The organism is Treponema sp. R80B11-R83G3 (assembly GCF_054786115.1).
In genome coordinates this window covers 115,343-166,562 of the sequence record NZ_BDHF01000609.1, presented here as the reverse complement: position 1 = coordinate 166,562, position 51,220 = coordinate 115,343, and the positions used below count along the sequence as shown (strand labels likewise).

Annotated in this window: 44 protein-coding genes and 1 tRNA gene; 26 read left to right on the top strand and 19 right to left on the bottom strand. The window is 43.1% G+C overall.

Annotation, left to right across the window (positions count from 1 at the left end; genetic code table 11):
- Positions 1 to 241: 241 nt before the first annotated feature.
- The 8 genes from ACYVRH_RS16790 to ispH all read left to right on the top strand — a co-directional run bounded on the left by ACYVRH_RS16790 (position 242) and on the right by ispH (position 10,535).
- Positions 242 to 760, top strand: coding sequence for a hypothetical protein (locus tag ACYVRH_RS16790; protein WP_461257991.1), 519 nt, complete (start codon positions 242 to 244; stop codon positions 758 to 760).
- Positions 761 to 773: 13 nt separating this feature from the next.
- The gene (locus ACYVRH_RS16785; protein ID WP_461257990.1) at positions 774 to 2,690 is read left to right on the top strand and encodes an adenylate/guanylate cyclase domain-containing protein; all 1,917 of its coding nucleotides are present in this window, start codon (positions 774 to 776) and stop codon (positions 2,688 to 2,690) included.
- A gap of 11 nt (positions 2,691 to 2,701) precedes the next feature.
- Entirely contained in the window at positions 2,702 to 4,945 is a 2,244-nt protein-coding gene (locus ACYVRH_RS16780; protein WP_461257989.1) for a FecR family protein, read from the top strand.
- The gene (locus ACYVRH_RS16775; protein ID WP_461257988.1) at positions 4,935 to 6,158 is read left to right on the top strand and encodes a hypothetical protein; all 1,224 of its coding nucleotides are present in this window, start codon (positions 4,935 to 4,937) and stop codon (positions 6,156 to 6,158) included. The genes ACYVRH_RS16780 and ACYVRH_RS16775 overlap by 11 nt, the downstream gene beginning before the upstream one ends.
- Positions 6,159 to 6,252: 94 nt before the next feature.
- A complete protein-coding gene (yajC, locus tag ACYVRH_RS16770) occupies positions 6,253 to 6,648 on the top strand; it encodes a preprotein translocase subunit YajC (RefSeq protein WP_461257987.1) in 396 nt (131 codons plus the stop codon).
- A 2-nt stretch (positions 6,649 to 6,650) separates the two neighbouring features.
- The gene (gene secD / locus ACYVRH_RS16765) at positions 6,651 to 8,396 is read left to right on the top strand and encodes a protein translocase subunit SecD (RefSeq protein ID WP_461257986.1); all 1,746 of its coding nucleotides are present in this window, start codon (positions 6,651 to 6,653) and stop codon (positions 8,394 to 8,396) included.
- Positions 8,393 to 9,598, top strand: coding sequence for a protein translocase subunit SecF (gene secF / locus ACYVRH_RS16760; protein WP_461257985.1), 1,206 nt, complete (start codon positions 8,393 to 8,395; stop codon positions 9,596 to 9,598). The genes secD and secF overlap by 4 nt, the downstream gene beginning before the upstream one ends.
- Before the next feature lie 7 nt (positions 9,599 to 9,605).
- Positions 9,606 to 10,535, top strand: coding sequence for a 4-hydroxy-3-methylbut-2-enyl diphosphate reductase (ispH, locus tag ACYVRH_RS16755; protein WP_461257984.1), 930 nt, complete (start codon positions 9,606 to 9,608; stop codon positions 10,533 to 10,535).
- Between the two features lie 117 nt (positions 10,536 to 10,652).
- On the opposite strand, the gene ACYVRH_RS16750 is transcribed toward ispH, so the two are convergent.
- Positions 10,653 to 12,233, bottom strand: a complete 1,581-nt coding sequence (locus tag ACYVRH_RS16750; RefSeq protein WP_461257983.1) for a UDP-N-acetylmuramoyl-L-alanyl-D-glutamate--2,6-diaminopimelate ligase — start codon at positions 12,231 to 12,233, stop codon at positions 10,653 to 10,655.
- Entirely contained in the window at positions 12,233 to 12,802 is a 570-nt protein-coding gene (gene amrA / locus ACYVRH_RS16745; protein ID WP_461257982.1) for an AmmeMemoRadiSam system protein A, read from the bottom strand. The genes ACYVRH_RS16750 and amrA overlap by 1 nt, the downstream gene beginning before the upstream one ends.
- A gap of 47 nt (positions 12,803 to 12,849) precedes the next feature.
- On the opposite strand from amrA, the gene ispG reads away from it, so the two are divergent.
- Positions 12,850 to 13,941, top strand: coding sequence for a (E)-4-hydroxy-3-methylbut-2-enyl-diphosphate synthase (ispG, locus tag ACYVRH_RS16740; protein ID WP_461257981.1), 1,092 nt, complete (start codon positions 12,850 to 12,852; stop codon positions 13,939 to 13,941).
- Positions 13,938 to 15,182: a hypothetical protein gene (locus ACYVRH_RS16735; protein ID WP_461257980.1), complete on the top strand. Its 1,245-nt coding sequence runs from the start codon at positions 13,938 to 13,940 to the stop codon at positions 15,180 to 15,182. Before ispG ends, ACYVRH_RS16735 begins: the two co-directional genes overlap by 4 nt.
- 169 nt (positions 15,183 to 15,351) lie before the next feature.
- Here ACYVRH_RS16735 and ACYVRH_RS16730 read toward each other — a convergent pair.
- The 4 genes from ACYVRH_RS16730 to gpmI form a co-directional block, all read right to left on the bottom strand.
- Positions 15,352 to 15,426: transfer RNA gene (locus tag ACYVRH_RS16730), tRNA-Pro, on the bottom strand.
- Positions 15,427 to 15,608: 182 nt separating this feature from the next.
- Positions 15,609 to 15,815 (bottom strand): hypothetical protein, encoded by a 207-nt coding sequence (locus ACYVRH_RS16725; RefSeq protein WP_461257979.1) that lies wholly within the window; start codon positions 15,813 to 15,815, stop codon positions 15,609 to 15,611.
- Positions 15,812 to 16,681, bottom strand: coding sequence for an SDH family Clp fold serine proteinase (locus tag ACYVRH_RS16720; protein WP_461257978.1), 870 nt, complete (start codon positions 16,679 to 16,681; stop codon positions 15,812 to 15,814). The genes ACYVRH_RS16725 and ACYVRH_RS16720 overlap by 4 nt, the downstream gene beginning before the upstream one ends.
- A 172-nt stretch (positions 16,682 to 16,853) precedes the next feature.
- Positions 16,854 to 18,551 carry a 2,3-bisphosphoglycerate-independent phosphoglycerate mutase gene (gpmI, locus tag ACYVRH_RS16715; protein WP_461257977.1) on the bottom strand — a complete coding sequence of 566 codons (1,698 nt, stop codon included), beginning with the start codon at positions 18,549 to 18,551 and terminating at the stop codon, positions 16,854 to 16,856.
- Positions 18,552 to 18,826: 275 nt separating this feature from the next.
- Between gpmI and ACYVRH_RS16710 the strand changes: the two genes are divergently transcribed.
- A complete protein-coding gene (locus ACYVRH_RS16710) occupies positions 18,827 to 19,846 on the top strand; it encodes an HD-GYP domain-containing protein (RefSeq protein ID WP_461257976.1) in 1,020 nt (339 codons plus the stop codon).
- A complete protein-coding gene (locus ACYVRH_RS16705) occupies positions 19,846 to 22,602 on the top strand; it encodes a GAF domain-containing hybrid sensor histidine kinase/response regulator (protein ID WP_461257975.1) in 2,757 nt (918 codons plus the stop codon). The genes ACYVRH_RS16710 and ACYVRH_RS16705 overlap by 1 nt, the downstream gene beginning before the upstream one ends.
- Before the next feature lie 98 nt (positions 22,603 to 22,700).
- On the opposite strand, the gene holA is transcribed toward ACYVRH_RS16705, so the two are convergent.
- The 6 genes from holA to hprK form a co-directional block, all read right to left on the bottom strand.
- Positions 22,701 to 23,672, bottom strand: coding sequence for a DNA polymerase III subunit delta (gene holA / locus ACYVRH_RS16700; RefSeq protein ID WP_461257974.1), 972 nt, complete (start codon positions 23,670 to 23,672; stop codon positions 22,701 to 22,703).
- Position 23,673: 1 nt separating this feature from the next.
- On the bottom strand, positions 23,674 to 24,276 hold the full coding sequence (gene lexA, locus ACYVRH_RS16695; RefSeq protein ID WP_461257973.1) for a transcriptional repressor LexA: 603 nt from the start codon (positions 24,274 to 24,276) through the stop codon (positions 23,674 to 23,676).
- Positions 24,277 to 24,281: 5 nt separating this feature from the next.
- Positions 24,282 to 25,670, bottom strand: a complete 1,389-nt coding sequence (locus ACYVRH_RS16690; protein WP_461257972.1) for a sigma-54-dependent transcriptional regulator — start codon at positions 25,668 to 25,670, stop codon at positions 24,282 to 24,284.
- A 21-nt stretch (positions 25,671 to 25,691) separates the two neighbouring features.
- The gene (locus tag ACYVRH_RS16685) at positions 25,692 to 27,278 is read right to left on the bottom strand and encodes a sensor histidine kinase (protein ID WP_461257971.1); all 1,587 of its coding nucleotides are present in this window, start codon (positions 27,276 to 27,278) and stop codon (positions 25,692 to 25,694) included.
- A gap of 140 nt (positions 27,279 to 27,418) precedes the next feature.
- The gene (locus tag ACYVRH_RS16680; protein ID WP_461250974.1) at positions 27,419 to 27,685 is read right to left on the bottom strand and encodes an HPr family phosphocarrier protein; all 267 of its coding nucleotides are present in this window, start codon (positions 27,683 to 27,685) and stop codon (positions 27,419 to 27,421) included.
- A 10-nt stretch (positions 27,686 to 27,695) separates the two neighbouring features.
- Positions 27,696 to 28,685, bottom strand: a complete 990-nt coding sequence (gene hprK, locus ACYVRH_RS16675) for an HPr(Ser) kinase/phosphatase (protein ID WP_461257970.1) — start codon at positions 28,683 to 28,685, stop codon at positions 27,696 to 27,698.
- A gap of 148 nt (positions 28,686 to 28,833) precedes the next feature.
- Between hprK and serC the strand changes: the two genes are divergently transcribed.
- The 3 genes from serC to ACYVRH_RS16660 are packed head-to-tail and all read left to right on the top strand — an operon-like array spanning position 28,834 to position 31,840.
- The gene (gene serC, locus ACYVRH_RS16670) at positions 28,834 to 29,934 is read left to right on the top strand and encodes a 3-phosphoserine/phosphohydroxythreonine transaminase (RefSeq protein WP_461257969.1); all 1,101 of its coding nucleotides are present in this window, start codon (positions 28,834 to 28,836) and stop codon (positions 29,932 to 29,934) included.
- A gap of 11 nt (positions 29,935 to 29,945) precedes the next feature.
- The gene (locus tag ACYVRH_RS16665) at positions 29,946 to 31,106 is read left to right on the top strand and encodes a phosphoglycerate dehydrogenase (protein ID WP_461257968.1); all 1,161 of its coding nucleotides are present in this window, start codon (positions 29,946 to 29,948) and stop codon (positions 31,104 to 31,106) included.
- Positions 31,107 to 31,117: 11 nt separating this feature from the next.
- Positions 31,118 to 31,840 (top strand): transglycosylase SLT domain-containing protein, encoded by a 723-nt coding sequence (locus ACYVRH_RS16660; protein ID WP_461257967.1) that lies wholly within the window; start codon positions 31,118 to 31,120, stop codon positions 31,838 to 31,840.
- A gap of 58 nt (positions 31,841 to 31,898) precedes the next feature.
- Here ACYVRH_RS16660 and ACYVRH_RS16655 read toward each other — a convergent pair whose 3' ends face one another.
- Genes ACYVRH_RS16655 through ACYVRH_RS16640 form a run of 4 tightly spaced genes read right to left on the bottom strand, consistent with a single transcriptional unit; the run spans position 31,899 to position 34,908 of the window.
- Positions 31,899 to 32,243: a type II toxin-antitoxin system HicB family antitoxin gene (locus tag ACYVRH_RS16655; protein WP_461257966.1), complete on the bottom strand. Its 345-nt coding sequence runs from the start codon at positions 32,241 to 32,243 to the stop codon at positions 31,899 to 31,901.
- Complete coding sequence (locus tag ACYVRH_RS16650; RefSeq protein ID WP_461257965.1) at positions 32,230 to 32,493, bottom strand: type II toxin-antitoxin system HicA family toxin; 264 nt, start codon at positions 32,491 to 32,493, stop codon at positions 32,230 to 32,232. The genes ACYVRH_RS16655 and ACYVRH_RS16650 overlap by 14 nt, the downstream gene beginning before the upstream one ends.
- Before the next feature lie 46 nt (positions 32,494 to 32,539).
- Entirely contained in the window at positions 32,540 to 34,441 is a 1,902-nt protein-coding gene (locus ACYVRH_RS16645; RefSeq protein ID WP_461257964.1) for a cellulase family glycosylhydrolase, read from the bottom strand.
- A gap of 20 nt (positions 34,442 to 34,461) precedes the next feature.
- Positions 34,462 to 34,908 (bottom strand): PTS sugar transporter subunit IIA, encoded by a 447-nt coding sequence (locus ACYVRH_RS16640; RefSeq protein ID WP_461257963.1) that lies wholly within the window; start codon positions 34,906 to 34,908, stop codon positions 34,462 to 34,464.
- Between the two features lie 205 nt (positions 34,909 to 35,113).
- On the opposite strand from ACYVRH_RS16640, the gene amrB reads away from it, so the two are divergent.
- Both amrB and ACYVRH_RS16630 read left to right on the top strand, forming a co-directional pair.
- Entirely contained in the window at positions 35,114 to 35,950 is an 837-nt protein-coding gene (gene amrB, locus ACYVRH_RS16635; RefSeq protein ID WP_461257962.1) for an AmmeMemoRadiSam system protein B, read from the top strand.
- A gap of 106 nt (positions 35,951 to 36,056) precedes the next feature.
- Positions 36,057 to 36,506 carry an LEA/WHy family protein gene (locus ACYVRH_RS16630; protein WP_461257961.1) on the top strand — a complete coding sequence of 150 codons (450 nt, stop codon included), beginning with the start codon at positions 36,057 to 36,059 and terminating at the stop codon, positions 36,504 to 36,506.
- Between the two features lie 144 nt (positions 36,507 to 36,650).
- On the opposite strand, the gene ACYVRH_RS16625 is transcribed toward ACYVRH_RS16630, so the two are convergent.
- Positions 36,651 to 37,601 (bottom strand): amino acid--tRNA ligase-related protein, encoded by a 951-nt coding sequence (locus ACYVRH_RS16625; RefSeq protein WP_461257960.1) that lies wholly within the window; start codon positions 37,599 to 37,601, stop codon positions 36,651 to 36,653.
- Positions 37,602 to 37,616: 15 nt separating this feature from the next.
- Complete coding sequence (gene murD / locus ACYVRH_RS16620) at positions 37,617 to 39,077, bottom strand: UDP-N-acetylmuramoyl-L-alanine--D-glutamate ligase (RefSeq protein WP_461257959.1); 1,461 nt, start codon at positions 39,075 to 39,077, stop codon at positions 37,617 to 37,619.
- Between the two features lie 45 nt (positions 39,078 to 39,122).
- On the opposite strand from murD, the gene ACYVRH_RS16615 reads away from it, so the two are divergent.
- From ACYVRH_RS16615 to ACYVRH_RS16575, 9 genes are all read left to right on the top strand, one after another.
- Positions 39,123 to 40,151: a DUF2804 domain-containing protein gene (locus ACYVRH_RS16615; protein ID WP_461257958.1), complete on the top strand. Its 1,029-nt coding sequence runs from the start codon at positions 39,123 to 39,125 to the stop codon at positions 40,149 to 40,151.
- A gap of 91 nt (positions 40,152 to 40,242) precedes the next feature.
- The gene (locus ACYVRH_RS16610; protein WP_461257957.1) at positions 40,243 to 41,418 is read left to right on the top strand and encodes a GGDEF domain-containing protein; all 1,176 of its coding nucleotides are present in this window, start codon (positions 40,243 to 40,245) and stop codon (positions 41,416 to 41,418) included.
- A 6-nt stretch (positions 41,419 to 41,424) separates the two neighbouring features.
- Positions 41,425 to 42,360: a ribonuclease Z gene (locus ACYVRH_RS16605; protein WP_461257956.1), complete on the top strand. Its 936-nt coding sequence runs from the start codon at positions 41,425 to 41,427 to the stop codon at positions 42,358 to 42,360.
- 430 nt (positions 42,361 to 42,790) lie between these two features.
- Positions 42,791 to 42,985 carry a hypothetical protein gene (locus tag ACYVRH_RS16600; RefSeq protein ID WP_461257955.1) on the top strand — a complete coding sequence of 65 codons (195 nt, stop codon included), beginning with the start codon at positions 42,791 to 42,793 and terminating at the stop codon, positions 42,983 to 42,985.
- Between the two features lie 135 nt (positions 42,986 to 43,120).
- Positions 43,121 to 44,914 (top strand): leucine-rich repeat domain-containing protein, encoded by a 1,794-nt coding sequence (locus ACYVRH_RS16595; protein ID WP_461257954.1) that lies wholly within the window; start codon positions 43,121 to 43,123, stop codon positions 44,912 to 44,914.
- Positions 44,915 to 45,790: 876 nt separating this feature from the next.
- Positions 45,791 to 46,798, top strand: a complete 1,008-nt coding sequence (locus ACYVRH_RS16590) for an ABC transporter ATP-binding protein (protein ID WP_461257953.1) — start codon at positions 45,791 to 45,793, stop codon at positions 46,796 to 46,798.
- Positions 46,799 to 47,536, top strand: coding sequence for an ABC transporter permease (locus tag ACYVRH_RS16585; protein WP_461257952.1), 738 nt, complete (start codon positions 46,799 to 46,801; stop codon positions 47,534 to 47,536).
- 6 nt (positions 47,537 to 47,542) lie between these two features.
- Positions 47,543 to 49,171 (top strand): GldG family protein, encoded by a 1,629-nt coding sequence (locus ACYVRH_RS16580; RefSeq protein WP_461257951.1) that lies wholly within the window; start codon positions 47,543 to 47,545, stop codon positions 49,169 to 49,171.
- A complete protein-coding gene (locus ACYVRH_RS16575; protein WP_461257950.1) occupies positions 49,161 to 50,099 on the top strand; it encodes a DUF4340 domain-containing protein in 939 nt (312 codons plus the stop codon). Before ACYVRH_RS16580 ends, ACYVRH_RS16575 begins: the two co-directional genes overlap by 11 nt.
- Here the strand turns inward: ACYVRH_RS16575 and ACYVRH_RS16570 are convergent.
- The gene (locus ACYVRH_RS16570; RefSeq protein ID WP_461257949.1) at positions 50,080 to 51,219 is read right to left on the bottom strand and encodes a nucleotidyl cyclase domain-containing protein; all 1,140 of its coding nucleotides are present in this window, start codon (positions 51,217 to 51,219) and stop codon (positions 50,080 to 50,082) included. The two genes, ACYVRH_RS16575 and ACYVRH_RS16570, sit on opposite strands and share 20 nt — an antisense overlap.
- Between the last annotated feature and the right edge of the window lies 1 nt (position 51,220).

The window sequence follows — 51,220 nt, the reverse complement described above, 5'->3', positions numbered from 1 at the left end:
CTATTAAGGCATATTTAAAACCTTCCACAAAAGTAGGCGATCCGCTCCCCTGTATAGCCAGCCTAATATTATTGGGACTTACCGCGTAAAGAAATGTTATCGAAAAAAGGAGGAAAAAGTTAATAAATATAGTTTTCTTCAATATTTGCCGCATTTTCTTAATTTTACTATATTATTATCGGCATTTCAATGTTATAGCCCTTAGCATAAAAAAAGCGATGGTTTGGTTGGAGGAATTGGCATGACCAATCCTGTGGGTGACATAGCTCCGCTGGATAATAAATTTGCCAACATGCCAGGAATAAGTTTGGGATTGGAATTTCAATTCCTTAATTTTATGAGTATTGAACCTCGCGCCCAAATATCAATGGAAGAACTGGTAAAAGACCATTTAATGTATACCGCGCTATTTTCCGTGAATCTTAAATTCCCGTTAAAATTTCTTAAATTTGTCGTCATTGAACCATACGGACTCGCGGCGTATCCAATGCGTTTTCCCGGAAAATTGGAAATTTTTACCAGCTACCCGCAGTATATATTAGGCGCCGGAATTCAAGTAGCTATGAAGGTCGGGAAAAGCGGAGCGTTATTTTTTGACGTTAACTATATGTTTATAAATTTTGGTGAGACAAAAATGGTGAATCAATTTGCATTACCGCCGAATGATCTTTATCCAACTCCTATAGAGATACATTATGATCATTCTATTCTTGGCTTTAAGATTGGTTATAAATTCGGATTTTTTAACAGGAAACGTTAGCGGCTAAATAATTATGGATGTGCGCAAAAAAGTCAGGTTAAGCGATAAATTTATCCGGTTTTCAATCGGAGCCAAGCTTGTTACAATAATCACTATTCTTGTCCTTGTTTCACTGGGAACTATAACATTTTTGGTCTCCTACATGGTCAGTAAAGATTTGGAAATAGCCGCAGAAGAGAACAATTTTGAGATTAACAGGCGTTCATCCGCTGAAACGGAACATACTTTGGCAAATGTGCGGTCTAACGCGCAAATTTTAATTCAAGTTATTAATTCTGCGGGAGTGAACAGCCGGCTTTCAGAACAGGCTGAAGAGTTTTTCTTTGAAGAAAACAAGCAAATAGCGGCTCTTGTTTTCCAAACGTCCGATAACAATGTAGAATTTCTTATAAACGAAAGTTTTTTTTATTTAAAAGATATTGACGCTTCGCTGGTTAATTCTTATTACGCGAAAAATAGCGATTATTATCAAAGAGCGGTATTTGGAGAATCGTCTTTTTTAAACGCATATAGTCATTTTTCCATGCATTTACTGGCTTTATTTTTTCCACTGCCGGGAAGGCAAGCATCCCCCGGACGTGAGTCCGCAGGACATGAGTCCGCAAACGCCGTCTTTATACTTTTCTCCCCTGAATACCTTAATGACAACCTGAGTTCCGGCATGAATCAATCCTATCTGATAAATAATAACGGCGATATTTTGATACACCCGGATTTTGAAATGGTCAGGACATCCGCTAATATTTCCGGCAGGGAAGATGTCCGCATGATTCGCGAAAGCGCCATACGCAGCAGGCAGGATTTGCATGAGATCAACGGAGTTAAATATTATATCGCTTTTACAAAATTAAACATTGGCGCGTCGATTGTGATTACCAGTATTGAGTACAAAAAAATATTCGAAATGATTAACACAACCACCCGCCGTAATTTGCTCTTAACCGCCGCCGTCGTTTTTATATCAATACTTTTTATTTGGTTTTTTTCTAAAACTATTTCTTCCGCGTTAAAAATTCTTTCTAATGCCGCGCGAAAAATTGAGGGCGGCGATTTTGAACTCGACTTAAAACCGAGAAGCAGAGATGAAATAGGCTTTCTTACGACAAGTTTCCAGCGGATGAGCCAGGCGTTAAGTATTTTCGGGCGGTTTACCAACCGCGAAATAGCCGTTAAGGCTATGCGCGGCGAAATAAAACCGGGGGGGTTGCCTAAACACGCTACGATTTTTTTCTCAGACATCCGGGGCTTTACTGAAAAATCTGAAATTTTTACAAAAAATTTTGGCAAAGGCGCTTCTGACAAAATCATTTTCTGGCTTAACGAGTATTTTACGCAAATGGTCAACTGCGTGGAAAAAACAAACGGCGTTGTGGATAAATTTATAGGCGATGCGGTTATGGCGCATTGGGGCACGGCGTACACCGCAGGAAGCCCCGCAAAGGACGCTTTTAACGGCGTTAAAGCCGCTCTTATGATGCGGAAAGCGCTTGTTATGTTAAATAAAAAACGCATGCCGGATGATCCCGGGGACCCGCCAATTAAAATCGGTTGCGGCATTAATTCGGGTATTGTTACCGCAGGACAGCTTGGCTCTGAACTTCGTATGGAGTATACGGTAATAGGCGATCCTGTAAATCTCGCGTCAAGAATTGAAGCGCTAAATAAACCTCTGGGGACGGACATATTAATTTCCGAAAGCACGTGGAACCTTATAAAATATTTCTTTATTACCGAAGAAATGCCGTCTGTGACCGTAAAGGGAAAGGAAAAACCGGTGCGGATATTCGCCGTTGTAAATCATGTTTCAGTCACCTCAGGCCCAAGAACATTGGCGGAAGTAAGGGAATTGCTCGGCATAAAGCCTCCTGATATTTCAAAGGTTGATACTAATGCCGAAGAAAAGAAATATAAAATTGGCGCTAACGCGTAATGGGATTAAAAATGAGCGATACGGAAGGTAAAGAACGAAGAAAAACGTCAAATAAAGCATTGGATATTTTTGTCGTTTTATTTTGTCTTTCCGGCGCTGCGGCAAGTTTATATTACTTTTATTTGGATATTTACGCGACTTTTCGCTCGTTAAATATTGTTCCCGCCGGGACTGTAACCGTAAAATACAACACCGTTCAGCGCCGGTTGGCGGACAGGGCGGTCTGGGACAGGCTTTTTGAACAATCGGCCGTTTACAGCGGCGATTTAGTCCGTATCGCGCGTCTTTCCGGCGCGACGTTGAATATTGATGAAAACAGCATTGAATTAGGCGAGAATACCCTTATTAGGATTCAAAAAGACGAAGGCCCTTTGCAAATAGAATTTTCCTACGGTAATATCAGCGTAGCTTCGGGAAGGGACAGTGGGGCGATTCTCCTGTCAATAGGGGATCAAGTTGTGCAAGTGCAGCCGGGGGCGGAGATAAACGCCCTTTCAGGGGACGGAGGTCTTGTATTGCGCGTAACGGAAGGAGCGGCGCAGGTTATCAGAGAGGGGCAGGTTACGGATGTGCCTGCGGGAGGAATAGTCGTCCGTGATACGGCGGGCAACGAAGTGCGCCAGCCCATGGCCGCCGTTATTCATCCCAAGCCTAATGCGGTGCTTTTAAAAACGGAAGCCGGTCCATTAACTGTGGAGTTTAAATGGGCAAGAATGAATATGCAGCCGCAGGATCTTTTAAGGCTGGAAATTGCCGAAGATAAAAATTTTAAGAGAATTATACAAACGGTTGATAATCTTGACTCAAGCGCGGTAACTTCCTTAAATGCCGGTTTTTGGCATTGGCGGCTTTTACATGGAAATAATACGCTTGCTTTAGGGCGTATGAGCGTGGTTGAAGCCGCAGCGCCGACCCTGCTTGCCCCGATGGTGGGCGGCTCAGCGCAGGTTCCGGTAAGATATGAGGGTCAGGAAGTCCAATTCAGATGGGCGGAAGTCCCTGATGCCGCGTATTATTTGTTAAATGTTTCCAAATCACCTGAGTTTGTCGCTCCTGAAATTAATTTACAGGTGCAGACGACAAGTTATATTAATTCAGATATAGATGCCGGAACATGGTATTGGCGCGTTCAGCCTGTTTTTTCAAGTGCTTATGAGGGTGAGGCGCGTTTTTCGCAGGTCTCTTCTTTTAAAGTGCAACCAGCTTCTGTCGCATTGGCTCCCGCTCCTGTTCCGGTATTAAATGATAATAATTTAGGCGTAAATACTCCCAGTGAGGCTATTCAGGAACTGGCGGCTGTCGAAGAAGAAAAAAAGCTTGAAGATGTCTTCACGGCTCTGCTTGAAGAAACAAGGCAGATTTGGCAGGAACAGCAGGAACAGCAAGAACAGCTTGTGCGTCAAGAACGTGCGCAGCAGGAGCAGCGGGCGCAGCAGGAACAGCGGGCGCAGCAGGAGCAATTGGCGAGACAGGAGCAATTGGCGCAACAACAGGCGCAGGCGACTCAAGTCTCTGCCGCTTCGCAAACACGGCAGGAAAGCCAAACGCAGAAACAAACACCGCAACAACCACTGCGCCTTAGATTGATCTCTCCTGAGAATAACGTGGTTATTGCCGGGCTTACGGCTATTAGACAGCCGACTGTTTTCCGCTGGGCTACTGATGAAGATGTGGAGTTTTCAAGATTTGTTCTTTCACGCCGTTCTAATCCTTTATCCGGCAGGCCCGAGATAGACATACAAAACCCCGGACGCGCCGTTTCAGTTCCCAATCTGGCTGAAGGCGTATGGTATTGGACAGTCGAAGCCCGCTCTAAAGACGGACACCCAATTACCGCCGTTTCACCCCGGCAGATTCGCGTTCAGCCGATTCCGCTTCTACCCGCGCCGGGAAACAGACTTCCTGAATCGGGATTTGTATTAGGCCCTGAGGAATTACGTAAAAGGGAAGGCATTGTTTTTTCATGGTCAAGAGTTGACGGGGCCAATTCCTATATTCTGTCAATTTTAAAAGACGGATTTCCAAGAAGACAGCAGATTTTACAGACTGAGCCGATTAGGGAATTAACATATACATTTGACAATTACAGCGTATTTGATGACAGCGGAACATTCTACTGGCAGGTGGAAGCGGTTTCCTACAGAGATGGAATAATGGAACAGCGCGGAACGCCGGGAGAGAATAAGTTTATGCTTGATGTTCCGCGTCCCGGGCGCGTAAAAACAAAAAAAACGGGGGTTTTGTATGGAAAGTAAAAAAATTATTTTTCTGTTTTTATATACTGCCGTTTTTTTATTTTCCGGTTTGTTATACGCGCAGGAGTCTTCGCCTGAGTCACCGGGGTATTTTGTTGATACAAGCGCGGGGGAACCGGTTTTTAAACAGCGCCTTGTCTGGGATAAAGAGGATTATGTTTTATACTATGAAGTGTCAATTCAAGTTTTTTCGGGACAGTACAGGGAATATCATGTTGAAATTACAAAGAATAATTTCCTTGAAATTTCCTTGAATCCGGGAAGGTATCGGTACAGTGTAACTCCCTTTGATTTACTGGAACGCAGGTGTGAAAGTTCAGATTGGGAAGAATTTACCATTACTGCCGCTTTTCAGCCGGAAATTATAAAAATCGTCCCTGAGTATTTTTACATGGATCAAAATAAGAACAGGGTATTGTTAATATCGGGGAATAACATTTTCGATGATTCTGTCATTTATCTGAGAAATGAAGAAAATGAATTATTTCCTATTGAGAAGGTTGTAACCAACAATTCAAGCGTAAAGCTTATATTTAATGATGATACGTTAATTCCCGGAACTTATGAAATTTTCATAAAAAATCCCGGCGGATTGGAGGTTGTTTTAGGCGGTTTTTTTATAGGTTATCATAGGTATATAGAAGCTTTTTTTAAATTGGGTTTTAACCCGATACTTCCGTTAAATGGAGAATTAGAAGATTTATTTGGACCATATATGTATTTCCCGGGAGTGACTTTCAGGCTGGAATCGCTTTCTTCACAACGCGCTTCTTTTAAGGCGGGATTGGAATTTGCCCTGTCATTCTATTATTTGAATGATTATTTTTCAACCGAATCGCTCAAGGTAATGGACGATAATTACCGCAGCAGCAATGTCTCATTATTTGATTTTTCCCTTAATATTTCGCTGCAAAAGAGATATAATCATCTGCGAAACGCCGTCACATTATCTTTTGGCTTTGGTTTCACCGCTTTTAACGGTTCAGGCTATATTTATAATGATGACGGTTATTACGATAATGACAATTATTATTACTATGACAGAATTGAATACGTTAAAAATGAAGTAAACGCCTATGCGGATATAGGTTTATCAGGTTTATTCCTTATTACGGAGAGTTATTATATTGAAACCGGCGTGGAATTAGTCTATTATTTTAAAGGCTCTTCCTTTTTATTAAGGCCAAGAATCTCCATGATTATAAAAGTTTAAAAAAATAGGGCTTTTTTGCCGTTCAGGGTACTTGAATAACCCCTCTTTTTTATGTTAATGTAGAAAGCAATACTATTTTTTAAGGATGTTACCCATGAATAAGTTTATTTTTTCATTACTTATGGCAGCCCCGCAGGCAAGCGGCGCTGACGGCGCGGCAACGGGCGGAGACCTGCTTAGGACTTTTCTTCCCTTTGTCTTGATAATTGTCATTGTTTATTTCCTGATGATAAGGCCGCAGAGCAAGAAGCGCAAAGAGACCGAAAAAATGCTCGCCGCCATTAAAAAAGGCGATAGAGTTGTCACTATCGGCGGGCTTCACGGTACGATTCAAAGCGTAAAGGAATCAACTGTAATTATCAAAGCCGATGATAACGTAAAACTTGAATTCCTGCGAAGCGCTATTTCCAATGTAGTACAGCCCTCTAAAGACAAAGAAGATAAAATTGAGGAGAAAACCGAAGGACAAACATCCGAAAACGGTGAATAATTATGAGTAAACGTTACAGATTTTTTATTTTATTGATTATATTGGGGGTTTGTTTTCTGTTTTTATGGCCCACAATACGCTGGTATTTTTTCATTCCAAGGGATCAGCAGGCCCTTGCGCTGGAATCCAGGCAGCAGATAAGGACTTATTCGTCTCAAGCCGCAGGTGAAGAACTGCAGCGTCTTCTTGCCGCTGCGGTTTCCGATAATGTAATTCCCGGTGATCTGGAATTTGTTACGGCAGTTGCAAAAAAACAGTACAAGCTCCTTAAAAGGCCAATTCCAAGCCAATGGACGGCAAGATCGGTTCTTGAAGCGTTTTCTACAAAAAGAGAGGCGTTGGACGCGATTGAGCAAAAACACGCGGATGATATTTTTGCCTTAAAAGATTTACAAAAAAACGCCGTAAAACTCGGGCTTGATCTTTCAGGCGGCTTAAGCATCGTATTGCAGGTTGGGCGGACATTGACCGAAGATAATTCCGAAGACGCGATGAAACGCGCTCTGGAAGTTTTAAATAACCGCATCGACCAGTTCGGGCTTACTGAGCCTGTTATCCGCCGTCAGGGAAATGACCAAATATATGTTGAAATTCCCGGAACAGCCGACCCTGAAAGAATTAACGACATAATAATGGGAAAAGGAAGCCTTACCTTCCAATTGGAAGATTCCGAGGCGACGGACGCTTTTCGTAATTATTACAGGGCCAACCCGACTACAACCTTTGACGCTAACGGCAATTTGATTAACCCTTCGATTGTTCCTTCCGACGTTGTCGTTCTTGGCGTTTATACCAAGGACAGATACGGTCTTGACGAGCAGGTTAGGAATAATGACGGAACCCTTAGCTATATCGCCGTAAAAAAAGAAATAGGGCTTGATGGCAATTACATTGAGGAAGCTACTGTTGACCGCAACAATATGGACGGCAAGCCGGAAGTTGTTTTTAAATTAAGCACCGAAGGCGGGGAAATTTTCTACAAGCTTACATCAGCTAACGTGAATAAAAACCTTGCCATTATTTTAGACAATAAAGTTAAATCCCATCCGAATATTTCTACCGGTATTCACGAAAGGGGGACTATTACGGGATTTGGCTCGGAAGAAGCGGATAACCTCGCGCTTATTTTAAGGACTGCGGCTTTCCCCGTAGAGCTTGAAGTCGCCAGCCAGCAAAGCATCGGCGCTTCAATGGGAGAGGACACAATCCGCCAGGGGCTTTACGCGCTGTTAGGCGGCATTGCGGCAGTTTTAATATTCATGCTTATCTATTACCAAAGAGCCGGTATTAACGCGATTGTCGCCCAGTTATTAAACTTCTATATAATGTTCAGCGTGCTTTCCGCCCTTAACTTTACGCTTACCCTTCCCGCAATTGCCGGTTTTATATTAACAATCGGCATGGCGGTAGACGCTAACGTAATTATTTTTGAGCGCATGAAGGAAGAAATGCGTCTTGGCAAATCAAGAAAAGCGGTAATAGAAGCTGGTTTTGGAAAAGCATTCTGGGCGATCATGGACTCCAACATAACCACATTTATCGCAGCCCTTTTCCTTTCGCAGTTAGGTTCAGGCCCAATTAGAGGGTTCGCGGTAAGCCTTTCAATCGGCGTATTCTCATCTGTATTTACCGCCCTTTTTGTGTCACGGTTGATTTTTGATTTTGAAACTGACGTTATGCGAAGTAAGGGCTTGAGCATAAGCTGGACAACCCGTATTCAGGAAAGCGCAAAGGCGGTCAGCGTATGAAAAAGACAATTCGTTTTTCTAAATTTTTTCTTCCTGCGGCGATAATTTCGATTATTTTTGTTGTTTTCAGCATATCAGGCTACATTATAAACAAAGGGTTTGCCCTTGGCGTTGATTTTCAGGCCGGCCTTATCCAAGAAATAAAAATTGCCCCGACCGCGTTCAGTCTCCGCTGGAATGGCGTGTCAAACGCGGTTCTTCAACTTGACAGAAGCGGTCTTTACATAATTGTTTCCGGCGCGGGCGTAGAACCAAAGACGCACTCGTTCCCATTCAGCGAATATGCCAATATCGGTTCAATTAAGCGCGCATTGGAACAGGCGCTTGAAGATATTGAAATATCAATGCCGGCGAATGAAAATGTAAACTCGCAGTGGCTGTTTCTCAGTTCTCAGGGAAATCCCGTCTTGAACAAAGATACTCCGTTTGTAATTTACTATCTTGACCCGCAAAGTACTCCTGTCGATATTTCCGAAGTAAGAACGGCAATGGCCGGTTTTACGCAGGGCGTCGCCGTACAGAACATTGGAACTCCTTCGGAGCGTCATTTTATGATCCGTATTGAAGACAGAAAAGACGGGCGCGTAAGATCGGATGAAGTTATACAAAGCCTTGAATCTTATTTCGGCAAAGGCGGCATTGCCGTTATGCGATCTGATTATGTAGGCTCAAGCCAGTCCCAAAAACTTATAGACCAGGTATTTTACCTGATACCCCTTACCCTGCTTTTAATCTTGATTTACCTGATTATCCGCTTTAAAGTGCAATACGCTATTGGCGGCGTAATCGCCATATTGCACGACTTACTGGTTATAGTAGCGTATCTGGTTTGGGCAAGAATGGAGTTTAACACCACGACTATTGCGGCAATTCTTACCATCCTTGGTTATTCTATCAATAACACAATAATTCTATTTGACCGTATCAGGGAAAATATGCGCGTATATCCCGATAATAATTTTACTGATATTATGGATATTTCAATAACAGGAATCTTAGGGCGTACCATTATAACGACATTGACAACCATGATTGCCGTATTATTCCTGTTCATATTTACGACAGGCTCAATGAAAGATTTTGCCCTTGTACTGTTGATAGGAATGACATCAGGCACGTATACGTCGCTCTTTATAGCTTCCGGTTTTGTAAACTTCTGGGAGACCAGAAAAAAGATGGCAAAGAAAAAACCGGCCGCCTAAGACAAATATGACAATAATCCGCGCCCGCGTACTGGGTTTCTGCATGGGAGTCAGGCGGGCGGTGGAACTTACCAAATTACAAGCGAAAAAAGCGGCGGAGGAAGGCTCTGCTGTTTACACATTGGGGCATCTGATTCACAATCCTCAAGTATTAGCCGATCTTGAAAAACAAGGGGTTATTACCCTAAAACAGAATTCTTTCGAGCAAATTCAGGGTAAGGGTAGGGGGAAAAACAGTTGCGTAATAATCCGCGCTCACGGAATAAGTCCCGAAACTGAAAAAACCCTGCACTGCACGGGTTGCAACATTATAGACGCGACCTGTCCCAATGTTAAAAGAAACCAGTTAAAGACGCAGGAACTCTCACGCGCAGGTTACAGTTTGTTTCTCGCGGGAGACTACTCTCACGCCGAAATCGAAGGCATTACCGGTTACGCAAGTTTCGCTCCTTTTTGCAAGGCAGTCATCGGCGCGGATCAGGCGCGGGACGCAGCCTGTACTCTGTATCAAACAAACAGTAACGCAAAAACCGCCCTTATCGGGCAGACTACAATTTCCGAAGAAGAGTACAGCAATATAGGCAATGAAATAAAAAAATATTTCCCCAATCTGGAAATAATAAACACCATCTGCTCCGCTACCGCAGAACGCCAGCAGGCGTTACGCGAACTATTAACTAAGGTGGACGCAATAATAATCGCCGGCGGCAAAGAATCCGCCAACACCCGCCGCCTGCTGCTAATAGCCCAAGAAAGCGGCAAACCCTGCGCCCTGGTAGAAAAAGTTGAAGAAATACCGGAAAATTTTTATAGTTATAGTACCGTAGGCATAGCTGCGGGGGCGTCTACGCCGGATTTGTTGATAGAGGAAATTGAATTGGCTCTTATTAATGGGGAGTGGGGAGTGGGGAGTGGGGAGTGGGGTTATTGTTTGTAATCTAGTCGTGTTGTCAACACAAATAGAGATTTCGTACAAAAATTATTATTAGCAAGCGCAGCGTGTTTCCTCACGCGCGGATAACGAACAATAACCCTACTCCCTACTCCCCATTCCCTATTCCCTATTCCTCATTTCCTCAAGTCCCTTTTCAGTCTCCGATATTTCATCAAAAGCCACTACATGATCGGAGTAAATGATAGAGTTCTCATGGCCTTTGCCTAATAGCAACACAAGATCGCCTTTTTGCGCTAAGGAGAGAGCCTTGCGGATTGCCGCCTGTCTGTCGGGTATCAGGAAAAGATTTTTATCGCGTTCAAAAACTGTTTTTTGCTCTTTATCAAAATATACGCCTTTTTCAATCTCTTCCAGAATGTCCATGGGTTTTTCGCCTCGGGGGTCTTCATCGGTAAGAATTATAAAATCGCTGTAGTGGGCGGCTATTTTTCCCTGTTCGGCTCTTTTTTGCGTGTCACGCTCTCCTGCGGAACCAAAGAGGCTTATTATCTTGCCGCTTGTTTTATCAAGCCTTGCTCTAAGCGGGGGGAAAATCGCCTGAAAAGAGGACGGGGTATGCGCGTAATCTACAACAACTTCAAACGGCTGATTTTTATTGACGGAAGTCATCCTGCCCCTTACGGGTTTTAAGAATTTTACATATGGGGCAATTTCGCTAACAGAACGTTTTACAAGTTCACAAACCGTAAGCAAAGCGGCAAGCACATTACTTGAATTGTACGAGCCGGGAAGTTTGTCCCTAATTTCTATGTATTCGCGTGTTTTGGAAATGAAAACCATATACCAGTTGCCCAACGCGCCGCTTTCTATCGCTTCCAGTTTAATGTCTCCGTCCCTTCCCCCCGGGCTGTACCTGAGTATCCTGCTTTTTGATAATTTCATAATATAACGCGAGCTTTTATCGTCGTTATTAATTACGCCAAACGGTTCAAAAAAAGTAACGTCGTCCCGCTGTATATAATTGTCAACGGCGCGAAAAAGATTTGCTTTGTCATGCCTGTATTGCTCCCATGTTCCGTGAAATTCCAAATGTTCGTGAGTTATGTTAGTTAAAACGCCCGAGCAAAAATTTACGTCTCCAAGACGGTTTGTTTTTGAAGAAAGCCCGTGTGAGCTTGCCTCCAATACCGCGTATTCGCAGCCGTTATCTGCCATTTCACGCAAAAGCCGCTGAATAACGGGAGCTTCGGGAGTGGTTTGATGTTCGCTGTTGTTTAAAACTTCGCCGCCCAAGCAGTGTTGTACGGTGGAAATAAAACCGGCTTTTTTCCCAAGCATTGTAAGCAGTTGCCAAATTAGATACACTGTGGTACTTTTGCCCTCGGTGCCTGTCACTCCCGTTACGAGCAGGCACTGTGAGGGAAAACCGTAAAAGGCGGCGGAAATAGGGGACATCGCGAAACGGGCGTTTTTTACTTTTAAATAGATTATGCCGTCGGTAATTTTTGTAACCTCGTTTTCATGTACGATTACTACGGCTCCGTTTTTTATAGCGTCGTCAATATAAAGACTGCCGTCCGTGTGAAGGCCGGGCAGGGCAAAAAATAGGCTTCCCGGTTTTACTTTTCGCGAATCGTATTCAAGAGAATTTACAATGGGGTCTGACGTTCCGTTTGCAATTACAAGTCCCGATTTTTCCGCTGTTCCTTTTGTAAAAAATTGCGAAAGACGCAGTTCCATCAATCTTCTCCAAAGACAATTGCCGTAAAAGTATAAAGCTGAGTATCGGGCGCGTTATACGCTCCCTGTGGCAATCCCGCTTTGACGCATATATAATCAAGGTATTCGTCAAGATTCCAGCCCTGTTCTACGGGAACCTGCGGCAAAAGAACTCCCGACCTTCCGCGTCCTGTCAATAAAATCCCATGAACGCCGACCTTTACCTGCCTTGGATCGGAGCATGGCGACATCGGGGAAAGCGCGGAAATTTCGATGTGCAGTCGGGATAGTTCTTCCTGTCTTAACGGCGGGAAGCGGGGGTCGCCAAAAGCGGCTTCTTTTGCCATAAGGCGGACTGTTTCTATCAGGGGCAAGTTAGCCGTCATTCTGCCGATACATCCGCGCAGACTTCGCTCTTTGTCCTTCATGTGCAGAGACACAAACGCGCCGCAGGGTGTTTGAAGGCTTGAATCACCGTTTGCGTCAGCCTGAGAAAAAGACGGTTTGCGCCCTTCCAATTTCGCGGTAATTGATTCGCGGGCATCTGCAAGTAAAATTTTTTGTTCTTCTTTAGTTATAGTGAATTCCATATATTTAATATATTATAATATAGGTAGTTTTTTTGGAACAAGAAAGAATGAGTAAAACAATAAAAATCGGTAATTTTCCCCATATTCGTCCTGTTTATATAGGAGGAGATTACCCCGTAGCCGTTCAAACTATGTGGAAAGATCGACTTTCTGTTTTGGATTTACAGGGCGCGGTTGGCAGAATCAAGGCGCTTGGGGCGATGGGATGCTCTATTTTGCGTTTTGCCGTGCCTGATATTGAGTCTGCTGAAGTTCTAGGGCGGCTTTCCGAAATGGTTTCGATGCCGCTTTGCGCGGATATTCATTTTGACTATAAAATCGCCCTTCGCTGCATGGATTTTCCCGTGTCAAAGCTCCGTATTAACCCCGGAAATATCGGCGACAGGGAAAAAATCCGCGCCGTTCTGGAAAAAGCCGCAAAACGCGGCATCCCCATCCGCATCGGGGTAAACGCCGGGAGCCTCCCCCTAGACCTCCGTGAGAGGGTAGAACAGGGTTTTAGCACCTGTGAAGCGCTCGTGCAGGCGGCGCAGAGGGAAATATCCCTTTTTGAAGAGTTTGGTTTTAATGATTATCTGGTATCAATGAAAGCCAGTACAATTGCCGATACTATAAATGCCAACAAAATTCTCCGTCTTCGGACTCCTACAATCCTCCATGTAGGAGTTACCGAAGCGGGACCCCTGATAGCCGGCGTGGTCAGAAACGCCGCCGCCCTGCTAAATCTGCTGGCTGAGGGGATTGGCGACACAATCAGGGTATCGTTGTCTGACACAATGGAGAACGAGGTTATAGCCGGCAGGGAAATTATAGCGGCTGCTGCCCAACTTGCGCCTGAAAACGCAAGATTAAAGTCAGGCGGCGTGATAATTATTTCCTGCCCCCGTTGCGGCAGGCACGGTTTTGACACCCACGGCTTTACGGGCAGATGGCTGCAAAAACTTTATGCCCTTGATAAGGATATAACCGTGGCAATTATGGGCTGTGAGGTAAACGGTCCCATAGAGGCAAAACACGCCGATTTGGGCATTACGGGAGCGGGAGACAAGGTATTGATTTTTAAGAATGGGAAAGTGATAAAAACCATAACTGCTTCCGAGGCGGACGCGGTTTTTGAAGAGGAATTGAATAGTTTATGAAAAAAACGATATTTTTGCCTTTGTTATTAATATTTTTCGCGCCGCTATTTGCGCCGCTTTCTGCGCCGCTTTATGCGCAATCAATTCCGTGGTGGCTTTCATTTGAGTACGGCAAACAGCAGTTCCGCTCAGGCGATTATGGGGAGGCTTTAATGCTGTTTGAAGACGCGCGGCGCGACAGACGCGCCATGTATGAGCAGATGGAGCGCGATTTAATTCTTTTGATGTCCGAGAGGGAAGTGCGCAGAATAGGGGACTACCTTGACAAAATTGATAAGTTCTCCCGCGAGCACTTTTACAAAGCCGCGACTGCCGCTCTTGACGAGCTTTATTACCGTGTTCCAAAATCAAGTTTTGATAATTCCGCAAACGCGGCTCTTGCGGCTTTCAATAAATTAAAAGATTATCCCGAAGCCGAGTACTGGATTGGCGAAATTTACAGGGTAGAAAGCGAGTTGTCCCTCGCGTTATCCCAATACAAAAAAGCGTATTCAATGTGCGTTGGGAATTCTCCCCTTGTCCATGAAGACCCGGGCTTTGGCGTGGCATTACAGTATAAGATTGCAAGTCTCCATGACACAAGACAGGAATATATCGAGATGATAAGGATTTATGAATCGATAATTAACGATTCAGATACTCTTTGGATTAATTCAAACAAAGCCGTAGTAGGTTACTTAAGTAACGGTTCGCAAAATGTTTCATTACCCTATGATCAGGCTTCCGCGTCATTTGAAAGATCGGCAATGGCAAAAACATTGACTGATCATGGCATTAACCGTTTTCTGGAATTGTACAGATACAACAATAGGACTGTAGAAAAAGCGCACAGGTTTTTAGGCTATTATTACGCCGCCCGTGGCCGTCCGTCTGCCGAGCCTCACTTGATGTTCGCGTTTCTGATTCAAAATTCAATCATTATGGAAGAGATAAAACGCCATCAATACGATTTTTCTTTTACCACTAATAAAGAAGCGCGTGAAAACCACGTGCATAGCCTTTCAGAATTAACTGAATATATTAATAAATACCCCCTTCTTGCGTCATACATAGAGGAAGTTGAGTATTATAAAACTGCCTATTATTTCAGCATGAGCCTTTACAGGAATATGAAGACTTCTTTAGCCCGCTCTCTCTGGGAATTCCTCGCCTCAGTGCCGCAAGCCGGAGAGTGGTACAACCGCGCAGTAAACCAGTTACGTAATCCGCATTATGAGCCAATTGTCGAACTGCCTAATTAAAAAATTATCCGAAAGATTTCTCACAAAGAACACAAAGGAAGAGAAGATCACAAAGAAGAGGGGAAAGGGAGTTTCTGTGTCGCGTGTAGCTTCACGATAAGATAACGGACAAAAACCACTGATCCCCCTTTGTGATCTTTGTGTGAACTCTTTAGAATAAATTCCCCTGTCGGGCAACCCGGATTTGAACCGGGGACCCCAAGTCCCCCAGACTTGTACGCTGAACCAACTGCGCTATTGCCCGGCAGGGGAATCTGTTTAATCCTTATAATAACAGAAATGTAAAGGCGTGTAAAGAGGTGATGTATTTAACAAAATAAAGAGTCGATTTAATTTTTATGCACAATTCTATGCTCAATTATTATTCCCTTTGCAGCCTTAAATATACTTTTTAACTATCCTCATTACTTTGCCTAGTATAGAATATTACTTGATTGTATTATAAGTAAAAGCAGAAGTATTGTTTTGATCTTGAATAGTTTTTAATTGCGATTCACGCCGGTGGGTAATCCCTTCTTGAATAAGGGAATCATATATTCTTGAAAACTGCTGATAATCTTTATAAAAAGATGAAGTTTCAATTTCCTTGTGATCTTGCAATATTTTATTAATTGAATTCACTATATCATTCATATAAAACTCCTTGTATGAACAAACACATTTAATTGATTTTTGGATGCATAATCATCAACTAATCGATGATACGCCCGTAAATAATTGGTTAATTTCTCATCTTTGCCAAAATCCGTTATTATCAGTTTCAATTCTTCCAGAACCTTTATATTTAAGGGCCGCGAATGAGATTTCCAAATACGGTTGTTGCTTACATTATCGGCAATTTCTTTAGCCCTTTCATTTTTTTCATCATGTGTTACCAAGTTACCATTTTTATGTTTAGTCCATGTTTTAAATTTATATTCAACTAGCCATTTTTTTAATAAATCAATCGTAAGTTCTTTTGCCTGTTCATATGCCCGAAGTTCCGCAAGATCAAAATCCTTTAGTATGATAAATTCAGCTTGTGTGAGGGTATTATTTTGGGCTTTTTGAATAAGCTCATTTATCTTGTCTAAATACCCGAGGGCAGGAACCCACCTGCCTTCTTTATTTAATACTTGAGGATCTATCGGACCAAGAACACTATAATAATCCATATGGATATTATCTCCACTCATACAAAATAAAGTCCCAGCGCTGAAAGCCCTGTCAGGGACAATAAAATTGACTTCCGTATAATGCTGACGGATAATATTTACATAACGTTCTACCGCGATAGCGCTGCCTCCGTTAGTAGTAAGAATGATGAAAAGTTTATTGTGTGCCTTTTGTTGGCTAAGTTGTTCTACAACTTGTAGGAAAGCTGCTTCTGATCCATCGAAAATAGGACCATAATAAGTAAGAACATCGGCCTGTAAATAGGTCTCTAATTCCTTTAACTCCTTATCAAGCAAAGACTTTATAGTATCATTTATAGGATACTCCATAACATATTTTACCATGTCTGCAAAAGAAAAAAAAGGGCTTGTTTTAATATAAGCTGTCAATAATAAAAAACAGTGTTATAATATAATTGTGGCCCATAATCCACATTAATGGCGACCTTTGGTTGACCTTGTAGAGAGACCATTAAGGGGGTCCTCTTTGCCCCTCTGCGGAGGGGCGTTTTTATCTTTACATTTTCAACACTGATTTATCATAATCAGCAGGCGGAATAAATCCCAATAACTGCATGCAGGTTGCTGCTATAGAGCTAATCCCTAAGCCTTCGTTAAGACTGCCGTCTTTTGGCTCGCTCTGATATTCGCCTTTGTACTCGGGATCGTGAATAATGCAGGGTACGGGGTTTAGGCTGTGGCTGGTTTTGGGTCTTGGAGTGCCGTCCGCTTTTAGGGAAACCTTGCCCGTCTTCTTGTCATGCTCGAACATGTCGTCGCTGTTGCCGTGGTCGGCTGTGATCACCATTACCGCGCCCGCTTCGTCAGCGGCTTTTAAGAGCCTGCCAAGTTGAATGTCCATCGCTTCCATTGAACAGACGACCGCCTGATAAACGCCAGTGTGCCCTACCATGTCGCCGTTGGGATAGTTCAGCCTAATAAAATCATACTTGCCCGAACCTACGGCTGCCATTACATGATCGGTAATTTCAGCGCACTTCATCCACGGGCGCTGTTCAAAGGGAAGAACGTCGCTTTTTATTTCAACATAGTCTTCCAGCTTGTCATCAAATTTGCCCGTGCGGTTGCCGTTGAAAAAGTAGGTAACATGCCCGTATTTTTGCGTCTCGGAAATAGCGAGCGTTCTTACTCCGCTTGCCGCGAGGTATTCGCCCATCGTGCGGTCGATTGACGGGGGATTAACTAAATACCGCTTTGGAACGTGCAAGTCGCCGTCGTATTCCATCATGCCCGAATAGCAAACCTTTGGGCGGCGTTTTCTGTCAAATTTGGTAAAGTTATCTTCTTCAAAAGCCGCCGATATTTCAAGTGCGCGGTCTCCCCGGAAGTTGAAGTATACGACGGAATCACCGTCCTCGATAGTGCCGATTGGTGACGGTTTCCCGTCTTGGCCGTTTTCGGCTACAACAAATTCTTTTAAGTCTTGATCGATAATGTCGGGAATTTCTTTCCTGTATGTTTCCACCGCCTCACGAGCCGAGGCAAATTGGCGGGCTGTTCCAAGAACGTGAGTCTGCCAACCGCGATCTACCATTGACCAGTCCGCGCCGTAGCGATCCATCGTAATCCACATTCGCCCGCCGCCGGAGCCTATTTTCACGTCAAACTTGTCATCACGCAGATCTTTTAAAAAGTTTTCAAATGGGTCTAGGTATTCAAGAGCGCTTGTTTCTCCTACGTCGCGTCCGTCAAAAAGGGTATGCACTCTTACGCGTTTAACATTTTCTTTTTTAGCGTGGGCAATCATCGCTTTTAAATGATCAATGTGGCTGTGTACGTTGCCGTCTGAAAAAAGCCCGATAAAGTGAAGCGTGGGAATATGCCCGTCTTTTTCAGAGCCGTTTTTTACATAGGAAACAACCTCTTTCCATGCCGCTCCTTCAAACATCGCGCTCGTATGAATAGAATTGGAAACAAGAGCCGCGCCCTGGTTAAAAACCCGCCCGCAGCCCATCGCGTTGTGGCCGACTTCGCTGTTGCCCATATCATCGTCTGAGGGAAGCCCTACGGCTTTTCCGTGCGCCTTTAATCTTGTGTGCGGGCTTTTATTCGTAAGCGCCGTAAGATGGTCCATTTTAGAGTCGGCGACAGCGTCGCCCTCTTTGTATTTTCCGTAACCAACGCCATCCATGATGACCAGTACTACGGGTCCGCGTCTGCCTTTCCATGAGGGGTTTTTCTTTAAAGCTTCCATATTTACTCCTTTTATTGTCATTATAACAAATATTTGTAATTAACTCAACTAATATGCTCGCAAAGACTCACACGTTAATCATCTACACGGCTTCGCCGTACTATTATTTAGCGTTCTTTGTGTTCTTGGTGTGAAATTTTTTGATGTAATTTATCCTGAATAAAAATTTAATTTTTGTCATTTTTTTCAATTATTAGGTTTTAAATATTTAAAATATCTTTTTTCTTTCCAAAAATGAAAATATGTACTATAATTATGTTGGGATAATATTTGTAATGAAAACAATTTTTGTCGTGGATGACAGTGATACTAACTTGTCAATGGCTGAAGAGGCGCTGGATAGGCTATATCGGGTTATGACAATGCCTTCAGCGGCTAAAATGTTCTCTCTTTTAGAGAAAATAACGCCTGATCTCATCCTTTTAGACATAGAAATGCCGGAAATAGACGGATTTGAAGCTCTTAACAGGCTAAAATCCGAAAGTTTATGGGTAAATATTCCTGTTGTGTTTTTAACAGGCCGTACAGACGCCGCTGTGGAAGTACACGGGTTTGAAATGGGTGCTGTAGATTTTATTACAAAACCGTTTTCCGCGCCCGTTTTGATAAACCGCATTAAAACGCATCTTGAAATTGATGAATTAATCCGTGAGAGGACATCGCAGTTAAACAGGCTGCAAAACAGCATAGTTTCAGTTCTGGCGAATATTGTTGAAAGCAGAGACAAGGGAACCGGCGGCCATATTGAGCGTACTTCGGCGTATATCAAGATATTAATTAACGAAATGAAAAAACGCGGGGTTTATGCGGAAATAATTTCAAGCTGGGACATTGAAAAAATGATTTCTTCGGCGCGTATGCATGATCTGGGAAAAATCTCCATTACTGATTTAATAGTAAATAAACCCGGCAAACTTACGGACGATGAATACGAAATTATGAAAACTCACGCCGAAGAAGGCGAGCGGATAATCGATAAAATTATCGCTCAGACAGGAGAGGGTGAATTTTTGCATAACGCGAGATTGTTTGCCGGAAGCCATCATGAACGATGGGACGGAAAAGGTTATCCTAATGGGCTTAAGGGAGAAGGAATTCCCCTGCAAGGGCGCATTATGGCGATTGTAGACGTGTATGACGCGCTTGTTTCAGAGCGTCCGTATAAAAATGCGTTTACAGATGAAGAAGCTGTTAGAATTATTATGGAGAACGCCGGCACTCATTATGATCCAAAAATAGCCGAGGTTTTTTTTGAAGTAAAGGACCTTTTTAAGGAAGCAAAGGCGCATATTTAATGTCTTTTGACAATGAAAACGTTTTAAAGAAACAGACGCGTTTGCTTGATACGGTGAACGCCGCCGCCGCCATTCTGCTGGCAAGCAATGAAGACATTCCATTTGAAACAACATTATTAAAAAGTTTTGATCTTGTAGGCCGCCGCATGGATGTTGATCGCGTTCAAATTTGGCGTAATGAAATAATCGACGGCGAGAGGAATTTTGTTTTACGGTACGAGTGGCTTAGCGATTATGGCAGGAATTGCGTACAAATTCCGCACGGTTTGCATTTTCCATATAGCATGAAGAGGGAATGGGAAGATTTATTTTTAAAAGGTAATTATATAAACAGTCCGTTATCTGAATTATCTGAAGAAGACCGTGATTTTTTAGGTAATTATGGGATGAAATCCATCGTAATTATCCCTATGTTTCTGGAAAGCGATTTTTGGGGTTTTTTCAGCATAGATGACTGCAGAAATGAGCGTACTCTTTCAGACGAAGAAATCAGCATTTTAAGATCGGCGGGGCTAATGATGAGTTCCGCCGTAAACCACAATAACCAGATAATGAGAATGCGCGAGGCTGATGAACGCACTCAGATAATGATCGATGCCGCTCCTTTCTGCGCGATTTTTTGGGATAAAGATCTGAGGCTTATAGATTGTAATAAGGAAGCGGTAAAAATGTTTGAGATGGCGGATAAACAGGATTTTATTAATAATTTTATTAATCTTTCTCCTGAATATCAGCCTGACGGCGTTACATCAGGGGAAAAAGGCGTTGATCTTGTCGGTAAAGCCCTAAGGGAAGGTTATAGCCGTTTTGAATGGATACATCAAAAAACAAACGGAGAACAATTGCCGGTAGAAGTAATCTGCATTCGTGTTAAGCATAAGAATGAATTTACAGTTACGGAATATATTAGGGATCTTCGCGAGCAGAAGGCGATGATAGCTGAAATGCGTAAAGCCGAAATTGCCATGGAAAGCAGTAAGGCAAAGAGTGACTTTTTGGCAAAGATGAGCCATGAAATTCGCACGCCCATGAACGCAATTTTAGGTATTACTGAGATTCAGCTTCAAGATGATTCGTTGCCAAAAGCGACAAAAGAAGCCCTTGAAAGGATTTACAACTCCGCCGACCTGTTGCTTGGAATTATTAATGACATACTTGATCTTTCAAAGATCGAAGCGGGCAAATTTGAATTAATACCGGTTCAATATGATATAGCAAGCCTTATTCACGACACTGTCCAACTGAACATGATGCGCTACGAAAGCAAACCTATTGAATTCAAACTTAAAATTGATGAAAATATTCCCGTTATGCTGATTGGCGATGAACTTCGCATTAAACAGATTTTAAATAATCTGCTTTCTAATGCGTATAAATATACGAATGAAGGCTCTATAAATCTTAATGTTTCATCCGTGTTTGAGGAAGGAGACAATGTAACGGTTATTTTCCGCGTAAGTGACACCGGACAGGGCATGACTGCCGAGCAGGTGCGTAAATTGGGCACCGATTATTCCCGGTTTAACATGGAAGCGAACCGAAAAACAGAAGGCGCCGGTCTTGGCATGAGCATTACGCGCAATCTTTTGCAGATGATGAACGGGAATATTGATATTGAAAGTACGCCGAATGTGGGTTCCGTGTTTACTGTTAGTCTGCCTCAAAAATTTACCGCTCATGGAGTAATTGGCAAAGAAATGGCTGAAAACTTAATGCAGCTTAACTTTATCAATGAACAGAGAATAAGAAACCTGCAAGTAAAGCGCGAATATATGCCTTATGGCCGTGTTTTAATCGTTGACGATGTGGAGTCAAATCTTTATGTCGCAAGAGGCTTAATGGCGTCTTATGATCTTTCAATTGATACCGCAATGAGCGGATTTGAAGCAATAGACAAAATCAGGAATAAATGCGATTACGACGTTATTTTTATGGATCACATGATGCCGGGGCTGGACGGTATTGAAGCGACAAAAATAATCCGTGAATTGGGATATACAAAACCGATAGTGGCGTTAACCGCAAACGCCCTTGCAGGACAGGCGGAAATGTTCCTGAAAAACGGTTTTGATGATTTTATTTCCAAACCGATTGATACCCGCCAATTAAATATGACGCTTAATAAATTAATACGCGATAAATACCCGAGCGAAGTTGTTGAAGCGGCGCGTAAACAAAAAGAGATAATAAACAATAAAACAAATAAGTCTTCAATAGATTCACAGTTGGCGGAATTTTTTATCCGTGACACAAAAAAGGCGGCTAAAATATTAGAATCAATTTATATAAACAAATGCCGCAGAGTTGATGATGTTTCCATGTTTATAATTAATGTTCATGCGATGAAGAGCGCTCTTGCCAATGTTGGCGAAAAAGATCTTTCACAAAAAGCGCAAAAATTGGAACAGGCGGGACGTGATAATGATAAAAAGCTGATTATGGAGGAACTCCCGTTGTTCCTAAATTCACTATATGCCGTAATTACCGCGTTTGAAGAAAAGGGAAAAAAAACTCAAAAAGAAGGCTATGGCGATTATTCGCAGTTAAAAGAAAAATTACTTGAAATTCGCGCCGCGTGCGGCGAGTATAATAAAAAAACCGCCAAGAATATACTTGCTGAATTAAAAAAGAAAACATGGTCACAGCCGGTTGAAGAGCATCTTGGCATTTTAGCAGGTTTTTTATTGCATAGTGAATTTGACGAAGCCATAAAAAATATTGAAGACTGTATTAGGCTTGTTAGGGAATCCGGTTGATTCCCTAACAAGCCTTGCAATTTTTCGGGCTAAAGCCCTGCAAAATTGCGATATTTATAAGGAAGTAGTTCAGAAACTGAAGTTTCCGAACTACTCTATTAGGCTGTTATAATTTTTAAAATATACCTGTCCATTAAAATTCTTTCCATTACTCCGACGGGAGAGCGCAGTAAATTGTCGTATTCAGCAGTAAGGGCAAGGCAGGCTTCAGCCGATTCGGCGTTGTAACGGCGTGCGGCGGCTGCGTAATCGTCTTTAGCTTTGGGGGACGAAAGCCCTATTTTTTTTAATTCAAAGCTGTTGTTAGCGTCTCCTGTTTCAAGCAGGGACAGATAATCGCCAAGTTTTCTAAAGCACCACGCTAACCCCGCCAAAATGCTTTGCGCGCTTTCTTTTGCGGCTAACATAACGGAAAGCGATTCAAGCGCTTTAGACAAGTCGCCTGCGGCAATACGGGAAAAAAGCGTAAAAGCCGATTCTTCCCTGTTGTGGGAAAGCCATTTTTCAACGTCTTCCGTTTTAACAAGGCTTTCCCCCTGCCCTTTGTCCCTCGGCAAGAAATACACAAGGCGCGAACATTCCCTTTTTAACGCTTCAGTATTATTCTCCACCATTTCCAGAATTACGGCGATGCAGTCCTTGTCAATGTTAAAGCCTTCGCGCCTGAAAAATTGTTTTAGCCATTCACTTTTTTCCCTTTCAAACAATTCGTAAAAAATTTTACGGTTGTTTTTAGGAACCGCGTCGTCAAGGGCGGCGGCAAGTTTTATTTCATCGGAGAGCAGTATAATTGCCGTGTTGTTATCAATGTTTTCTATGCAGGATGCAAGAAGGTCAATCTCGTCTTTTTTCTTAATTATCTCCGCGTTTTTAATAATGATCAGGCGTTTATCAAAAAAAAGGCTTTCATTTTGAATTGTATCGGCAATCGCGCTTACCGGGGTTTCGCCGGCGTAAAAAACTGTTGTTTCCGCGTCCTGTAATTTTTGCTTTAATAAATCAACCTCGTCCTGTTTTTTCCCAAGTTCAGGGCCCAGAAAAATATATGCGTTAGGTGAAACGGAAGCCATGTTAATATGATCTGATTATTGTAAATAATCTGCCAAGTATTTTTACTTCCTGGCTGTAAATCGGCTTGTATGCGGGATTTTCCGCCTGCAATCTGACTCTTGAACTTTCCCTGTAAAAACGCTTCAGCGTTACGGCTTCATCTATCACAGCTACGGCAATTTCGCCGTTATGGACGGTATTCTGCTTTTCGATAATTGCGGTATCGCCTTCCAGAATGCCCGCGCCGGACATTGAATCGCCTTTTACCTTAAGCGCGAAATATTTTTTATTCTTCTTTAACATAGAACGGTGAAGCAGGATATTTCCGTCAAAATTTTCTTCCGCCAGAATAGGATGACCTGCGGCAACCGTTCCAAGAATGGGGATTTCAAGCAAATCCGCGTCCTCCGGCCTTGAATGGGTCAGCCCCATTGTCCGCGGCCTTTTATCCGCCTGTCTTAAATGTCCTTTTTTGCGCAGGGCCGTTATGTGATCATGCGCCCCTTTTACCGAAATTTCAAAGTGATCCGCTATTTCTCTTATCGTCGGAGGGTAGGAGTTTTTCTTAATATAGTTAGCGATAAAGGAAAGGACTTGTTTTTGTCGATCCGTCAACTCTTTCATAATTATTATTGCTCCCTATTTTTTGCCGTTGTAATACCGTACTTCCTGATTTTAGCGTGAAGGTTACTCGGGTAAATCCCGATTGCCTCCGCCGTCCTTGATATTATACCATTGTTTTTTAAAAGTTGGAATTCCAAATAATATTTTTCAAAATTGTCTTTGGCTTCATTGTAATTTTGCTCCAGAATATTTGAAGGTATCGCAGGTTCCATGCTGGTTTGCGCCGCATTTAAGGGCTTTTTTCCCTTTATAATGAGCAATTTTCCAAGTTCTTCCCCGTTTATGACGTTTCCCTGGTGCATTACCGCCATTCTCTCGGCTAAATTCTTTAATTCTCTGATATTTCCAGGCCAATCATGAGCGGCAAGAAGTTCCAGAGCGTCGCCTTCCAGAGTTATTTCTTTTTTTAAATCTTTTAAAAAATGGTAAAGCAGATGGGGAATATCTTCCTTTCTTTCCCGCAGGGGAGGGGAATGGATGGGAATTACATTTAATCTGAAAAATAAATCCTGCCTGAACCGCCCATCGCCGCAGGCTTTTTCCAAATCTTGATTAGTCGCCGCTATGATGCGTACGTCGGTTTCTATTATTTTTTCCCCGCCAACGCGTTCAATTTTCTGTTCCTGAATTACGCGCAGTACTTTTGCCTGCGCTGAAAGGCTCATGTCGCCGATTTCATCAAGAAAGAGGGTCCCGCCGTGCGCCAATTCAAACCGCCCTTTGCGCATGGATACGGCGTCCGTAAAAGCGCCTTTTTCATGCCCGAAGAGTTCGCTTTCTATCAGCGTTTCCGGTATTGCCGCGCAGTTTACGTCAATAAACGGATTGTCGGCGCGCGCGGAGCAGGAATGAATAGCCCTTGCGATTACTTCTTTTCCCGAGCCGTTTTCGCCTGTGATTAATATTCGCGCGTCGCTTGCCGCAGCCTGTTTTACCGTCTCCCTTATTTTTCTTACGGCAGCGCTCGTTCCGATTATATCCTCGCTCGCGAAATTATTTATTTTTTTTAATGTTTTATTTTCTTCGCGAAGGTTTTTTATTGCGAGCGCGTTTCTGCAAACTGTCAGGACTTTATCAAGCGACAGCGGCTTTTCCAAGAAATCAAAAGCGCCCAGTTTGACGGCGCGCACGGCCATATCAATGTTTGCGTGGCCTGAAATCATGACAATTTCCGTAACAGGCCATTCTTTGCGTATTATTTCCAGAGCCTTAATGCCGCCCATATTTGGCAGAAGAACATCAAGAAAAATCATATCTATTACTTCACGTTTTAAAACTTCCATGCCTAGAAGGGCGTCCTCCGAAGTAAAGACTTTGTATTTTTCATCTTCAAGAATGGACGCGAGAGTTTTTCTGATACCGGGTTCATCATCAATGATTAATATTGACGGCATATAATTCCTCAAGCCTGTGGCTTAAGCTGACGGCAGATCGATATAAAATGTCGTTCCTATGCCTTCTGCCGAATCAAACCAGATTGTTCCGCCATGATCCGTTACAATTCGCTCGACAATGGGAAGCCCCAACCCGGTGCCGGATTCTTTAGTTGTAAAATAAGGAGTAAAAATTTGACGGCCTTCCTGCGCGCCGATGCCCTTGCCCGAATCTTTGACGCTTATTCTACAATAGCAGACTTCCCTTTTTTTGACAATATCAGCGCGTATTTCAATTTCTCCGTTACCGTTCATTGAATCAATGGAGTTTATCACAAGATTTGTAATAATTTGCGAAAGGCGGTGTTTATCAATTTTTATCCGTATATTATCCTGAATATGTTCCAGATTGAATTTTACATTAGGGTAAGAGCCTGAGTACGCGTTTATTACTTCTTCTACGGGTTCTTTTAAAAATACAAGCGAATTGGACGGTTCCATCGGTTTTGACAATGTTCTGAATTCGTTAATTAAAACAGAAAGCCCTTCCGTTTCCTGAATAATAGCCATCATGGAGCTTTCCAGAATTTCGCCTATTTGTTCAGGGTTATTCTGCCACCTGCGAAGCACTCGCTCAGCGGAAAGTTTAATTGGCGTAAGAGGGTTTTTTATCTCGTGGGCAAGCTGTTGCGCCATGTTCTGCCATATTGATATTTTTTCGTTTCTTACAAGCGCTTCCCTTGTTTTTTCCAAATCCTGAACCATTGAGTTAAAGGAACGAATAAGGATGCCAAGCTCGTCATTACGGCTTGAAAAAATTTGAAAGGAAAAATCCCCTTCAGCGACGCGTTGAATCGCTTCAGTTAATTCCGCAATCGGGCGGGTAATGCGCCTTGTGAATGAAATGGCGATAATTGCCGTCATTAAAAATGTTGGAAGAAAAAACGCAGTATAATAATAAAGTAATAAGGGGCGCATATTTTCTCTTAGCAAATTAACCGTGTCAAAACGTTCGGCTTGGTTGTCCAATACGGATTTCCCCTTGTCAAAATCCATGCCAAGGTTGTAATTGATAACACGCAAGTTATTCTGCGGCATTTTTTGCACATAACGAATTGTCCCCTGATCCCTGGGTAACTCTCTTGTTACAAAACCTGTTTCCGAGGAAGGAGGGGTCAGCAGTTTAAATTGACCGTCGCCTGTATACGATGTTTCCGCCCATTGCCCGTTTTGCAAACTGAAAACTTGAACAGATGAAATATCCTGCGGAAGTTTTCCCTGCGGCGCGGAAATTGAAAAATTGCTTTGCCGCAGGATATTTTCAAAGCGCTCCATATGAAGCGAATAATTCTCGGCGATAAAACTGTTTGCCGCTCTTGTAGACGCGTCTGAGTCTATATTGTGCCAAAAACGCGCGATTTGGTTTAATGCGGCGCTTGTCATCAGCGTTAATGGCGCTATTGAAAATATGACGATAACGGCAAAATAAGCCAAAAGCCTTACGTTGAATCTGCTCCCCGGACGTTTAAAAATAAAATCCATGATAAGGTAAAATACGGAAATACCAAGAAAAATTATTAAGACCGCCGGAATGGTAAAAAATACGATAAAGTTAAGACGATCCGGCATTTCTCCGTTTTGAAGGGTACTTGAAAAAAATCCTTGAGAGAAAAGAAAAGTAAGAACGCATAAAAGGGAATAAATTAATATTAATATACGTACTCTTAAAATTGAATATTCGGGACGTGGTTTAAAATTTTGCACGTAACTTACTCTTCCTCAAATTTTGATTCAAAGAGCTTGACCAGCGTTTCTACAGCCGTTTTTTCGTCTTCTCCTTCGGCAATGATTCTTAATTCAGTTCCGTAGGACGCGCCTAAAGTTATAATACCCATTATGGATTTGGCGTTTATCCGATCCATCCCTTTTTCTATATAAATATTGGATGAAAAATTCTTTGTCGTCTGAACCAAAAGAGCCGAAGGCCGGGCGTGAATGCCCGCTCTGTTTGATACTGTAACAACTCTTTCAGTCATCCTTTTTTCCTTAAATTATATCATCATGGCCAAAGAAGACCGATTTTGCCGCGTCGCTTTCGATCCACTTTAAAATATTCTTGTTGAATTCCTTGGCGGCATGATAACCCATGGATTTTAACCGCTCATTCATCGCGGCTGTTTCTATGATAATTGGAATATTACGTCCCGGCTTTACGGGTATTGTCAACTTTGGTATTTTTACTCCCAACAGTTCAACCGTGTGATCTTCCGCGCCAATCCTGTCGTAATTTTTATGCGCGTCCCATTCTTCCAATTCTACGACAAGCTGGACTTCTTTCCGATCCCTTATCGCCCTTACCCCAAATAAATGCGTAATATTTATTATTCCGGGGCCGCGAATTTCCATGTGGTGTCCGATAATTTTATTCGCGCCCGCGCCCATCAAAGTATTTCCGTAATTGCAATTTATTTCTACAACATCATCTGCGACCAGCCGGTGTCCGCGGTGAATCAATTCAAGCGCGGTTTCGCTTTTTCCGACTCCTGAGTCGCCTTGTATTAAAATTCCCAGCCCATAAACTTCAACAAGCACGCCATGAATAATCTGACGCGGCGAAAAAATAATGGCAAGGATGCGCATTATTCTAGCGGAAAAATCGGCGGAACCTAAATCAGTTTGCAAAATAGGGCATTGGGAATTTTCGGCTATTTCGGAAAATTCTTTGTGCGGGCCTAAGTTGTGGGTAAAGATGCAACAGGGCATCGGGAAATTGAACATCTCTTTGATTGTCTCGGTCTTGCCTTCGTTTTCCAGCCGCCTTAAAAACGCCACTTCCCCGCGCCCAAAAAGTTGAATTCTTTGATAGGCAAAATCCTCAAAAAAGCCCATAATCGCGCCCATAGGCCTGTTTATGTCGGGAATGTCAATTGACCTTCCAAGCCCCTTTCTGCCTCCGATACAGCGAAGGTTCAAAGAATTGTGTTCTTTAAGATCGAGGTCTATTAGATCAAGTACGGTAAAAACCCTGTCAGCCATATCTTAATTTTATATCAATTTTCTATACAGTTCAATTAATACTTGTCTTTATATGGAAATAACGTGTTTTTTTGCCTGTATTTAGGACTTCTCGACATTATTTTGATTTTTTTGTATAGTAAGGTAATCTAATTTTTTGGAGTTACCTATGCGAGTTTATAATTTTTCTCCCGGCCCTTCCGCCCTTCCATTGCCGGTTTTGGAAAAAGCGGCGGCTGAAATGACGGATGTGAACGGTACCGGCCAATCCGTAATGGAAATGAGCCACCGTTCCAAGGATTTTAAGCCCATTATCGATAAAGCGGAGGCTCTTCTTAGGGAATTAATGGGTATCCCAGCCAATTATAAAGTGCTTTTTTTACAGGGCGGCGCTTCACTTCAATTTTCAATGATTCCCCTTAACCTTGCGGCAGGAGATAGGCCCGGGCAGGGAAAGAAAGCTTCATATATTGATACGGGCATTTGGGCGGACAAGGCGGCAAAAGAAGCCTCGAAATACGCCGAAGTGGCGGTAAAGGCAAGTTCCAAAGACAAGGCCTACACATATATTCCCGACGCTCCCCCTCCTTCAGCCGATGACGCTTATTATCATATAACGCTGAACAACACGATTGTCGGAACCAAGTGGGATAAGCTTCCCAATACCGGCTCCGTGCCTCTTGTTACGGACGCTTCCAGTAATATCCTTTCAGAGCCGATTGATGTCGGCAAATTCGGAATAATTTACGCCGGCGCTCAGAAAAATTTAGGGCCTGCGGGAACTACCATTGTAATTATCCGCGAAGATTTAATTAAAAAGGCGCCGGATTGGGTTCCAATGATGCTCCGGTATGACATTCACGCGGCTGAAGGTTCCATGTACAATACTCCGCCGTGTTATGGCATTTACATTGTTATGCTTGTTCTGGAATGGCTGAAAAATCTGGGCGGCGTTGAGGCCATGGCAAAATTAAACCGTGAAAAAGCCAGACTTTTCTATGATTACCTTGACGCGTCAGATTTGTTTTATTCTCCAGTGCAAAAAGAGTACCGCAGTTTGATGAATATCCCGTTTATAACGACGGAACAAAATGAGGCGAAAAAGACCGAGATTGAAACCCGCTTTGTAAAAGAAGCGGCTGCGGCAAAGCTTATCAATCTTGCCGGTCACAGGCTTGTCGGCGGCATGAGGGCGAGCATATATAACGCCATGCCGATTGAGGGCGTAAAAGCGCTGATAAGTTTCATGGAAAAATTTGAGAAAAAATAAAAGGAATAAATATGTTTCGTATTCAAACGTTAAATAAAATTTCTCACTTGGGGCTTGATCTTTTCCCGCATGATAAATATGAAGTCGCAAGCGACATTCCCAACCCTGACGCGGTATTGGTGCGCAGCGCCGATATGATAGGGATGGAAATACCGTCTTCCGTGCTTGCTATCGCGAGAGCCGGCGCGGGTTACAACAATATCCCCGTTCAGAAGTGCAGTGACAGCGGGGTAGCGGTCTTTAATACTCCGGGCGCCAACGCTAACGCAGTCAAAGAGCTGACTCTGGCGGCGCTGCTTCTTTCATCGCGCAATATTGTCGGCGGCATTAATTGGACTATGTCTTCGGCTGACAAGGCGGATATAGCGGAACTTGTAGAAAAAGAGAAGTCTAAATTTACAGGGCCTGAAATTAAGGGTAAAACTTTAGGCGTTGTAGGGCTTGGCGCCATCGGCGTAATGGTCGCAAATGACGCAATTGCCCTAGGTATGGACGTAATCGGCTATGATCCGTATATTTCCGTAGATGCCGCATGGAATCTTTCCCGCGAAGTAGGCCGCGCCGATACCCTTGAAAGCCTCCTCGCAAAATCGGATTACATCACTCTGCACCTTCCCCTAGGGGAGACGACCAAAGGGCTTCTGGACGCTGAAAAGTTCCGTATAATAAAAAAAGACGCGCGGGTTATCAACTTTTCGCGTAACGCGCTGGTGAAAGACAAGGACATAATTGAAGCGCTTGACGCGGGAAAGATCAGCGTCTATGTTACCGACTTCCCGAATCAGGAGCTTTTAGCCTGCAAAAAAGTCATCGGTATTCCTCATCTTGGCGCGTCAACCCCCGAAGCCGAAGACAATTGCGCTATTATGGCAGTCAAACAAATTATTGACTATCTTGAAACGGGAACAATCCGCAATTCCGTGAACTTACCCCGCTGTAAGCTTGAACAACGCGCCCCAAACAGGCTGCTTGTAGTGAATAAAAATATTCCCAATATGGTAGGGCAGATAACGACAATTCTCGCCGGTTCAAATATCAATATTACGGATTTAATCAACCACCACCGTGATGATTATGCCTATAATATAATTGACACCGAACAGCAATTATCGGCTCCCGTGCTTGATAAGATTCGTAAGGTAGACGGAATAATTAGAGTTCGCTCAATTTAAAGGTAACTTTTTTGGAAACAAGTTTTTCAAAAATAAAAGTAAAATTATTAATACCCGTATTTACGGGAGTACTCTGTTCCTTGGTTTTATGCGCGATAATCGCGGATTATTCCGGATATTTTAAAAAACCCGCGCCTGTTACTCCCATTATTGAAGATGAAGAGGATGAAGAGGAAGAAGATTTTTCCGCGCTTTTTGGCAAATCGGAAAATATTCCCGATTCCATTTTGGAATATTACCGAAATCCCGAGTACAAAGAATGGGTAATGGATTTTTTTACCGCTATATGTTCAAACGCGGAAATTGCGCGGGCTATTCTGAACAGTTGCGATGAATTTGACATTCCGCCCGCGTTAGCCTTCGCATTATGCTGGGAAGAGAGCAGATTTAACCCAAACGCGATAAACAAGAAAAACCGCAACGGGAGCGTAGATCGCGGTTTATTTCAATTAAACAACAAATCTTTTCCCCATCTTGATATTATGTCTTTTTATGATATTAATACCAACGCGCGTTACGGAGTCGGTCATTTACGGTACTGCATGAATTCAAGCGTCAATGAAATTTCCGCTCTTGCCATGTACAATGTCGGCACTGGAAGGGTAAGGTCAACAGGCGCGCCAGAGGTCACTCTTAATTACACAAGCCGCATTCTAGAAAATCGCCGCAAACTGGAAACTCGCTTCTTTTCAAGGCTTCTTAAAGAAGAAGAAAAACGTCTTACTGAGGAGTGATTCGCCAAAAGCTTCACACAAAGGAATGATAAAAAGATCACAAAGGCGGAAGAGGGGGTTAGTGGTTTCCATTACTTAGAAGCACAATTTCATCGGTGATGGCTTTTTCTACAAAACTGTTAAGCGATACCCGTTTTTTTTTGGCAATAACGGCTATTTGACGGTGAAGATCAGGAGACAACCGGATGTTGAATCTGCCGGAATAAGGTTTTTCAGGTTCAACGCCGTCCTCCTTGCACCATGCTATATAATCGTCAATAGAGTCCCTAAAAGCGCGCTCTATCTCTTTCACCGTTGTACCCTGAAAAGTAATAACGTCTCTTGTGTTGATAATGTCCCCATGAAAAATTTTTGCCTGATCGTCATACTCTACAGTACCTAAATAACCTTTATAATTCATCATAATTTACCCCCGCGTTTTCAAGAAATTTTCGAACCGAATTTACAGCGCCTTTATCTGTGGTTTTTTGCGGATGAGGACGATGAAAAACAGCCCGTGTCCCATTAAGCTTAACCCTCACCCTCGATCCTTCCCCTTCGGATATTTTACATCCCAAAGCGACAAAAAGTCCTATAATATCAGACCATAGAATACCAGCCTGTATGGGATTCTTAAAAATCAATTCTATAGTCTTTTTGTGTTTGGAATTCATACTTTAATAGTACTATAAAGTGATACTATTGTAAAGAATTAAATTATCACGAAAAAATCTTTACCAGTACTTCTCCATTATAATCGCCGTTGTAGATAAGTAATTTTTGTTCTTCATGGTTTTGTTCCCATTTAAAGGCTTCTCCTGTTGGGGTGGCGATTTCTATTTTGGGCTTTTTCGCGAATAAGTATTCGGGCAGGAAAATTACGGTTGGCGCTTTAATGGCGCTTTCTGCGGTAAAATAGAAAACTGTTTTTTTGCGTTTTTTGTTCCAACTGAAGAAAAGCGGCTTTCCAGCTGTTGCCATTGGATAGGGGCGTTTCCAGCCGGAGGCGGCGCGTTCGCTGTTTTCTGAAAATATTGAAAGGTCTTCGTCGTTCCAACTGTCGCCATATTTATTTGTGTTGCACGCCGAATAATCCCAAATTGTCGAATGAAGAAGATTCGCGTCAACCGCGTCATAGTACATGGACAGAGCCTGCTCGTGTACCGAATAATCGCCCTTTTTAAAACCTCTGCGGTTGTTCAAGTCAAAGGCAAGCCCGAACTCTCCCAGAAAAGCGGGAATGTTCCCCATTTTTTTCTTTGTCCAGCCGATTCCCTGAGCGAGACATTTCGCGAAATAGTCCGCTACATTTTTTCTTCCCAAAATTATTTTAAAAGTGTCCTGATTGAATGTAAACCATGAACGAAAACTTTTTGTAAAAAGAGCGAAACCGTCGTACCAATGAAACGCGTTGACTGTGTTAATGGGATCATCTTTTTCCCATGACGGATGAGATTCGGCCTTCATGCAATTAGGCAATCCCTCAATAAAGAAAAGAGATTTATCGTCAGCTTCTTTCATGGCGTTGATGTATTTGACAATAAACGGTTTTAAGAAATCATCGGCAAAGTTAACGGGGCGTCCCTGATAACTGCTAAAGTGATCGGCGCGTAAAAGCCGAGGTGCGCCGTCTTCTTCACGCCACACGCCAGCTTGTTTCCAAGGGCAGTGAAAGCCGTCTTTAAAAAGTGAAATTCCCTGCGGGTTGAAAGTTTCGTAACCGGAAACTTTTTTAAACAAAGATTCAATTTTGTAAATGGGAACTTCCACAGGATAGCCACAGGCGGCGCGGATAGTCTGCCACGGGCTTGGGCGCGGTCCGGCTGGGATAACCATGCTTTCGGGGTTTTCAAGATTTTGATGGCCGATAAAGCCAAAATGCGGCTCATTCATCGAACCCCAACCTGTTATTGCGGCGCAATTTTTTAATCGGCGCTGCGCATGCTTAAAAGCTGCAATGTACCGGTTTTGAAGCCAGTCTTGTACGTTTTCACCTTCTATCTGCAAATCCTGCGCATAAGTTTTTCCAGCGAAAAATAAACTGAACATTGTCGCCGCCGCGTAACGGTTGTAATTGCCCGGCCATATCATTTTGGGAAAGGGATCCCCGTCGGGATATTTTTTACTCTTATGATATAGAGCGTAACGCTGGCGCGTAATTGCAGCTCCGCAGACATCGCAATTATCGGGATTCATTCCCAATTTTTCCAAAGTCCACGCGGGAGCGCCGTCTCCCCCCGTCCATCTGCTCCACACGTCCTGATGAGGATCGATAAAAACTGAAATCCCCTCTTTGTCGGCTATTAAAAGAATTTTTCGCAGGTACGCCAAATACGCTTCATCGTAGATTCCAGGCCCCTCATGCTCAATAGCTTCCCATGTGACAATCAGTCTTAGAAAAGTCATTCCCGCTTTTTTCAGCCGCTTAAAATGGCTCTCCGCGTCTTCAAGTGGAAAAGGCCTTCCTACAAAGGAAACATTATTTTGAGTGTTTAAAAAGCCGGGTTTTATTTCGCCGCCAATTTCGCAGAAAGGTATTTTTGAGTCTCCGCCAAGATTCACTCCGCGCAGAATTAAAACTCTGCCGTCGTTATCAAGGATTAAATTGTCTTTGACGTACATTGTCTTTCCCTTGCCGGGAATTAATCGGCAAGTATTTCAAGCACTTCTTCGGGTGTTTTGGCTTTTAAAATTTCCTCGCGTTTTTCGGCGCTTTTAAATAACAGACTGACTTCCGCAAGGAACTGCAAATGCGGCCCTGTTTTTTCAACAGGTGATAGGGTCATTATAAAAATCCTGCAAGGCTGTTTGTCCAAAGAATCAAAGTCCACAGGTTTTTCTGAAATGCCGATGCACGCGACCAAATCCTCAGAAGAGGCGCATTTCCCGTGTGGAATAGCGATCCCGTGCTTCATACCGGTGGACATTTTTTCTTCTCTGTCCATTACCGCCGCTAACGCCGCCCCTTTATCCTTAACTTTTCCAGTCCTGACAAGAATATCAAGCAATTCGTTGATTATTTCTTTCTTGGTAGAGCCTTTTAAATGAAGCTCTATTGTATCCGTGTTAATTACTGTTTTGAGATTCATAATAATATTTTAACCCTAAAAATGTGAAAAGTCAATTGAAATGTATGACAATAAATATCTAAAAATACAGTGTTTTCAATAAACTATTTTGTCCATATTTTTTTAATTTTGTTTATAAATATTTTTCCAAAGAAATTTATCCATAATCTTACTTTTTTTATGTTTTTTCCTTGCATACGGCTCCGGCAAACACTAGAGTTAATATATGGAAGCTTTGCTCGCCCAAAAAAGGCGCATTCGCAGCCCGGTTGGAGCCGGAATGTTTTATCCCGAAGACAGGAAGGAAATTCTCAATTATCTAAGGTCTTTTGGCCTTGAAGAAGAGCAGGGCGGCCATGCTCAGGCAATTATTGCACCTCATGGGGCGTGGAGCTACTCCGGGACGCTGGTTGCCAGAGCTTTTTCTTCGGCAATTGGCAGAAGCGGCAATATCAAACGGGTGGTCATTTTGGGACCAATCCATGATAAAAGGGAAAAAGGGCTGTTTTTGTCAAATTCTCACTCTTTTCATACCCCTATTGGAAATATTCCCGTTGACAGGGAAATGTCCGAAGAACTTGAATTTCACGGTAATTTCTTTGAAATCAATGATATACCACACTTGGGAGAACATTCCATAGAAATCCTCCTGCCTTTTGTAAAATACTGTTTCCCCAACGCGTCAATTGTCCCTATTTTGATGGGGCAGCCGAAAGCTCAGTATATTTACGACCTTGCTCAGGCTTTAAAAGCCGTAATTACGCCTGTTTTGGACGAAACCTTGATAGTAGTTTCCTGCAATCTTTCCTGTAATACCGATCAAAAAACGGCTAAAGTCTTGGCGGAAGAAGTTTTGCGCCTTTTCTTTGAAAAAGATTCACCCGCTCTCGCGTCCGCTATTTTAGAGGGCCGCCTTAACGCCTGCGGCGGAGCGTTGGTTGCAGGTCTGTTTGAAAGCGGCCTGCTCGACAAAACCCATGCCTGTTCCGCCGATAATAATATGGTTAGCGCCATCAGCGCGGAAAACAACACGGTTTATTACAGTGAATTATCTTACATATAAGACGGGAGTATTCTAAAAATCAAATTAGAGTTTCTCAAAGTTCAAAAAATTTGTCGATATTATAAGTATGCGTAAAATTTATTTTATTTTATTTGCTTTACTGTTTATGACATGCAAATCGCAGCCACAAATTGCGGAATTGCCAGTCAATGTAATTGAGCCGGAATTTGAAGTTATTTCAATTTACATAATTCAAGCCGATCTTGTCGTTACGGAATTTGAGGCTGTTATAAAGATTGACAACCCCAATAACTTTGCCTCCGTTCTGTCGTCAATAAAATATGATTTATACGGCAACAATTTTCATTGGGCTGACGGCGTTGCCAACGATATTTTAAATATTCCTGCCAAAAGCTCATGCGAAACCAAGTTTCTTTTTTCAATGAATTTTATCAACACAAACAGAAAGCTGTTAGACGATGTTATCGCCATGAGGCAGATTAAATACCGTTTCAAAGGAGAGGCTGACGTGAAGTTTGATATTCCCAAAACTCCCGTTTATACCGTTAATTTTGATTGTTCCGGTCTTTCCGATGTAAAGAAAAAAGCGGACTAACTTCCGAGGACCTCACACAAAGAACACAAAGGTACAAAGATCACAAAGGGGGGAAAGGGGTTTTTGTCCGAAGACTATGCGTGGAATTTTACGATAAGATAACGGACAATAACCCCACTCCCCATTCCCTACTCCCCACTCCCTTTAAGATACAATAAAATCTATTACCCCGTCTATTGTTGTTTTGCAGGTTAGTGCCATTATTAGCCTGTCCAGCCCAATTGCTACGCCTGAACAATTGGGGAAGGTTTTGAAGATTTTCCAGTAATCATGATCTACGTTGTGGCGAACAATGGCGGTTCTGTTTTTTTCGGCTTCTTCGCTTATAAAGAAATCTTTTACGGTGCTCGGATTGGTTTCTTCCGAATAGCAGTTTGCAAGTTCTATGCCGTTGCAGTACAATTCCCAGCGTTCTGTTGTGCGCCCGTTAGGTGATTTTTTGGCTAGGCAGGGGACAAAAGCCGGGTAATCAAGGAGGGCGATAGGTTTTTGAGACTTTAATTGCGGTTCTACGGCGTGGATAAAGATTAAATCGTAAAGCTGATGCACTGTCAGGCCGGGCATTGGGGCAAGCCCCAGTTTACGAGCCTGCAAGTCCATGGCGGTTTGTCCTTCTTCCGCTGCGGCGAAAAGATCAAAACCGGCCCATTTTGCAAACGCGTCCGCTACTGTAATTCGCTCAAAGTTGCCGACAGTAATGACGGAATCTTTGGCTAAGTACGAAAACAACTCCTCCGTTAGCGCGAGAGAATCCATATAATCGGCGTTTATTGTGTAGTACTCAAGCATTGTAAATTCGCTGTTGTGCAAATAACCGCAGGATTCGCCATTACGGAAACATTTGCATATTTGATACACGTTTACATTGTGCTTCGCTATTATTTTTTTCATCCAAATCTCAGGGGAGGGAATCAGCCAGAGAGGGAGGCTTTCTCTTTTGCTCCCTCGCGGGAAAAGACGCTCAGTTTGAAAAACCTCAAGGCACGATTCGGGGATTAAATCGCCGCAGAGAAGCGGAGTGTCCAATTCAAGGTAATTCTTATTGTCAAAAAAAGAGCGTACCTGTTTGATGATAGCCGCTCTTCTTTGAAGCATATCCAAATCCATAAGTTAACCCGTTATCCGCAGTACCGCTTCCTTCCACTTCCTGCCTCTATCAAATTCATTTAAAAACATACCAAAGCTAGCGCAGCCGGGAGAAAGAGCTACAATGTCCTTTTCAGCGACATTGGCTATCGCGCAACGGACGGCTTTGTCCAAGTCGTCAAAGGGGCCATTGTAAGAAATGCCGTTTTCGCGTAATAAGGGGATGAGTTTTGCGTTGCCTGTGCCTTCAAGCAGGATAATTGCTTTTGCTTTTTTGGCGGCGACTGCGAGGGGGGAAAAATCAAGGTTTTTGTCAGTGCCGCCAGTGACAAGGATTAGGCCTCCCTGTGTTACGGAAGGATCGGTTAGCGCTTCGACGCAGGCGGCGGCGGCTTCGGGAATGGTGGCGGCGCTGTCGTTGTAGTAGCGTACTCCTTCTGCTTCATGGAAAAATTCAAGGCGGTGCTCGATGCCGGGGAAGGTTGCCAGGGCGCCGCGGATAGCGTCCGCTTTTCCACCAAGAGAAAAAACTGCAAGGGCGGCAGAGAGCATATTTATTTTTTGATGACTGCCGGGCGTAAGTACTTGCCTCGGAACCAATTCCGTAATTTCATCGGGTACTCCTTCCCAGTTGAGAAGACGCGCAATGCCGCGCCCGTTTGAATCAATGCAGCCGCCGCTTTGCCCCTTGCTTAACGCTGAATGTATGTCGCGCTTTAAAGACCAGATAAGAGGGCGCGCTTTTGTTTCGGCGAGGAAACTTTTTCCCCAATCGTCATCCCCGGCGATTGTTACGCAGTTTGAGTCCTGGCCTCGGTAAATGTTCCGCTTGTCGTCGATGTAAGCTTCCATTGACGCATAACGGTCAAGATGATCGTGCATAATGGATGTTAAAATGGCCGCTTTTGGTTTTAACAGCGGCTGGCCATCGGCGTTTACATAATTTTTTATGTCTCCCAACTGGAAGCTTGAAAGCTCCAGAACAACATCGTCATTTTCAGTCAGCCCGTCTAAAAAGGTTAATGGGGAGACCGTTATGTTTCCGCCAAGAAACGCTTTGCCGGCTTTTCTGTCATTTGAAAGAATCCAGTGGAGGGCGGAGGATGTTCCGCTTTTTCCTTTAGTTCCTGTTACCGCGAAAAGCCTCGCCTTTGATTCCGTCAGGAACAGGGAAAGGTCTGTTTCTATTTTTTTGGAAGCCAATAAAAAGGGCGAGTCCGGTTTTACGCCGGGATTTTTTATTACAATATCGGCATTTTTAAAATCTTCAATTTCATGCTTCCCTAAAACATAGCGGACGGCTGGACAATCATTTTTTTTACAAGCCGCGTCCAACTCATTTATTGAGGGCATAAGAATTTTCTCGTCTCTAAGGTCGGTAACAGTAACTTCCGCGCCGCGCCTGAGCAGAAAAAGCGCGGATTGGAGGCCTCCGCCGTGCAGGCCAAGTCCCATTATTAACGCTTTTATTCCTTTATAATCCATGTTATCTTAATACCATGCCGATACTTATATGTAAACAGGTTGATTATGACTCAAAATGAAATTTGCGGATTTCTGCCGCTATTTGATGACATGGGGCATCCTATTAATTCCGGTTGGGCAAGACAGGATTACCTTTATTACGATCCGGCGCTGGTTTATGCGGCAAGGCACAGATTATCGGAATCGGATCGATATATGGTACATACTCCGACCCACATGGTTGTCTTTGAAATAAGGGACGACGGCTGGCTTGGATATATGAGTATTTCCATTATCTCGCTCAGGGATAGGAAACGTTCTACTCAGACTTTTAAGACATGGCTGCCCCTTGGCTCGTATAATATGCCTGTCAGCAGTAAAGCGGGAAATATTCGCTGGCGATTAAAAAAAATACACCTCGATTTTATATGTATGGATGGCGGCGCAAAAATTATTAAAACCGATATTCCGAAATTCGGGCGGCATCGAAGTTTGCGGGGCGAGTTGGTTTTAAGCGAATTTGACGAGTCTCAGTCGCTTGTGACAAACCAACAGTGGCGAAATGAAAAATATGCGTTTAGATACGCGTGCGTTTCACCGTGTTTTTTTGTCGAGGGAGTGATTCAATTTGGCGGTACGGAAATTGTTTTTACCCGGGGAAACGCATGGGGTATTCTAGACTGGAACAGGTGCGCCCGTCCAAATGCAGATATTCGTTATTGGGCGGCGGCTTGCGGAATAAGCGACGGCAAACAGCTAAGTTTCTGCATTGGCTACAGTTGGGCGGATTTTTCTCATGGGACTGAAAACGGCTTTTTTGTAGACGGTAAACTGCACAAACTTGATCAAGTAACTTTTCATATCCCTCTTTCAAACTGGCTTTCTCCCTGGCGTTTTACAAGCAACGATAACAGGCTGGAAATGACATTCCAGCCACATCAGGAAAGAATCGACCGACGCAGTATGTTATTGCATAATTTTACGCGCCGTCAGGTTTTCGGCTTTTTCTCGGGAAAAGTACAGTTGGATGACGGCTCTTTTTTAGAATTCCAAAATTTAACGGGGCTTGCGGAACGTATCAAAATGCGGTATTGAGGTATTTTTTAATAATTTTCATTAAAAAAACCTTTATTTTGTTATTTCCATTTAATTAAAAATTTGGTATAATATATGACAGAGGAAGCATATGCGAAAGTTTTTATACAACTGGCGATTTTACTCATTTGGGCGCGAGCAGTACCAGCAATGTATGAATAATTCATTCATTAATAACCTGCAAAGTTTAAAGCAGGGAAATTTGCTTGTAACGATTTTTGTTGTTTTATACGCAATTGTACCTCTATTGGCAGAAAATCTGAATTTCATTGGAGCGGGCGTTTGTCTTATAATAGCCTTTATAGCCATGCTGGTTTACTGGTACGCGAATTATGTTATGCAGCTAGTCAATGTAGAAAATATCACTATATACTCTTTAATATCAATTTCTTATACGAATTTAATGTTTTTCGGCATATATCAAAATATTTTTGCAACTCCGGACAAACCCGCTTCTTTAATTTTTATCTTTTTTGCGGTTTCTCTTTTATTATATGTTAATCCGCCTCAATTTAATCTTATTCTTACGTTAAGCGCGGCGGTAATTTTTATTGCTTCCACAATGATTGTAAAAGATTATAATATCTGGATTTATGATATTGTGCATATACTCATTGCCGGTTCTCTGTGTTTGTTTTTCAGCTGGCACATTACAAAATTACGGATGGGGTTGGAATTAAGCGCGGCTGAGCTTGAGGAAGAACGCAATAAATATGAAGATCAAAGTATTACGGACGAGTTGACACAGCTTAGAAATAAACGTGATTTTACAAATACTTTTCAAAGGTATCTTTCAAATTACCGCTCTTCCGACGACTGGTTATGCGTCGCTATAGCTGATATAGATTTCTTTAAATTATACAACGACCACTACGGACATTTAAAAGGCGATGATTGCCTGCGTATTATAGGATCGGTATTAAACGGCATAAAAGACGATTTAGGCGTTTATACGGCAAGAGTCGGCGGCGAGGAATTTGCCGCGTTGTGGTTTGAAAAAGATATTTCCCATGTTGATAACGTCATTACTCATTGGATCAATTCCATAAAAGCAAAAAAGATTCCGCATGAAAAATCAAAAGTTTACGATTTTGTATCTATGAGCATTGGCGTATATGTTTCGCAGTGCGGCGCTTACAATGACACAAAAATCCTGTACGATCTGGCGGATAAGGCGCTTTATACGGCGAAGCAGGGCGGGCGTAATTGCGCCATTATAAACGGTGATGATGTTAAAGAATACAAAATCAGTTTAAAAGACGATTAACCCATTATGAATCTTGAAGCGTTTATTCTTGGCTGCGGCGGTATGATGCCCCTTCCCAACAGGCATTTAACATCCGTTTTATTAAGGCGTGAAGGGGAGCTTTTCCTTTTTGACTGCGGAGAGGGAACCCAGGTTTCTTTGCGCCGTCTTAACCTTCGCTGGAAAAAAATCTCCGCTATTTTTATCAGCCATACGCACGCCGATCACGTTACCGGTATTCCCGGCCTATTAATGCTTTCATCTCAGGTTGACAGGGATGATCCTCTTTACATAATAGGTCCGCCGCGTATCGCCGAGTATATCGAAACAAACCGGCGCGTACTTGATATGTACATTAATTATGAAATAATCGTAAAAGAAATTACGTCTCCCGGGATTGTGTACAAGGGGGACGGCTTTCATGTAAGGTGTTTCCCCCTGTCGCATACCAAGCCCTGTTACGGTTACGCTATGGAAGAGGATATGCGCCCGGGAGAATTTTTTCCTCAGAAAGCGCAGGATCTGAATATTCCGATGGGAAAGCTATGGGGAAAACTTCAAAAGGGCGAGGTTATTCAAACTCCAGACGGCAGGGAAGTGCGTCCTGAACAGGTTGTAGGCTCAGCGCGGCAGGGGCGAAAATTTTCCTTTGTTACGGATTCCATTGCCCTTCCTGAAATTTCCACCCATGTTATCGGCTCCGATCTTTTTGTCTGTGAGGGGATGTTTACCCATGATTTGGCTGAAGACGCGCATGAAAAAAAGCACATGACTGCGGTTGAGGCGGCAAAATTAGCCGCTTCTTCGCAGGGCGTAAAAAAATTAGCGCTGATTCACTACAGCCCCCGATACACGGATTACGAATTAAAACAGCTCCTTGCCGAAGCGCAGGCTATTTTTCCTGATACGGTTCTTACTAAAGACCGGTATGTTTTTCCGATTGAATTTGAGAACGGCAACTAGGACTGCAAAGAAGAGATCTACCACGAACTACACGAACAATGACACGATGTATGCCCAAAGAATTTATTTAGTACAGTCAGGGCAGGCTGCGCATGGCAAAAACTCTGGGAGAACCCGACTACGGAGCCTTCCGCCGCCTAATAAACAAATATTAGCGTTATACTTCGAAATCTTTTTTTTATTAGGCGGCGGACGTTTATTCTCTGAATTTTCTTTGTTTTATTCCCAAGTCTCCTACGTCGGGGAACCCACAGAAGATGTTTTTGCCATGCGCAGCCTGCCCTGACTGTACTCAAGGATTTTGTTGGGCATACATCTTGTACCGCTAAAAAGAATTATATCGCCGTGATAGCAATTCGCGCCTTAAAAAAAGGGCATTCCCTACAAAATTCCCCTTGCACACCTAAAAATATTACTATAAAATAATCGCATGGCTAATAAGAACATACAAACAGCCCAAACTCCAAGCTTAAAATTGCCTTCGGCAATTTTAAGCACTGAGCCAGGCAACAGGCAACAGGCAACAGGCAACAGGCAACAGGCAACAGGCAACAGGCAACAGGCAACAGGCAACAGGCAACAGGCAACAGGCAACAGGCAACAGGCAATTATACACATCTTTTAAATAATCGTGTCAACTATACAAACCGCTTAAAACCGTTTTTTCATCAAAAAATAATATTTATTCTCATGGCAAACCGTCCGTATGGACTGTTGTTAATAAATGTCGGCGGACATTAAACGCATAAGGAGTTTTAAAATGAACAAGAAAATGTGGATTATCGCCGTTGTGCTTATTCTGGCAGTGATAGGAACTACAAACGCCCAACAGTATGAGACTGAAAAAAATTTCAAGGTAGAAAAAATAAACGGGGGTAAGGCGATTCGGATTGTCGAATATAAGGGTAAAAACAAAAACGTCAATATTCCTCCGCAAATTAATAAATTGCCTGTTGTCGAAATAGCAGTAAATGCATTTTCTAGGAAAGGACTTACCGGAGTAACCATTCCCGACAGCGTTACTTCTATTGGTGAAATAGCTTTTTTTTCAAATAACCTTACCAGCATAACCATTCCCGACAGCGTTACTTCTATTGGGGAAGGGGCTTTTTCTTCAAATAACCTTACCAGCATAACCATTCCCGACAGCATTACTTCTATTGGGGAAGGGGCTTTTTTTCCTAATCGAATTACACAAATAACAATCGGTTCAAACGTCCAAATAAGCCTTTCTACATTTGATAATAGAGACTTTTATCGAGCTTATGAAAAATATGGGAAAAGGGCGGGTACTTATTCCTTTAATAATAGACGTGAATGGGTAAACGAAACGGTAGAAGAACAGAAAAAAGCAGAAGAAGCAATGCAAGCAGCGAAAAAGGCAGAAGAACAAGCTATCGCCGCTGCCGCCGGTTACATTCAACTTACCTCAATGTTTGCGGGTACTGTATTGCTCAATGGCGAAGCAACCCAATATACGGTAGGAGAAGGGGAAGACGTTTTAATAATGGTGGAAAACGCCAAAGACAAGGAATATACCGTAGCGGTACGTGATTCAAGCGGAACAGTGCGGCAGGCAACACAGAAAATAACCATAAGTGAAATAGGAGTTGATAGAAACAGAAAACCTAACAGCATTTATAGTGTGATGATACTCGACCCCAACCCCAAGCCCAATTCAGGCGATGATTTCGATATTCGGCAGAACGCCCAAGGCGGCATAACCATTACCGGCTATAATGGAACCAGAAAACAGGTTGTTATCCCTGACACTATCAGCGGCATCAAGGTAACGGAAATTGGAGACAGCGCGTTTTCACATGGTAGTGTATGGAGCAATTATTATGATACCTACGTTACAATCGGTAAAGAAATACTGTCTGTTGTTATACCCAACTCTGTAACCAAAATAGGGGAAAGAGCCTTTTCACCTAATTCAACTCTTAGATCTGTAGTATTGCCGAACACGATTACCATGATTCCCGACTGGGCGTTTTATGGCTGCGCTCTGGATACGGTAACTATTCCAAATTCTGTAACTGCCATTGGCAACGGGGCTTTTGCCAAAAACCAGTTAACTTCAATAACTTTTGGAAACCGCGTTGCCAAAATTGGAGATGGCGCGTTCATGTATAACAATCTGAAAGAACTGAAAAACCTCCCCACGTCATTAAAAACCATAGGTACTGCTGCGTTTGCAGAAAACAACATAACAACCCTGACCATTCCCAACGGCGTTACAAACCTTGGGACATTATGCTTTTCAAATAACCCTATTAAAACACTGGTTATACCACCTTCGCTGGCACAGTCCGGTTTTTCTGATGCATTCCAAATAGTAAGTGAATGGAGACCTGCAAATGATAATCCATGGTACACTTATGAGTATAATATATTCCCGATGAATATGGAAAGTGGCATAGCAATTACCCTGCCGGCAAACGTTGCAGACAATTTTGAGAATTTTAGCAGTACACTTCTTGACTTCTACAAAAGCCAGGGCAAAAAAGCAGGCACATATAGTTTTGACGGTCGTTTGTGGAAGGTTAAATAGGTAAACGCAACAGTGCCTGACACCCAAATTTCATAGTGTCGCTGACAAGTCGGCGGCACTAGATATGGGGTAATTTGGTTTATGTAAAAAGGATGCGCAATGAGCAGCTAACGCTTTTTACAAGCGTACCTTATTCTTTGTGATCTTTGTCTCTTTGTGCTCTGCGCACTCCTAAAGTCAGCCTTTCTATTATTGTAAACGGCGGCATTTACTGGTGCTACGTTGTGCGGCAGTATTCATCTAACCTGGGGCTGTCCAATAAGTTTGAATTCTACCACGAACCACACGAAACCAATACGAACAACGACAAGATATGTGCAAAAAGTTCGTGATGTTCGTGTGGTTCGTGGTAAAAATTTTCTTCAATAGACAACGATTTACAAACATTGGAATCCTTTTACACTGATAGCGATTCCGGTAACGGCGGTAATTAGCGGCGGCGTGGTGTGGGCGCTAGTCAAATAACAAGCAAACGCACCGATAACTTATATTATGGCACAATGGTAAAATGCTTATTAGCGCTAGAAGATGTATGCCCAATAAATCCTTGAGTACAGTCAGGGCAGGGCTGCGGGTGGCAAAAACATCTTCTGTGGGTTCCCTGCCGGAGAGACTTTGAAATAAAACAAAGAAAATTCAGAGAATAAACGTCCGGCGACGAACCCACGATAAAGTTTTCTTACCACCGCTATTTAGTCGCCGGAAAGGCTCATAGGCAGATTCTCCCAGAGTTTTTGCCACCCGCAGCCCTGCCCTGACTGTACTGAATAAATTCTTTGGGCATACATCGTGTAGTTGTTTGTGGTAAAAATTCTTCCCTTCTTTTTGGACAGCCACCATGTTCCCAATATTGATAAAATTTGCTAATATGACAATATGAACACAAATGCGAAGATAGAAGTAAAAAACCTGTCTAAACAATACGGAAATGTGCAGGCGGTTACGGATGTTTCTTTTTCCGTAGGAGACCAGCAGGTGTTGGGTTTCCTTGGGCCAAACGGCGCGGGAAAAACTACCGTTATGAAAATCCTTACCGGTTTTCATTTTCCGTCGGACGGAACGGCATATATAGACGGTATTTCCGTTGAGGAACAGCCGCTGGAAATTAAAAAGCGGATTGGGTATCTGCCGGAAAATGTGCCGCTTTACGGGGATTTAACAGTTGACGAGTACTTAAACTTTGCCGCTCAAGCGCGGTTTATTCCCGTGCATGAACGTGAGGCGGCAATTAACGCAAGCCTTGAAGCGTGCGGCTTAACAGCATTCCGCAGCCGCAAAATAGAGACGCTCTCCAAGGGGTACCGTCAACGCGCCGGTTTATCGCAAGCGATTCTTCACGACCCGCCGATTTTAATCCTTGACGAGCCGACTACAGGCCTTGACCCGAACCAGATTATTGAAATTCGCTCCCTTATTAAAGAGCTTGGAAAACGAAAAACCGTAATTCTTTCCACGCATATTTTGCAGGAAGTTGAGGCAATTTGCACTCAGGTTTTGATTATTAACGAGGGGCGCATTGCGGCGCAAGGCAGCCCGGAAGAGATTGCCGGTACCATGAAGGGAGGCGACACATGGGAACTAATCCTGAAAGGAGCGTGCGAACCTGTTGATACCGGAGTTGTCGGCGGCAAGTTACAGTTATTAGGTGATATTTCCAATGTGATGACTGAAAGTACGGCGGACGGATGCGTTTGCGCTAATTTCTTTGTTCCGGCTGGAGCGGAAGATGAAAATCCCGGAGAGCGAATTTTTGATTGGGCGGTAGCGCAGAATTTAAAAATACTTGGCATGAGCAGGAAAAAAATCAGCATAGAGGACATCTTTGTTAAACTTACAAGCGATGAGAAAAAACAAAAACAAGATCAGGAAAAAGGAGCGCAGTAAATGAAAAAATATATTCCATATCGCGCCCTCACTTTGGCGCGGAAAGAAATTTTTCAGTATTTATACGCGCCGGCGTTTTACGGGGCGGCGGTTTTTTTTCTTATGTTATGCTCAATATGGCTGTTCTTTTTCCAGCGGTATTTTTCAATGGATCAGGCTACCTTGCGCCCTTATTTCGGCTTGTTTCCGGTCGCTTTTATTTTTGTCATTCCCGTAATTACGATGAAAAGCTGGGCGGAGGAAAGAAAAACCGGCACCGTTGAATTGCTGTTAACCATGCCATTTAGCGAATGGGATCTTGTATTGGGAAAATTTTTCTCCTCGCTTTGCATGCTTGCCGTTATGCTGATTTTAACAATACCGCTTCCGCTAAGCCTGTTAAGCCTTGGGAGTTTTGACGCTGGGAGTATTTTTTGCGAATACATTGGAATATTTTTACTGTGCGCGAGCGCGACAGCGTTGGGATTGTTATTGTCCTGCCTTTCCAAAAGTCAGGGCGGGGCGTTTCTTGGAACCGCAGTCATCTTAATGGCTGTAATGCTTATTAATAATATTACATTTGTACTTAACCTTCCTCAGTGGCTTGCGCAAGGGATTAATTATTTTTCTCTTTCCTTCCATTTTGAAAGTTTTTCCAAAGGTTTGATTGATTCAAGAGACATTGCGTTTTTTGTCTTGAGTACCGCGTTGTTTTTATTTATCAACACAAGGGTTATCCTTTTTAGGAAATGGAGATAGCGGAATATGACAAAGAAACAAGTTATAATTATTACCGCGTTATCTGTTATCGCGTTTATTCTGGCGTTAATGGTCAGCGGACGTTTGTGGCTGCGCCTTGATCTTACAAAAAACAAGGCGTATACTATTTCTAAAGTTTCACGTAACCTTCATAAAGAATTATCTGATCCTGTAAGTATCACTTATTATCTTTCAAATAAACTTAGGACGGTTACTCCCGCGCCCGGCGAAATTGAAGACACGTTAAGGGAATACGCCGCATATTCAAGGGGAAAAATCCGCCTTACTGTCCGCGATCCGTTAAAAGCCGGTCTTTCAAAAGCCGATGAACTCGGTCTTCTGCCTCGGCAAGTGCAGACCGTGGAACAGGATAACGCAAGCCTTGTTACCGTATATTCAGGCATAGTTATCGAGTATCTTGACAGAATGGACGTGCTTCCGTGGGTATTATCAACTGATACGCTTGAATACGATCTTACCTCAAGAATACGCGCCCTGATTAATGACAGTGAACGCTGGTTAGGAGTAATAGTAGGCGATGGTTTCCGGCAATGGGGGGAAGATTTCGGTTATCTGGAAGCGACGTTAGCTGAAGCCGGTTATAGAGTTCGTTTGCTTTCCATAGGCGACGATATTCCTGATAATTTGCCCGCGCTCTTCGTGTTAGGAGGCGTGGAAGACATGGATGACTGGGCGCTTTACCGTATTGACAGATATATACAACAGGGAGGAAAAGTTCTTTTTGCCGTAGAGGGAGTTTTCATAGATACCGCTAGCGGTTCCATAGATGCAAGGCTTTATAAAAACCAGACGTTACTTGAAATGATAGCTTCTTACGGCGTAATTGTCAGGCAGGAACTCGCGCTTGACCGCAGCGCTCTTACTATACAATATCAGACAAGATCGCAAAACGGCGCAATACAGTACAGGATTACGCGTTATCCGTTATGGATTGGCGTTTTGGGCGATAATGGAAACGCCAAACATCCTGTAAGTTCGGCTTTTACAGGCCTTGATCTTTACTGGGCAAGTCCGCTTGAATTAGCCCCGCCCTCTTCCGTTGGGGCGGATGTTCTTTTTGCAAGCACTCCGCAAGCTTGGGCCATGAAAGATAATTTTTATACAAGCCCGGAAATACCCTACATGCTTGAAATGGAAGCGGATGAAACAAGAGGGGTAAAGATTCTGGGGGCCGCATTAAATGGAACTTTCCCGAGTTTTTTCAGGGGAAGCGAAAAACCTGCGCGCGAAGGCTCAGCGGAAGAACTTCCTGATATGCCGGTAAATGCGCGGGAATCGCGGATAATTGTCGTTGGGGATACTGATTTTGCCACCAATATGATAAATGCGACACAGGCGAGGCATAATCTTGATTTTCTGCTTCGCGCCGCCGACTGGCTTGCAAATGATGACGATATAATCGGCATAAGAGGCAGGCAGCCGCAGACAGGCCGCTTTGACAAAATAACCGACGCAAAAAAACGCGCCGCCGTAATGAAAGTTATTCAAATTGTAAATGTCGGTTTAATTCCGCTTTTGGTAATTATTGCGGGCTTGATTATCGCGTCAAAACGCAAAACGCGCGCGCGAAATATGGAATTAAAATCCGTAAAGGAGAAAGACAATGACGTATAAAAACCGCCTTATTTTTCTTGGGACGCTGATTGGAGTATTAACGGTAACATATATAGCGAGCGTTATTTTTACATCTGACATCGGCTCCAAATCATCATCATATACGTGGCTTGATTCAAAAACCGCCGAAAAAACAATCAGAATTGCAATAAAAGACGCGGATAATGAATTTGAACTGAAAAAGAAAAACGGCCAGTGGTTTGTTTCGCATAACGGACTTGAATATCCGGCGAAGCAATTGCGGGTGGAAGATTTTTTAAAAATCCTTACAATCCGCTCCGCATGGACTGTGCGCTCAACAAGCGCTTCCAATCATGAACGTTTTGGTTTGGAACAGTCGGCCTCAAGGGTTACAATTTATGGGGAGACTGTTCTTCTTGATTTGGTAGTCGGGAATGAAGATGTTAATAAAAATGAAATATATTTGCGCAAAGCCGGGCAGAACGAAGTCCGCTCGGGAGACAACGCGATTAAGTCGTATATTTCAAGCCCTGTTAATAGCTGGTACAACTTAAGGCTAATTCCCGAGACGGAGAACGGAAGTATTGATTTAAGCGCAGTGCAAAGATTGTCGGTATACACGCCGCAGGAGACGCAGGTTTTTTCACGTAAAAATAAAAAATGGGAAATTTCCGGCATCAGCGTCGAAAAACCGGATAAAAACGCGGTGGATGCTTATATACGCCAGATATTAACTATTGAAGGCGATAATTTTGAAAATTCAGTTAACAGCGCGGATCCGATGTTTGACAAAACAAGCATTGTGTTGGAATTGGGGAACGGCCGTATTGTGACTATCCGTTTTAGCGAGGCGGACGAGTCTGGGAGGCGTTTTGCTAATGTAAGCGGCAAGGATTATATTTACTCTATTCCGACATGGCAGGCGGACAAACTCTTTAAAGACGCGTCTACTTTTGAGACGCAATAAACGCGCGGTATTTATCAGGATCGCTCTTAAACGCTATTATCGATGTATTAGAATCGCTCTTTGCTTTTTTAAGCGCTTCCATAGCTTCAAGAATCAGACGGCTGGCGTTACACAATCTGCCTGAGCGCGCAGATAGGCCGATACAAAGGCCGTAAGCCTCACTGTAGCTTTTCGGAAATCTTTCCGTTATGCGCTTGTAAAATTTTTCCGACATTGCCACAGCCGCGTCAAACCCCGTTCCGGGAAGAATAACGCTGATGCCGCTTTCCCCGTATTCAAAAAGCAGATCTCTCGACGTAAAGAAAGTGACGGCTTCTTCAGCGGCCTGCCTGAAAACCCTCTCTTCGCTAATATCGGTAAAATCCATTATAAGAAGAGCCAAATCTTTTTCTGAAGAAGAACATCGGTGCAATTCCGAATCCAGCCTGTCTTTTAAATATTCTTCCCAGCCAATTCCGCTTCGTGAAGAATAAAGCCCCTTTGGACCGGATGGTTCCGCATCTTTAATTACGCGGGAACTTTTTTCCGGTTTAACAATAGGCACAAAAACTGACTCATGCTTTGAGCCTTTTCCCAACAGCGACTGTATCAGCAAGGTAAAGAAAGAAACGGCGAATCCTATCAGTATAAGAAATAAGGTTTCTTTCATTATTTTGATAAATTCAGGATAGTCAAAGGCATTGGCTACGCCTTTAATATTTGCGTTACGCAGGTCTGAAATTGCCAATGGTTTGTAAAGATTTTCGTTTAAAAAATAGAATTTATTTTTAAACCTTGGCTCGTTGTTTACCCATGCGATGGCGTGTCCCGGTCTTTTTTCAAAAGCGTTTCCTCCGTCAGGCCCGGTTATTATCAGCGCTTCCAGGCTTTTAGTGGAAGTAAGCGCGTTATTAATGGTATTAATAAATCTATCATTCATGAACCCCTGATTTCCGACTGACAGGGCAACATCGGCAATTCCGGAAAATTCCTGTTCCGCCGTTATTTTACGCCCGTCTATACTTAAATAGATTCTTACCGCTCCCTGAACTAGCGCGAAAAGATAAATGACTATGCAAATGGCGGCAATAATTGAACCTCCGGGCGAAGAATTCCCGGATTTTTTATTTTTTATTTCCATA

Coding starts and splice junctions, on each gene's coding strand:
- ACYVRH_RS16680 (WP_461250974.1), bottom strand. CDS start 27,685: ATGACTGAAAGAGTTGTTACAGTATCAAACAGAGCGGGCATTCACGCC.
- ACYVRH_RS16750 (WP_461257983.1), bottom strand. CDS start 12,233: ATGGAACTGCGTCTTTCGCAATTTTTTACAAAAGGAACAGCGGAAAAA.
- ACYVRH_RS16690 (WP_461257972.1), bottom strand. CDS start 25,670: ATGCCGTCAATATTAATCATTGATGATGAACCCGGTATCAGAAAAACT.
- ACYVRH_RS16725 (WP_461257979.1), bottom strand. CDS start 15,815: ATGAATGATATAGTGAATTCAATTAATAAAATATTGCAAGATCACAAG.
- ACYVRH_RS16640 (WP_461257963.1), bottom strand. CDS start 34,908: ATGAATCTCAAAACAGTAATTAACACGGATACAATAGAGCTTCATTTA.
- ACYVRH_RS16655 (WP_461257966.1), bottom strand. CDS start 32,243: ATGATGAATTATAAAGGTTATTTAGGTACTGTAGAGTATGACGATCAG.
- serC (WP_461257969.1), top strand. CDS start 28,834: ATGCGAGTTTATAATTTTTCTCCCGGCCCTTCCGCCCTTCCATTGCCG.
- ACYVRH_RS16625 (WP_461257960.1), bottom strand. CDS start 37,601: ATGCTTCAAAGAAGAGCGGCTATCATCAAACAGGTACGCTCTTTTTTT.
- ACYVRH_RS16735 (WP_461257980.1), top strand. CDS start 13,938: ATGAAAAAAACGATATTTTTGCCTTTGTTATTAATATTTTTCGCGCCG.
- ACYVRH_RS16570 (WP_461257949.1), bottom strand. CDS start 51,219: ATGGAAATAAAAAATAAAAAATCCGGGAATTCTTCGCCCGGAGGTTCA.
- ACYVRH_RS16590 (WP_461257953.1), top strand. CDS start 45,791: ATGAACACAAATGCGAAGATAGAAGTAAAAAACCTGTCTAAACAATAC.
- ACYVRH_RS16705 (WP_461257975.1), top strand. CDS start 19,846: ATGTCTTTTGACAATGAAAACGTTTTAAAGAAACAGACGCGTTTGCTT.
- ACYVRH_RS16595 (WP_461257954.1), top strand. CDS start 43,121: ATGAACAAGAAAATGTGGATTATCGCCGTTGTGCTTATTCTGGCAGTG.
- ACYVRH_RS16630 (WP_461257961.1), top strand. CDS start 36,057: ATGACATGCAAATCGCAGCCACAAATTGCGGAATTGCCAGTCAATGTA.
- ACYVRH_RS16720 (WP_461257978.1), bottom strand. CDS start 16,681: ATGGTAAAATATGTTATGGAGTATCCTATAAATGATACTATAAAGTCT.
- ACYVRH_RS16775 (WP_461257988.1), top strand. CDS start 4,935: ATGGAAAGTAAAAAAATTATTTTTCTGTTTTTATATACTGCCGTTTTT.
- amrB (WP_461257962.1), top strand. CDS start 35,114: ATGGAAGCTTTGCTCGCCCAAAAAAGGCGCATTCGCAGCCCGGTTGGA.
- hprK (WP_461257970.1), bottom strand. CDS start 28,685: ATGGCTGACAGGGTTTTTACCGTACTTGATCTAATAGACCTCGATCTT.
- secD (WP_461257986.1), top strand. CDS start 6,651: ATGAGTAAACGTTACAGATTTTTTATTTTATTGATTATATTGGGGGTT.
- ACYVRH_RS16665 (WP_461257968.1), top strand. CDS start 29,946: ATGTTTCGTATTCAAACGTTAAATAAAATTTCTCACTTGGGGCTTGAT.
- amrA (WP_461257982.1), bottom strand. CDS start 12,802: ATGGAATTCACTATAACTAAAGAAGAACAAAAAATTTTACTTGCAGAT.
- gpmI (WP_461257977.1), bottom strand. CDS start 18,551: ATGGAAGCTTTAAAGAAAAACCCCTCATGGAAAGGCAGACGCGGACCC.
- ACYVRH_RS16685 (WP_461257971.1), bottom strand. CDS start 27,278: ATGCCGGATCGTCTTAACTTTATCGTATTTTTTACCATTCCGGCGGTC.
- ACYVRH_RS16790 (WP_461257991.1), top strand. CDS start 242: ATGACCAATCCTGTGGGTGACATAGCTCCGCTGGATAATAAATTTGCC.
- ACYVRH_RS16605 (WP_461257956.1), top strand. CDS start 41,425: ATGAATCTTGAAGCGTTTATTCTTGGCTGCGGCGGTATGATGCCCCTT.
- ACYVRH_RS16780 (WP_461257989.1), top strand. CDS start 2,702: ATGAGCGATACGGAAGGTAAAGAACGAAGAAAAACGTCAAATAAAGCA.
- ACYVRH_RS16575 (WP_461257950.1), top strand. CDS start 49,161: ATGACGTATAAAAACCGCCTTATTTTTCTTGGGACGCTGATTGGAGTA.
- ACYVRH_RS16650 (WP_461257965.1), bottom strand. CDS start 32,493: ATGAATTCCAAACACAAAAAGACTATAGAATTGATTTTTAAGAATCCC.
- yajC (WP_461257987.1), top strand. CDS start 6,253: ATGAATAAGTTTATTTTTTCATTACTTATGGCAGCCCCGCAGGCAAGC.
- ACYVRH_RS16580 (WP_461257951.1), top strand. CDS start 47,543: ATGACAAAGAAACAAGTTATAATTATTACCGCGTTATCTGTTATCGCG.
- secF (WP_461257985.1), top strand. CDS start 8,393: ATGAAAAAGACAATTCGTTTTTCTAAATTTTTTCTTCCTGCGGCGATA.
- murD (WP_461257959.1), bottom strand. CDS start 39,077: ATGGATTATAAAGGAATAAAAGCGTTAATAATGGGACTTGGCCTGCAC.
- ACYVRH_RS16645 (WP_461257964.1), bottom strand. CDS start 34,441: ATGTACGTCAAAGACAATTTAATCCTTGATAACGACGGCAGAGTTTTA.
- ACYVRH_RS16615 (WP_461257958.1), top strand. CDS start 39,123: ATGACTCAAAATGAAATTTGCGGATTTCTGCCGCTATTTGATGACATG.
- ACYVRH_RS16610 (WP_461257957.1), top strand. CDS start 40,243: ATGCGAAAGTTTTTATACAACTGGCGATTTTACTCATTTGGGCGCGAG.
- ACYVRH_RS16785 (WP_461257990.1), top strand. CDS start 774: ATGGATGTGCGCAAAAAAGTCAGGTTAAGCGATAAATTTATCCGGTTT.
- lexA (WP_461257973.1), bottom strand. CDS start 24,276: ATGAAAGAGTTGACGGATCGACAAAAACAAGTCCTTTCCTTTATCGCT.
- ACYVRH_RS16710 (WP_461257976.1), top strand. CDS start 18,827: ATGAAAACAATTTTTGTCGTGGATGACAGTGATACTAACTTGTCAATG.
- ACYVRH_RS16585 (WP_461257952.1), top strand. CDS start 46,799: ATGAAAAAATATATTCCATATCGCGCCCTCACTTTGGCGCGGAAAGAA.
- ispH (WP_461257984.1), top strand. CDS start 9,606: ATGACAATAATCCGCGCCCGCGTACTGGGTTTCTGCATGGGAGTCAGG.
- holA (WP_461257974.1), bottom strand. CDS start 23,672: ATGGCTTCCGTTTCACCTAACGCATATATTTTTCTGGGCCCTGAACTT.
- ispG (WP_461257981.1), top strand. CDS start 12,850: ATGAGTAAAACAATAAAAATCGGTAATTTTCCCCATATTCGTCCTGTT.
- ACYVRH_RS16600 (WP_461257955.1), top strand. CDS start 42,791: ATGGCTAATAAGAACATACAAACAGCCCAAACTCCAAGCTTAAAATTG.